We start from the raw sequence: 47,943 nt of genomic DNA, 5'->3' as shown, positions 1-47,943 counted from the left end.
GACGATGTCGCGCAGGGCATCAGCGTCCCAATCCCCGCGACCCAGGATCGCCTGCTGCCGCCATGGGCCGGGATCGCCAGCCGCCTCCGCGCGCATCCAACCGGTCTTGCGCTGCTCATCTCCGAGCAGACCTTCCAGGAACAGGCCTGCATTCGTCGCCACACGCTCTTGCGTGAACAACGGACGTATCCGCTGCTTGACCTCTCGAAGCGACGCCGCCCACAACGCAAGCGTCTCCTCAACCGACGCGGCCCGCGTCCACGACATTCGAATCATGGTTGCCCATGGATTCAGAAGCCCGCAAACAAAGCAACTGTAATGCTAGCCCGAGCCCATCGCAGGTCGCTGTTTCATGTACTCTTGTAAGAGGGGACTGAGCCCACATCGTGCAGCAGGGGCTTGTACGAAGCGCCGCCGAACTCGTCGCGACCACTAGAAGCCGACCCGAATGGTGTCTGTCTCAGAACCCAGAGCCGGACTCCGATTCCCTTTTCGTAGCCAAAACTAATCCTTCTGCTCCACCAGCGGCAGTTCAACGCCACCGAAAAGTTGGCACTACAGCGGATCCCGACCAGATTGAATCGTTCGGGATTCCCAAATTAGGCAGGTTCTGATTCAAACTGCCTGCTGGCTAGGTCGGATTGCAAGACGCCATTCGTGCCAAAGCTTCCGAAATCTGGATGCGGCTGTACGTTTCGGACGCCAAGCCGTCAATCAGAATAGCCTCCCGCCTCCGGATGGCTTCAGCCCGCTCTTCGTCGGTGATGTCATCAGCTCTGAGTTTGAGCCATTTCACGTAGGCGCTGTCGGCTTCCTTGAAGGGCTTCGCAAGGTCCATTGGCTTTTCCAGATAGACGGGCCACAATGCTCGGCCCGGATTATGTTCCGTTCGACGGTCGGTTCCCGTGATCCGAATGTCGCCTCCGGCCAGGCGACCACTGGAACTATAAACGAACGCGGATTGAAGACGATCCAACGCAGTATCGGCTTCCTTGGATCTGTAGGTGAATTCGGTTGGCGGTCTGTCAGGTATGACAAGGCGCGTGATGCCTCGATCGTTGATCGCGTTAAGTAGATCGCAAGGGTCATGCGAAAGCATGACTTCCTTCCTCGCAGGCCAGAAGTCAAATGCCGCGTGCGAGCCTCTTCCCCGACCGAAATGAAATGCGTAAATCTCGGGATAGACTGTCAGCTCTCCACGGCGCCGTTCCGAGGCATCGTAGAAGGAGGTAATGGCGATTTGCACGAGATGCGTTGCGCCAAGCCCTCCAAGTGGTTCATCGATTACCAGTCCCAATCGGTCGTGGCCATGCCAACCAGGCAGGACGTCGGCGATCGATGCTGGCTCACCCATCACCTCAACGTCGAACATATTTGACTGCAGCAAGGCGACGGTGTGCATCGCCGGTTTCCCTGTGAATGGGCCCTAGGTTTCAAGCGAGCGCTGAAACGCAGAACGGAACTGTGCTACCGGCTTTTCCCAATCCGCTCTGCATGCGATTGCAGATCACTGCTCAGGCGATGACTATGCGGTCTACGTCGACCTACGTCGAATGTAGCGTAACCACCCTGCCGATCTCAGGCATTCAGCAGATCGAGGATATATCTTACCGCGACCTCCGTTGTTGGAATGATGAGGTCGTCGGAGGCTCGAATGTCGGCGTATGAACATACGACTCGTTGCCTGGTGCTTGGCTCCCGAACCAGAAATAGATTGATAGCACGCACGCTGCGTAGAAGCCAAAGTCGTCGGCACCTCCTACCCGCGTCGTTTCGACAAAGGCGTCGCGACCGACTGTGTCGTGGATCAGTTGCCGGAAGCGCTTCACCATTTCGGCGTCATTGACAACGGCCGGCTCGCCGGCACGGAGGATGCATTCGGCGCCGCCACGGTGGGCTGCTGCGACGCCTTCGGCAACCTCGCGCACGCGTTGAAAGAGGACCGCCCGACGCTCCGGGCTGCGAGTCCTGATCGTGCCCTCCATCACGACTGACGGGCAGATGATGTTGGTTGCGTTGCCGCCATGGATCGTACCGACGGTAACGACCGCGCCATCATCCACCGGCATCTCGCGCGAGACCACTTTCTGCACCTCGTTGACGAAGGCGGCAGCGATAGCAATCGCGTCGACGCCTTGATGCGGTGCGGCGCCATGGGCCATCTTTCCCGTGATTGTGAGCGTGAACTGATCAGCAGAGTTGGTCACAGCACCCGCGCGGGCTCCGAACCTGCCGGCAGGAATCTGGGGACTTATATGAAAGCCGACCGCTCGGTCTATGCCATCCAGGAGCTTCTGCTCCTTCACCGTGCGCCCGCCGAGCGGCTCGGCCTCCTCGGCCGGCTGAAAGAACACGCGCACCTTGCCTGAAAAATTTTGCGCAGACGGTGGAACGCGAGCGCCGTTCCGAGCGCAATCGAGCCGTGCATGTCGTGACCGCAGGCATGCATGACGCCCTCAATCTGCGAGCGATAAGGCAGATCATCGCGCGCTTCCTGTATCGGCAGGGCATCGATGTCGCCGCGAACAGCGATGGATCGCTTTTGACCGGAGGCGGTGCCTTCGATATCGACGTAGATACCGGTATTGTGGAAGGCTTTGGCGCCCGTGACGCCGAAGCGCTCCAGTATGCCGCGAATGCGCTCCTGCGTCTTCCATTCCGCATTGGAAAGCTCAGGTTCGCAATGCATGGCGTGGCGCAGTTCGATCACCGCGTCGCGCTCGGCATTTGTCAAAAGGCCATTGCTGCGTATGCTCATTCGCTGAACCTTTAGTCCGCGCGCTCGACTAACCGCTGTCCCGCACAAAGCTTATCCTGTCACGAAGAAGAAAACCGACCTGCGTTTGTGGAATTACGCGCTCGTTTGCGCTAATTACCTCGATCGGCGCAGGAATTCATCTTGAAGTTCGGCCGGCGGTCGCGTTTTTCTCAGTCGTGCCGCCTCCTCACAAGTAAGCACGAGACCACAGGGAGCAATGGGTAGCAGCCCGTCAGGGCTCAACCTCAAGACCTCAGAATCTCCGCGTTTTGTACGGGCTGCAGGATCAGCTTTCTGCTCAGGTTCTTGGAGGTTTCTCGCGGCCGACAAATTCCATCAATTGGCACCGCGTCATCGGAGCTAGTCGCGCGCAGTTTGATCACTCAACCTGGTTATCCGAGACGATGTTCGTGCTAAATGGTTTCGAGCGCTTCTGCAGACGGCTCTAGAATGAATCGTGTTCTGTGGGGCGCTCGTTCCAGGTGCGGGATGCCTAGGTGGCAAGCCTCTATGGTCACAGAGCTCATTGAGGGCAGCCGCAATGAGTTAGCATGGGTCTGCTTAAATCAGCAATGTCCTTAAGAATACAGGTTCGCAGAGTGCTGTGGGTCCATCTCGGATTCTATTGCCGTCTCGTTGGTTGTCACCTGCGCAAGTTTCCGAGATATACAGGCGCTGGCCGGGATGTGCCCCGCTTCAGTGGCGCCCGGCCGTTGCGGGTCACTTGACATGTGCTGCAGTACGAGTTTGCCTTGCAGAAGTGCGCCGTCCATCCTTGAAACGTGATCGGATCGTCTTCCTCCTTGCACTTTGTGAACAACGGCCGCTGGGATAACTGATCGCCGTGCGCGACAGAACTCTTAGGTCTGGGTGCGCACTGCGACCGTTCACGGTGACGCGCCAATTGAGCGCACCGAGATTGATCCTGGCTTCACGCAAAAGCAAACTCCCCGGCCGTTTCCCGCCGGGGAGTTATTCGAGATCTCCGGTTCAGGCGTTCAGAATTACCAACTGCGCTGAGCTCGGAGCAGCAGGCTCACCGTGTTCTGGTCCTTCAGCTCATAGGTGGCGCCCGGCTTGGCGATACCTGCCTGCGTCGGCAACACCACTGTGCTTCCGGTCGCGTACTTCTGATCGAGCATGGTATAAGCCAGATCGGCCGAGAAGGTCAGACCCTTGACCGGGCTCCAGCGGGTAATCATACCAACAACCGAGTAGTTGAAGTCGGGATTGCAGCCGGCGATGCCGCTCGAGAGCGCGAGGCCCGAGACGAAGGCGCCACAGATGTAACCCTTGGCCGTGTCGTTGTACCGCACAGCAGCCCACCCACCGTAGATCGAGGTACTCCAGCGGGGATCCCAGTTGTGGTTGAAGGCGCCGTTAAAGCCATAAGTCGTAGTCAACTCCTGGCCAGCACCTGTAACAAACACAGAGTCGGAGAGACCAGCAAGGCCGACACTTTGGTAAGCGCCCGCCAAGCCCGTACCACGGTACATCGCGTAGGTGCTCGACGTATATTGCTGGAAGTTGTAACGGCTTGCACCGTTCGTATACACGCCCTGGACGCTAATGCTGTCACCCGCACCCGTAGGGATATTCTTGATCGACAAGGCCAGCTGACCAGCCCAGCCCCACTTGTTGTCCGGGTGGCCAGTGAGTTCGGTAGCGCCGTAATAAGCAGCCTGGTTGTTGTGCGCGGCGACCGACGCCTGGACGAGCCCCCAAGACTGATCAACACGAAGCATGGCGATGAGGTCCGGGGCTCGCGAGCCGCCGATGCTATTCGCACCATACGCACCCGTGGCGAGACCTGCGGCTGTGGCGCCGCTCACGTTCCAGATATTGGTCGTGTCGTGGAGGACTTGATCTTCGGCCGAGAAGGACGCCGAGATGCCCTGACCGAAGTCCGCTGTGTAGGTGAACTGGTTCACGGGATCCCAGCCGCCACCCCCTGGCAGGCCGTCGAAATTATTCCCCGGATAGTTCGACCACGGCGCGGAGAATTGCGACTGCGCCTTGCCGAAAGTGAACCCGGCAAACTGCATAAAAGCGTAGTAGACGCCGAGCGAACCGCCCGCAATGCCGTCACCAGAGTAGGCGGTAGCACCACCGCCAGCGCCAGCGCCGCCACCGGCGTAGCTACCCGACGTCCACGTGAAGACGCCCTCGAAGAAGGTGCGCAGCACACCATATTCCGTCGCCGTACGTGTATCGATGCTGAGGTCCTCACGAGAACGCGTGGTGTAATAATTGCTCAGGCGATTATTGGCCCCGCCCACACCATTCACTCGGCCATTTGAGTAAATGGAATTGGTGTTCAGCGCCAGATCCGCACGCAGGTACCCTCCCAGCTTGATGCAGGTGTCGGTGCCCGGGATGTAGTAGAATCCGGCGCCATACAACGAACAAATCTTCACGTACTCGATCGCCTTCGCCTTCACGGGAAGATCGGCTGCCTGGGCCCCGGCACCAGCGAACATTGCCGCAGAAGCGAGGATAAGACCCTTCGTCATTTTCATCGATGAACCTCCAAGTTGGATACGTCGTTTCCGTCCTTCAAAGATCCGCTGCTAACCTCACCCCACGGGCAGGTGCTTGACGGAACGACTTCGAGGTGCCCCTCGCTGTCGACTCGACAACTAAATCGTCCAATCAATTGCTGCAATTAATTATTTAGACCAATTCCTCAGTTTTGCCGAAATGTGGCTATTTAGCAACACTTTACTCCGGGCGTCGCGGAGAAGGGACGAATTATCGAGCGTCAGCGCAAAAAAAGAACCCCCAGGGGGCATCCCGGAGGTTCTCCTTGGAGATTTAAGATGATCGCTAGAGAGAGCCCTCAACGATCTGACGCCTGTTCTACCTTATATGAATTGCATTAGTCAATTGCATCTTCACATAGTTCCTATGTTCTTGGCAGCCTTTCCCGCGCGGCCGAAGACAGGTACCTGTCGCCCGATTGGGGCACCGAGCGCCGATCAGTGACACGAAGTTTGGCGGAAAGAACCAACATGGCCGAAAAGCACGAACAACTGGACAGAGCCGTCAGGGACTTCATCTGGAACATCGTCGAGGTGCACATCCAGCTTGAGGAAATACACAAGAGCTGGGCTCGACTGCTGGGAATCAGCGAACCACAATGGTTGATTCTGATGGCTATCGACGAACTTGATGAAGGTCGTGGCGTTTCGGGAATAGCAGTTGCGAACAAGCTGCGGATCCATCCTGCGTTCGTCACCAACCAGACGAAGAAACTGGAAACAATGGAGTACCTGGCCCGCGCACCATCACCTGACGACGCACGGTTCCTCGAGATGTCATTGACTCAAAAGGCGCGTGCGGAAATCGCGAAACTGTCAATCAAAAGAGAAGCCCTCAACTCGACGATGTTTGAAGGCCTGGATGAGGCGTCAATTCATTACCTCAACAAGAGACTAGTCTCGATAGCCAGGAATAGCCGATTGGCATCTCAAAAATTGAGTATAGGCGTCTTGTAGGGCACTAGAACGGCGAGCCTTTCCAGATCAGCTTTACCTGAAGTCGCGATACGGATCGTCCGAGGTACCTTCTTGATCGGCTACCAAACATACCAGTAACCAGGCAGGTAGCTACTGATCGCGTTTCCTTGGCGACAATGGTTGCGGAGCTGTACTGCATGCGAGCTTTTGCTCGAGCCATCCGAAGACGCAATCGTCGGCCATTACGAAATTTTCAATTTCCCGTCCGTGGCACCTGATGATTCGCGGTATGGCGAGCTCCAGATCAATGCGAGCCGCCATGCAATCAGCTTGTAGCTTGAGCGCCTCCGACACATCAACGATGCCACGCCCACCAGCGACCACGAGAACCGGGCACTTCAGGCCGCGTAGAATTTGCGTTCGTCGCGCCGATATCACGTCGTGATCTACAGCTCCATCTGTATTCCTGGTCATCCAGCCGACAGACGCCACAATCCGAGCCCAATGCCAAAGTCCACCATCACAAACCGCCGCAGCAAGGCGATCGTCGGACGCAGCGAATTCAGTGGCAAGAGCGGCCGACAATCCTTCCCCATAGACACCAATCCGAGTGGCATCAACCTCAGGCCGGACTGCGAGGTAATCCAGACAATGCGACAGCAAAGTTTCCGATTGGCCGCGTGAGCGATGTGAGACGTCGCCATGAGAGACGACGAGAGCCGACACCCCCCGACCAATCATGACAGGCAGGAGCCTTCCGAGCAGCGTCGCTCTCGTTTCCTGTTCCATACTGATGCAGATGATTGCTGAAGAGGGCAAATCGGGACTACCGGCCCGCAAGTGGTAGGCTGGAAGATCTGCCTGCTCGGAGCACGGAATTTTCACCTGCTCCAGCTTCTGCAAATGAGATGATCTGAATCTCTGAATGCCGCCGTCGACTTTTGCCGAAACGTCTTCACTTTGCGGATCGGCTTCATTGACTAATCGCCTGGCAATTTCAAACGCGGTCAACGCGCAGAGCCAAGCCTCGGCCGCCTCAGCAAACGCTCCCTCTTTGAGGTTCAGGTCACCAAGAACGTAGTGATCATTTCCGATCTTTTTCCATCTGGCGAACCAGTTCTGGCGACCTCCGGTCTCGTATTCATCTTCATCAGCTATATTGTCCAGGAACGCCGCAGCGCCTCGCCTCGCGGACGAAAGATCGCTCCCCAAAACCGCCTGCTCCATCCGCTTCGCCCCTTGGTGCCGATCCTCATCCTCAGCCCAGGATTGGTCAGCTGGTTCAGTCGCTCGTTTGGAGACAAGGAGCCGCGTCGAGTCGATGGGAATAAGGGCAGCTCTCAGGCTTCGTTCTATCTCCGTTTGTAACGAAATATTACGGGGGGCTAAAGTCGAAGTTCCCCTATGTCAGCCTTGGTAGGTTCGAAATTCCGCGCCTGGGCGCGAGAATTTGCAGCTTTTCATACGACCGGATTCGACTGGCTCTACGCGCCCATTCGCTGCGAGAGTGTCTCTAAGGAATTGCAATGCTCTGAAATTGGACACTGACTCTGCCGCTGGCCCCGTTTGGCGTGGACACCAGATCATTCCTGGTCAGCCCCGATGGCAACGTTGGATTCCAAGGTGACAGGAGCTCACTTAAGGAAGTGCAAGCGATGGCTACGAACTCCAGGCACCGCATCCGTGGCCGAACGATTCTCTGCTATCGACAGTAGTCTGGCGAGCTGCACGGCTATCGCACAGCCCTTGCTCCGTGGCGCCCCAGGTCAGATCCTTGCTCCAGAGCGAGCAAGGATCTGCAGTGGCCTCCCTGGACTACACCTTCAATCGCGGCCGATTTCTTTTGCGAGCTCGTCCATGACTTGCTTTGTCGCTCGATAGCCCAGTTCGACAATCTCGTCTATTTCCGCTTCCGATACTATGAGAGGCGGGGCAAAACCGAATATCCCCGTGCGGCATCGCTCGCGCAATGAGCCCCGATCGCGCGCAGCCTTCGAAATGCGAGCGCCGCCCACCTTGAGCTGCGGATCAAAACGCCGCCTGGTGTGTCGATCAGCCACGAACTGGTTCGCGGCGAGTAGCCTAGCCCTCGCACTTCCCGACAATTTCCATTGAGCAAACCGCTCCTTGAGTCGCCGCTGGAAGTACGAGCCCATGAGCCTTGCCCGCTCGCTCAGTCGTTCCTTCTCGACGATATCGAGCTCTGCGCTGGCAGCGGCTGCCGCAATCGGATGACCGGAATAGGTATTGCCATGCGAAAATGCACCGATACGATCCGCCGCTTCCCTCCAGAACTGTATGGACCTTTTCGCCAGCGATCTCTCCCGAGAGGGCACGTATCCCGAGTTCAGATCCTTGCCGCTGTCACCAGGTCCGGCTCAATCCCATACAACGTACTGCCGAAGTCTGCGCCGGTTCGACCGAATCACCTCGTCGGCGATCAAGAGCAGCCCCGTAGAACGACGGCGTTTTACCTCCCGTACCGAGGACCGGCTTCCGGCAATGAAGACACCAATCTACGGCTGCCGCCCCCCATCATCACAAGCCAGTTTGCCAGTGGATGAATGGCACGAGGTGATCGACACTCCCATTTACGCCAACGCCGTCCTGGACAGCGTCAGCAGCAAGGCCCCGCGCATCGAGCTTACCTGTGACGTGCATCCGAACGCATAGGTGCTAACTCCAATCTGTTCCGGCCGGATTGAGAGCAGCTGCAAGCGACCGATCTGACATCACGGCGGCGAGCTGGCCTGCACCGTGATAACTCCAACATCGTCCACAATAGCGATCTGGGTCGCAAATGGCTTCGAGAGCTTCTGTAGACGCTCCAGAATGCCTCTTGCTTGCGGCGCAGGCGCGAGCCGCGGGACTCCGCGGTTGGCAAGCCTCTTGGAGCGATCGAGCTCGATCGGGTAGAGCCGCAATTCAGCAAGCCGGTTCTGCTCAAAACGACTAACCGCGACTATGCTCTCGTAGAAGACTGGATCTGAAAATCCTGGATCCGTCTCATACCCTCTTGTCATCTCGTCGGCTGTCACTTCGGCGTCTGTGTCGATTCGTGGATCCTTACCGTAAGCAGCAAACATGTCAGCCCCCACGGGCGTTCGGAGATCGTCAATGATGAAATTGCCCAAGCTGTAAAAGATCGGCCGGCCCTTGTAGATCTCGATCCCTCGCAACTGGTGCGGTCCATGCCCGACATATGCGTCCGCTCCGGCGTCAATTAGCCTATGTGCAAGCGATTGTTCATAATCAGGCGGCTCCTGGTACCAATTCCCGGGTTGGTGACCGTGGTTCGTGACGAGGCAGAAGTCGGCGAACTGCTTGCCCTGACGAACGTTTCGCAAGATGTTGGCAAGATCGCGCGAATCGGCTTCGTAGCTGTAGCTGGCGATGTCGCCCGTTTTGTATGTCACTCCAGAGAGCACGACCCGGTTTGGATCCTCGCGGCTGGGCTTGAAGCCGGGCAATGCATTGCGTATCCGCCTCAAGCTCTCGAGCATCTCCGGCAGAACAACGGTCGTTTTCGCCAAACGAAGTGGGTTTACGCCTGCTCTGCCTGGTGCCTCGCCGGCGGGATCGGCGGCACGAGATAGCGGCGTGAACGATGAAGCAAACGATACCAGCGCGACGCGACCGCGTGGCGTCTCTAGAAAGCGAGCGGCGCCTGCTTGTGCGAGGTTCGCGCCCGCACCCGCGTGTACGATTCCGTTCTGATCCAGCGCGTGGCTCGTCTCGCGCATCCCTTCGAGACCCCAGTCGAGCGCATGGTTGTTCGCACGAGCAAGGATATTGAATCCCATCGCCTTCAAATCCGGGCCGAGCTCTGGCAGGCTCACGTGATACGCACCGCCATACTCAGCCTGCGGACTTCCCTTGAACGATCGGATGTCGAAGATGTTTGTTTCCATGTTGCCGAAAGCGACATCGGCATTCTGAAGAATTTCGACAACGGCGGCGAAGCCTGCTCCCTGATATTTCGTTAGCGGCCGTGTTACGATAAGGTCGCCGACTGCTACCAACGTGAAGCCGTCCGCGACGTCCGTCTCAATCGAAGCGACCGTATCGTAACCGCTACTCTGCTGGGCCGGAGACGATGATCCGTTCTCGTGTGAATGGGGTTCCATAGATTTCTCCATCGGCAACTCTCTACGGCAATTTTATCTTGCGGCGATGAACACGATTCAGGCGTTCGTGTGGGCCGTCCGCACGCGATCTGTTCAGATGAGAGATCTGTCGTCAAGCGTGCCAGTGAGCAGCTGGCACCGCATGGGTCGCCGGGCGACAGTCTGAGAACAGGATCACAGTGATACCGATCATTCACGAGAGCAATTGCTGAGAGTCTCCTGGCTCAAAAGGAGCGGCCCTCAGGTCATCAGCTCTTCTGCATGTTCCACATTGGAACGAGAGCCGGCATTCCGATGACGCCTGTGAGCGCTTTGCGGCGCGCGACTGGCGATACACTCTTCCCCAAGAAAACGAAACCGACAAAATCCCAAAAGATTCGTTGCATCCTGCGGGCCAGCTCCTTGCGCTCTTCGAGCGTTTCGACATCTGCCCATTTCGCCCGAAGAGCCTCATATTCCTCGTTGTTCGGCCACCCGTACCAAGCCTTGTCGCCATTCGCCGCCAAGCTGATATTGCCTATCGGATTGCCCAGCGAGTAATCGGAATCGCTCGAGATGAAGATGCTCCAGCCACCGTTCTCAATCGGCCCCTTGTTTGCCCGACGCGCAACAACTCCGCCCCAGTCGCTTGATGCGAGTTCAGCATTAACGCCGATCTTGCGCAGGGATGCCGCCAGAAGCTGCGATGCGTTGTTTATGAAAGATATGTTCGTGGGCTGAAGAATTACAACCCTCTCTCCCGAATATCCGGCCTCCTTGAAAAGTTGTTTGGCCCTTTCCGGATCGCCGCCCTTTTTGTGCCACCCCGTATTTTCATCATTCGAGTAGACCGATCCGGTACCAAATATCGAAGTGACGGCGCTGATGTATTCCGGCGGGTACTCGGTGCGCATGAACGCATCCTGATCGATCAAGTGCAGCATCGCTTGACGTGCCTTCACATTGTCGAACGGCTTCTGTAGGAAGTTCAGGCGCAGGTACCAGTCGTTGCCGCCCTTGTTCAGAACCTGGAGCTCAAGATTGGGATCACTCTTGATCGTCGAGAGTTGATCGAGTGGCGGCGATCCGAAAAAGTCGATTTCACCCGCCTGTAAAGCAGCGAAAGCAGTCTGCTGATCTGCGATATTGTCCCAGATCACACGATCAACCTTGACGACCTTTCCGCCTGCCAATCCGTCGGCCGGCTCCTTACGGGGCACGTAGTTCTCATTGCGATCGTAAGTGAAGCTGGCGCCCGGCTTGGCGAGAGCATGATTGAACTTGAACGGCCCCGACCCGATGTTCGCGGTGACCTGCTCTGTTGCGGGGCGACTCGCATCCTTCTCGCGCATGATGAACAGGCAGGGCGTGGCAATATTCGCCAGAATATCGATCAGAAGGCCCAGAGGCTCCTTGAGCGTGATCGCAAAGGTTTTGTCGTCCTTCTTTGAGATGTCTTTGGCCCGTGCGATCATCAGCTGTCCGCCGGGATTCACTTCGGCCCAGCGACGGATCGAGGCCACACAGTCCGCTGCGGTGACAGGGGCGCCGTCGTGCCAGCTCAGACCGTCCCGGAGCTGAAATGTGTAGGTCTTCTTGTCGTCGGAAACGCCCCAGCTCGCCACCATTTGCGGCTGCGGCATAAACCTGGAATCAAGCGAGAACAGCGTATCGTAGATCGCCAACCCATGATTGGCGGTGACATATGCCGCGGTAAAGATCGGATCGAAGACGCGGAGGTCACCGCTCCCTGTTACCATCCGGACGGTCCGCGCAGCGGCGGGCTCCGCCTGCGCCCATAGGGCTGAAGGAATCGACAAAGCCGCCCCGGCAGACGCGCCGGCCATAATGAGATTGCGCCGAGATATTGCCATGGGTCCCTTCCTCTCTTGAGTCGACTGCGCGGTCGACCCGCGTCTACTTGTTGGATGAATTATCGTCAGGCTCTGCCCTGACCCAAATCTTGTACGCATGACTCTGGATCGGTGGTTTTCGAGCGCCACCAAACGATATTAGAGCTTGCCTGCAGTTTTATGGCGAGTTCCCATCCCGAGCTGGGCAGTTACGTCTTTCTTTACGCCAATCCCGCCGGATTTCTGCATGCCAGGACATCCCGCTGTCTTGGTGCATTGCGACCTACAGCTCGCCTGCAGTCTTGTCCTGAACGGATTTTCTGCACCAGGTCGCGGTTTCAACCACCCCGAAGGAATCTGTTAAGGTAACAACCATGACGCACGCCGTTACGTGTATCCTGCGCGTGCGGATCCCCACGGACGACTATCCTTCACCGCCCGAAACTTCTCCAGGGTCGCGCAGCACCGACACAATTGCACATCAGAGAATCCATAACCACGATCGTGAGTATGGATTCCGGGCCTGCGCCAAGAGGCGCATCCCGGAATGACGGCTGGAGAGCTTTGAGCGCGAACATCTCAATACGACTTCGGCAGCGCCAGCACCTTCTCGGCAATAAAGCTGAGAATGAGCTGCGGGCTGATCGGCGCGATGCGCGGGATCAGGGATTCCCGCAAATAGCGTTCGACGTGATATTCCTTGGCGTAGCCGAAGCCGCCATGGGTCATCACCGCCTGCTCGCAGGCGTGGAATCCCGCTTCGGCGGCGAGATATTTTGCGGCATTGGCCGCCGGACCGCATGGCAGGCCATGGTCGTATTGCCAGCCGGCAGAGAGCACCATCAGCCATGCGGCCTCCAGTTCCATCCAGCTCTTGGCGAGGGGATGCTGGATCGCTTGATTCATGCCGATCGGGCGATTGAAGACGATTCGGCCCTTGGCGTAAGCGGAGGCTTTTGACAGCGCGATCTTGCCAAGACCAACCGCTTCGGCCGCAATCAGGATGCGCTCGGGATTCATGCCGTGTAGGATGTATTCGAAGCCGCGACCTTCCTCGCCGACGCGGTCTTCGATCGGGATCTCGAAATTCTCGAAGAACAATTCATTGGAGTCGACGGGCTTGCGGCCCATCTTCTCGATCTCATGCACGGCAACGCGCTTCTTGTCGAAATCGGTATAGAACAGGCTCAAGCCGTGGGTCGGGCTTCCCACCTCTTCCAGCGGCGTGGTACGCGCCAGCAGCAGAATTTTATTCGCGACCTGGGCGGTCGAAATCCAGACCTTCTGGCCGTTGACGAGGTACTTATCGCCCTGGCGCACGGCGCGGGTTTTCAACTGCGTGGTGTTGAGACCGGTATTGGGTTCGGTCACCGCGAAACAGGATTTGTCGCGGCCGTCGATGATCGGCGGCAGCATGCGATGGCATTGATCCTTGGTGCCGAACACCACCACCGGATTGAGCCCGAACACGTTCATGTGCACGGCAGAAGCGCCGGACATGCCGGCACCTGATTCGGAAATCGTCCGCATCATGATCGCGGCGTCAGTGATGCCCAGCCCTGAGCCGCCATATTCCTCGGGGATGCAGATGCCGAGCCAACCGCCGTCGGCCAGCGCGCGGTGGAAGTCGTCGGGATAGCCGCCCTCCTTGTCCTTCTTCAGCCAATAGGCGTCGTCGAAGGGCGAACAGATCTTCGCAACCGCATCGCGGATCGATTCCTGATTGGCTGACAGCGCGAAATCCATGATCTGATCCTATCGATTCCTGATCCTATGGCGCCTTGGTGACGCCGTCGCGCAGCATCGCGGCGATCTCGTCGGCGGAGAAGCCCGCTTCCCTCAAAACCTCGTCGCTGTGCTCACCGAGCTGCGGCGCCAGCCGTTTGGCTTTGGCCGCTGTCTCCGACCAGCGCGCCGAGACCTTCATGTTGCGAATGCGGCCTTCGGTCGGATGGTCGATCACGGGGAAGAAATCAGTCGCCACAATGTGAGGGTCCTGCAAGAGGCTCTCGAGATCATGCATCGGCATCACGGGCACGTCCGCCTTCTCCAGAATTTCGCTCCACTCGGCGCTGGTTTTTGTCTCCAGGATGCGTGCGAGCTCGGCATAGACAGTGTCGATGTTCGTCGCGCAGCCGGCAAATGTCGCGAATTTCGGATTGTTCCGAAGATCGTCGCGGCCGGTCGCCTCAATAGGTTTGATGTCTGGTTGTGCTTCGACATTCAGTATGGCCTGGATCACTTCATCCGCGCGCGCTTGACGCCGAGTTCATCGAATTTAGTGGCTCATGCAGCCGACATTCCGCTGCTGATCCTAGCATCTGAAGCTTACACCTTATTTGTCGGCTGGGCTGTGCTGGGCCAAGTTCAGCTGAATGCTCGTCGAACTTAGACCTCATGATCACCTGAGCGCTCATCGTTGAACACCACGCTCCTAAATGAACGCCTATTGCCGGTCTAGTATTCGCGTCCGGCTCGCCAGTGCTCCCAGGTCATTCGCGCTATGGCACCAATTCTACGAAATGGCTCCGGTGGGATCCAGTCGGGACCGGTCAACATCAAACGATCTGTCAACAGCGGAGATTGGGAGCCACAGGCCATCTCCGCCAGGAGCTTCCCGTGAATATTACCTCTCAAGACCCCCGCCCCTTGACACCCAACTGAGGCGTAAAGTCCTGGCCTCAGCTCCCCGAAGTACATTCCTCCGTTGACCGTAATGGCCGTCATGCCGCCCCAGACGTGCTCCAGGTGATAGGAGCGCATTTGTGGAAATCGTCGCCGAAACAATCGAGTCAGAGTTGAGCGTACGTTCTGTGGGTTTGCCTCCTTCTCGTATGACCAGCTGCTGCGTATGAGGAAACGCCTCCCGACCTTTCTCATAGTGGTGCCCATTCGGGTAGGCGGAAGCACTCCCCAGGCCGGCAAGGGGCCTAAACGGCCAAGTTCATCATCCTCCAACTCGGGAGTTAGCCCGGCGTAGGTGTAAACGATGATCATTCGGTCAGCCAGGAAACCCAAAGCCCTCGCATGCGCATTGTTCGCGATGAATACTTTGTCGGCCACAAACTCTGCCCGAGGGGTCCGCACTTTGAATGGGCCCGATTCCTCCACAGCCTCGACAGCCGCATGTTCAAGCACAGTGACATTGGAAGGAAGCGTGTCAGCGAGACCTCGGATAAGCGCCGCCGGTTGTACAAAAGCGCGCGTTAGCGTTTCATAGCCATATTGGTAATAGTCAGTGCCGAGAAGAGCTCTAAGTCCGTGGGCATCATGCTCCAAGTATCTTAGATTCCTCTTTTCCAAAGCTTGTCGTGAGCTCAAGAGCCTGCGCTCTCCTTGGCGAGTGGCAGCGGCAAGTATGCGTGGGGCCTTCTCATCCCAATCGCAATCAATCTTATGCTCCTCAACAACAGTCCGTAGCCACTCGAGCCCGGCGAGCACGATGCGCGTTTTTCGATTTGCATCATCCTCTGCTGAGCCGTACGCATTTGGACGCGGCTCGATCGCCGATGGCGACAAGAAACCCGAGTTTCGCGCCGATGAGCCTTCTCCGATCTCCGACGAGTCGATGACAATAATATCTTTTTCCGGCATCAATTCAGCCAAACGACGGGCCGCCGCTAGCCCCGTGTACCCGGCCCCGACAACGATCGCATGATATCTCCTCTCTTTTGGGAGCTGTTCGTGCGGGACTCGCCGCGGCAGTAGCGCATTCCATCCCGACCCCACTGTGTACCGTGGGGCGGCCTTCGAATCAGTCATTCTGCCTCTCCGAGTCGTTTGTTGGCGCGCCACTTTTTGTGCTTCCTAGAGACGGCGCGGGCTAGCGAACCGGTCACAATCTTCAACTGAAACTCTCCGCAAGAGCCTGCTCGTGACACGCCTGATATTGATACTAGGTCGACTGGAAACCATCATCATTCACCAAGCTTACCGCGCGCCTGAGCCGGATTTGCGTGATGTTGGGCCATTCCTTGCCGAAATCCTGCGGAGGATAGGCAGGCAGGCAAAGCTTTCATACGCAGCACCGAGCTTTGCGATTAAAGGCACGAAAGGTGATATGAGATTTGGAACATCAACCTGAACCGACCATGCGGGGCCTAAGGATCGAGGAGGCCTTGGCGCAAGCACCTTCCGCAACACTTGCACAGCACCAAAGGACTGAACGAAGCTGCTGGCGGGACGGGCCCCCTGTCTGAGAAGATCGGTGAGCCTTTCAGAGACGTCATTTGCGACGCTGACTGCCTAAGCATTGTCGAGGGCCGATTTCGTCGCGCCGCGGCTCATCCGGTCAGCCAAGCGACTCTACTTGCGTTTACCGATGCGGGCACGCTCCGCCATCGCTTTCGTTCACCAATCGCCAATTGAGACTTCTCTGGACCAGGACCGATCCCGACAACGGCGCAGCGGTGCCTGGCATCTGGAGACAACTTCGCCAAGGTCGAGGGCTGCGGCGGCGAGGTAACCGAATTCACGAACTGCGGCGCCGCGAAGTCGAACCCTTTGTCGTCCGCTGATCACGGTCTCTGCTCTTGCGCCAGCGTCTCGATCATCGGCTCACGCGTCCGCCGAGCCGTTCGATTGCAAAGATGCGCAGCGCCCCTCGCGTTCGACCAGCGCGAGAGCACCGCTCCGATGAACTTGAGCGCGCCTTCGCTGCCCGCAGCACTCTTGAAGTTGGCCCAATCTATTTCCGTAAGCGGCGCTCACGCTCGTGATGATCTGGCTCTCATTTTGACTTTCAACGGCACGACAGATCTTTTACCTCGCCGCCGGTCTATTCTGGGTTGACCTCTCGGGAGCCACACGAAACAGCCAAAGGACGCACATTTTCTGCGCGGATAGTTAAGTATTTGCAGGAATCAACCTCGAAGAGAGGAAATACTGCGTCGGAGAACGCCGGAGGCCATTCAGGATGGATTGGGCGCAATATTTCCGAGCGGAGAAGGTGGATGCTGAGGAACACGAAGGGAGTCTGGCACCGTGTCGACGCCCACAAATCGAAATTCTTTGAGCTGAGCGACAGGATTTGGGACCACCCCGAGCTGAACTATACGGAGTTTTTTGCCTCGAAAGAACATAGCCGGGTGCTCGCCGCTGAGGGTTTCTCGGTGAGGGAAGCGTTGGCGGAAATACCGACAGCGATCATGGGAGAGGCTGGCGAGGGTGGTCCCGTCATTGCGATCCTCGGCGAGTACGATGCGTTACCGGGCTTGAGCCAGGAGGCCGGCATTGCTGAAGAGCGCCCCCTGGTTCAGGGCGGTCTTGGACATGGTTGTGGCCATAACATGCTCGGCTCGGCCTCTTTGTTGGCAGCGGTGGCGGTGAAGGATTGGCTGGGTGAGTCTGGGCTGCCCGGTCGGGTGCGCTACTACGGCTGCCCTGCTGAGGAAGGCGGATCTTCCAAGAGCTTTCTGGTGCGCGCTGGCGCTTTCGATGACGCCGACGTTGCAATTTGCTGGCACCCTTCGGGCTTCACAGGCGTATTTCTCCCGATGTCACTCGCCTGCGCGGAGATCGAATTCACCTTTCACGGCCGCGCCGCTCACGCTTCTGTAGCGCCTCACCTCGGACGCAGCGCGCTAGATGCCGTAGAGCTCATGAGCGTCGGCGTGAACTACATGCGTGAACACATGCCGTCGTCTGCTCGTATCCATTACGCTCTTGTCGAAGGCGGAGGTATTTCGCCAAACGTGGTGCAGCCACGGGCTGTTGTGCGCCACCTGGTCCGCGCGCTCAATCTGGGCGAAATGTGGGGACTGATCGAACGGGTCAAGAAGATCGCCGAGGGCGCGGCCTTGATGACTGAAACCAGGGTGGAGATAAAACAGCTTTCTGGCGAGGCAAACCTCGTCGGAAACCGCCCTCTGGAAGAAGCCATGCACGCGAACTTGTTACAGCTGGGTGCGCCAGAATTTGACCGCACCGATAAGGAATTCGCCAACAAGATTCAGGAAACCTTTGCGCCTTCCGATATTCGTGCCGCCTACGAGCGGGTTGGCCTACCGGCTGACTCCGAGCCCCTCTCCGAGCAGATCTGTTCGCTGAATGGCGGATCTTCCGATGCACTTGGGTCGACCGACGTGGGAACCGTGAGCTGGGTGGTCCCGACTGTGCAGTGCCGTACCACTTGCTTCGCAACAGGAACACCTTTCCATTCCTGGCAGCTCGTTGCTCAAGGTAAATCTCCAGCCGCGCATAAGGGAATTGCGCTTGCAGCGAAGGCGATGGCGGGCGTCGCCGCCGACGTCTTGTCGGATCCTGCGCTTCTTTCGGCCGCAAAGGAGACGTTCAAGCGGTTTCGCGACGAAAATCCGTTCAGGAACCCAATCGGGCCCGACACAAAGCCGCCTCTCGAAATGGCGAGGTAGCATCGCTATTGAATGAGGCTCCCAAGCTGCCGAGCACGTTCGCGCATCTCGTGGGTGCCAATGGATGAGCCGCAGCGGTTGTGAAGAGCCGTCGACTGTTGTCGGATGCATGATGCCACCCCGCCCCAATTTCATAAGGCGATCGCGCAGGAGCGCCGTCATTCGACTACAAAGTTAATCACCTTTGAGGAGCGTAGTTTTAAGCTACCGAAAGGTGGAGACGCGACGGCAATGGAGCGACGTGCCGCGCGAGCTCTGCTCATGATGGAGCCGGTCATTGAAGGACAAACGTTTCGCTCGACAAAATCCTCTCCAGAACAACAATCTTGAATGCGGCAGGCGTCCGTCGATGTGGATAGTTGCCCCTATGCCCAGATAACTTCCGCCGAGAATCGCCGTTCGGGCATGAGGCGTTGAGAAGGATTGTACCTGCGTTCCCTAAATGCTGAAAGCCAGTATCTCCGGAAAATATCTAATCCAGCCCCATTGAACATTGCGTGTGCCTTCAGGATAGTGGGCCCAAGGTATCGTGTATCTTTCGGATGATTTCCTTTACGGCGGGCGCTTTTTTTTTGCGGCGAGATGTACTCAAGACTGGAGCCGACCATGCAATACGACCGAATAGACGCTCGCATCCTTGAGATCGTCCAAAAGAACAATCGCCTAACTTCCGATGTTATCGGCGAGCTGGCAGGACTCTCTGCTACCGCATGTCAACGGCGCCTGAAAAGACTTCGCTCCGAAGGCATTATCGAGGCGGACGTCTCGATTGTCTCGCCGAAGGCAGTAGGGAACCCCATTCAAATGCTCGTGCTAGTGAGCTTGGCGCGGGAACGTTCAGATATAATCGATAAGTTCAAAAAGGCGATCAAATCGTCGGTCGAAGTCGTCAACGGATTTTACGTAACCGGCGATGCGGATTTCATTCTCTACATTACCGCGCACACCATGGAAGATTATGAGCAGTTCACCCGACGATTTTTCTATGAGAATCCGGATATCAAGGGAGTCAAGACCATGGTGATTATGGATCGCGTGAAGGCTGGTTTCGCTGTGCCAATTGAGGCTCCGTCCAAAGATTAATGCAGGAGGCACGGATTCTTTTGCGCGCTTCTGCTCCTAGGAATGTTTAAACCAATGCTGTCGCTCCTCCACCCACATTTATTCGCTGAGCCGAGGGCCGTCGTCTCACGTCGATATTCCAAACGGGATTGAGGCGGCCGGTATCGCCTCAAGTTAGTTTGCGACTATCGATTCGGACGAGACGATCTGAAGATCTTTTGCGCAGCATCAGGGCAGCTCCGGAACAATCTGCTTTTGGATGTCAAGCTCCGGTCAGCCAGTGAAGACGACAGTCTTCTTGCGATTGAGCGCCACGCGATCCTCGAGATGATGGCGCACCGCGCGGGCAAGTACGCGCCGTTCTATGTCCCGCCCTTTGCGCACGAGATCATCGGGTGTATCTCGATGCGAGATCCGTTCGACATCCTGCTCAATGATCGGTCCCTCGTCGAGATCGGAGGTCACATAGTGGGCTGTCGCACCGATCAATTTGACACCTCGCTCGTGGGCCTGATGATAGGGCTTGGATCCCTTGAAGCCTGGCAGAAATGAGTGATGAATGTTGATGCAGCGTCCCGACAACTTTGCCGATAGCCCGTCGGATAGAATCTGCATGTAGCGCGCGAGGACAACTAGATCTGTGTTGGTCTCCTGGACGAGCTCCCAAATTCGCGCCTCTTGCTCCATCTTCGTCTGCTTGGTGACAGGAAAATGGTAGAACGGCAGCCCTCCGAGATCGGTGGAAGCCAGATGGTTACAGTCGTGATTTGAGACGATCGCCGTCACTTCCATAGCTAGTTCGCCGATGCGCCATCGATAAAGCAGATCCGCCAGACAATGATCGAATTTCGAAACCAGCAACATAACACGTTTTGTTGCGGAGCTCTGCCGCAGAGTGAATGTCATAGCGAGGCGCTTGGCGAGCTCTTGAATCGATGCAGTGATTTCCGCCTTTGATTTCGAGTTGTCGAGGCGATCGAAGACGACGCGCATGAAGAATTGACCTGTCTCGGTGTCGTCGAACTGCTGGGCGTCGAGGATGTTGCAACCAGCTTCAAACAGAAGATTCGAGACCGCCGATACGATGCCTGGACGATCGGGGCAGGACAAGACGAGGACCATGGAACAGTCGGACATTGCAGTCACCGCCTGGCGGCGGCCTCTCCTAAACTGCGTTGAAACAAAGGAGGATTGGGAGTCAGCCCACAGAGCGTGCTGTGAGCACCTCTCGGGCGACCAGGTCTTCGATCTTACGACACTCGCCCTTTACTCTAGTGCGGTTTGAGTCGTAGAAAGCGCGAAGGGAAGCGATGGCGGCGTGCCGTTCACCCGCAATCTCTATCTCAAAAGAGCCTTTAGCCAGCCATTCGGCAGTCACTCCGTGCTCCGAGCGTAGATATCCCATACCGACACCGCAGCCCAGGGTATGGCCGAAGCCCGCGGAACGCAGATAGCCCACGAGCGATCCATTGCGCCAGACGGGCTCTGTTCCGAACATCAACGGCGCCGCCCGGGGCGCGGCCAATTGCACGAGGCGTCGGCGCGGAATCTGCCCGCGCTGCGACTCAAGAACCGCCCGCCCGATGAAATCCTCAGGCTTGTTCCAGGACACCGTGAAACCCAATCCCGCTTCGAGCGGAGAATCCTCGTCGCTTACATCCGCGCCCCAGTCGCGGTAACCCGCCTCAAGACGCAACGTATTCAGCGCCACGTAACCCGCGTGGCACAGGTCGAGGTCGCCTCCCGCGGCGATCAGAGCATCGTAGACACCCAGGGCCTGCTCACTCGGAATGTGCAGCTCCCACCCGAGTTCTCCCACAAAGGTCATGCGGAAAGCGAGCGCCATGCCATAGCCAATCTCGACTTCTCGGGCGGTAGCGAAAGGAAATGCAGCATCGGAAAAATCCGCCGGACTGACGCGCATGAGCAGCTCTCGCGAGCGCGGGCCCATGACGGAAAGGCATGCGTACCCCGACGAGACATCGGTGACGAATACGTGACCCGCACCTTTGGCATGCGTTCGCAGCCAAGCGAGATCCCGGATGCGCTGCACCGCTGCCGTAACTACCAAAAATTCCTCATCGCCTGTTCGCGCGATTGTGACGTCGGACTCCATGCCGCCTCGCTCATTGAGCCATGGCGTGTACACGATGCGGCCCACCGGAACATCAACGTCATTGGTGGAGAGTCGCTGGAGAAGGGTCAGCGCATCACGGCCCTGCACCAGCAGGTGCGCAAACGAAGTCTGATCAAACAGTGTGACCCCGGAACGAGTTGCTTCGTGCTCTGCCCCGCTCGCCTCGAACCAGTCGTCGCGAGCGAACGTGGCGTGGCCGTTCGCCGGCGACTCGGGCGCACCAAACCATTGGGCCCGCTCCCACCCAGCAGCCTCGCCGAACTTCGCGCCAGCGGCTGCCAACCGATCGTGCAGCGGCGAGACGCGCACTTTACGAGCCGTCTCCGGCGATTTGTGAGGCCAGTGCAGGGCGTAAAGAAGTCCAACTGCCTCGCCCGTTCGATCGCGCAAATATCGTCGATTGCGCTGGAATGGCATGGCACGTCGCACGTCCATTTCCCAATAGTCACTGGCTGGCACACCAGTCGACATCCACTCAGCCATAACCTTGCCAGCGCCACCAGAAGACTCGATACCGCACGAATTAAAGCCCGAGGCGACATAGAGCCCGCTAATATCGGGGGCAGGACCTAACAGGAACCGATTGTCGGGCGTGAAGCTCTCTGGGCCATTGAAGTTCAGTTGCAGCCCTACATTTTCCAGCGCCGGCATACGCCGCATGGCATTGGCGAGGTGAGGCTCGATATGCTCGAAGTCGTCGGGCAGCGAATCGAAACTGAACTCACGCGGGATCCCCTCCATGCCCCAGGGCTTGCCCTTGGGTTCGAAGAAACCTACGAGCAACTTACCAGCATCTTCCTTTGCGTAGAAGCACGCATCAAGATCGCGTACCGTGGGAGTATCGGGCGACAACCCTGCAATGGACTCTGTCACGACGTAAAAATGTTCTGCCGCGTGCAGCGGCACCGTCCAATTCAGCTCGGCAGCCAACGTCCGGGTCCACATCCCGGCGCAGATGACGACCTTGTCGGTCCGCACGACACCTTGCGCAGTCTGAACAGCCGAAATTCTCCCTTTTTCGACCAGGACGCGCGTCACGGGAGTCCGCTCCAGGATTTTCGCTCCGCCGTGCCGCGCGCCGGCCGCGAACGCGCGAGCCGTGTCCACCGGATTCGTCTTGCCATCGGAGGGGATCCATGCCGCGCCAAGGACATCTGTCACTTCGAGCAAGGGCACACGTCGCCTAGCTTCGGCAGCATCGATAATCTCAACGTCGAGCCCAAAGGAACGCCCCATCGATGCACCTCGCTTAAGCTCCTCGAGCCGCTCGGCCGTCGCCGCGACGGTAATCGACCCACATTGCCGAAAGCCGGTGTGCTGCCCGGTCAGTTCCTCAAGCTCTCGGAACAACCCCGCGGTGTACTGGGCCAGCTTCGCCATGTTCTCGCTGGCTCGAAGCTGGGTGACTAGTCCGGCCGCGTGCCAAGTGGTCCCGCAGGTCAGCTGGTCGCGTTCGAGCAGCAGAACGTCCCGATGCCCTAGCCGAGTGAGATGATAGGCGATGGACAAACCAATGATTCCACCGCCGATAATGACGTATTCCGCGTGGGAGGGCAGCTTGCTTTGCATTCTACGACTCAGAAAAATGACTACAGGGAAGCGTGGACGCACCCAGCATCAGCGCGTGGATGCCATTGACGCAATCATAGGCGCTGACGATGCTGAGCGTCGGCGCGCGGCACGTCGTGAGCCGGTTACGCGAGTGTCGAGCGCATTGACACAATTGCCGCGCAAGAGCCCGCTCGCCAACGAAATATGGGCGACAGGGCTCGGAGCGTACGAATGTAGGCAAGAACGACCGGCCTTTCCGTGCATTTCGTTTCCGCGACGTGGATCAACGGATGTTGCATCTCCGTGATATTACCGAGCTCCCGATCCGAATTTGATCAATGTAGGCTTCACGAAGCAGAAACTCTGCGCGCGAACAGCAAGGCGTGAAGCTTTTGCGTTGTCGAGCCTGGCACTCACGCGGGCCGCCACTTGAGCTGAGTTTGTAACGATTGGGTCGACACCGACGCATTGCTGAGTTTCGCAATGATCCGACCGGCGATCGTCATCAGCTCGAAACGCGACCGGGATCATGAAGCACCCGACGGATGGTTACGGGAGCGCTCCGACATTGCGCACGCCCCACTGCCTGGCTTGATGAGCGCCCTAGCGCATAAGTCTGCAGGATTCTGGCGCGCTACTACTTCTCGAGCAGTTTTGCGCCAGCCGATGCAAACACATTTTTCTCGCATCTGGCGCGAACGCTTTGGGTCGACAGCACGAACAAGCGCCTGCAGGATCATGGGTTAAACGGCGGGCATGTCGAGCTTGTCCAGATCATTGCGCGAATTCACTTGTAAGAACCTGTTTTCGGAGGCACATGGCGAAATGTGGTAGCTTTCAGGATGACCACCCACCAATGACAACCCGCGGCGCGACACCGCTGCGCTAACGGTGTTCGCGAGCAAATAAGCGACGGTCATGGGCCCGACGCCACCGGGCACTGGCGTTATGTAGCTCGCGCGCTTGCTCGCCTCAGCGAATGCTACATCTCCGACAAGCTTAGCGGCGCCGGTTGAATCCATCGCACGATTGATGCCGACATCAAGGACGATCGCCCCTTTCTTGAGCCAATCGCCCTTGACCAAACCCGCGCAGCCGGCGGCAGCGACGACAATGTCAGCTTTTCGACAGAGGTCCGGCAGGTCTCGCGTCTGAAGCTGCGCACTAGTCACGGTACACCCGGCGTCGCCGAGCAGAAGTCCTAGAGGTTTTCCGACGATATTTGAGCGACCAATGACAACAACGTCGAGCCCGTTCAAGTCGCTCACGACGGTCTTGATGAGATGGACAATCCCGAGAGGTGTGCAAGGGGCGAGAGCTGGCCGCCCTACCGCCAATCGGCCAACATTGTAAGGATGAAAGCCGTCGACATCCTTGGCCGGATCGATGGCCTCCAGCACCCGCCAGCGGTCAATGTGCCCGGGCAGCGGAAGCTGAACGAGGATGCCGTCGATGGCGTCGTCAGCGTTGAGCGCCTCGATTAGTCGCAGCAGCTTGGCCTCGTCAACGTTACTTGGCAGCAGGAATTGTTGAGACTTGAGCCCCACGGCCTGCGCCTGTTTGGCCTTCGTTTTCACGTAGACCGCACTGGCCGTATCCTTCCCCACCAACACGACGGCTAAGCCCGGGATGACGTTGAATTCGGCTTGGAGCAACTCCAGATCGCGGGCCACGTCAGCCCGAAGACCCTCCGCGATCGCCTTTCCGTCTATTTGGATAGCATTCATGATAGATACCTGAGCATATGCGTCGAGTTCGCTCTTAGTAGCGTGCGACCACGATGTTTCTTTTCTCGCCTGCCATCGGCGGGCGCGGCCGAAAAATAATCGATGCATTTAAGATAGACTTATCAGACGCAACTGTTTCGCAGCATTTCTTGTCAATCGAAGGATTTGCTGCATCGCAGAGGGACTTCGCGGTGAAATTCACCTCAGGTCTGGGGAGCGACTATGTAATAGGATCGGATAGACGTCCACATTCTCCCGATCTTGTAGAAGACGTCGGGTGTATTGTCCTGTGAACTGATGCGCTTACGTCTCCTTCATCGCGGACTCGCATGCAACGCGCAAAACCTGCTCCCTCGCTTCTCTATTCAATAATTCTGTCGAGACTTCAACTGAGGAGGAGCCTTCTTCAGATCAGTCTTCAAGGAGATCAACAGCGCTAATAGCAACTCCCGTTCAGTTGCGTGACCGATCAGGCGCCCCTGCCGCATCTGATGTAATGGTCGGCGGCGAAGCCCTACCCATTACGATGAGCGCCGCCTCCCTTCCTCACCTCAAGCCGGGAAACTGGCGCCGGAAGGAATGTCGCACTCTTGCGTCCGGCCTGATCGTATCGCCATCTAGAAATCGTAGGCATTCCCACCGCCTCGGAATGAATTTCGTGGCGAGCTGAGACGTGATGGCCGAAGAGTTACTCTAAGGCCACGACTTATCCACCTTCAGGCGCCTACGGGAGAAGCGAGCACAGCCGCTACCTTTGGGCAACGCGCGGCTGACCCGGCTGGATTATGGGATCCCTGCTTGCTCGAGGGCTTTCGCCTCCGTAATAAATTCCGGCGTCCTGTCGCCGCTCCGTGGCTTCCGTGGTAGCGCTGATAGAATTCACCGTCACTGCTGACCCGCCTTGTTGATCGGAGAGACTGAATTGTGCGGCTCCTCGACACACGGCCTGTCCCCGCTACGCAGCGGCGGCTCTATTGGCCGCGGCCAGATCCAGATACTTCCGAGCTTCGGCGCAATACCAGTCGGCATAACGTATGAGCATCGGCTCTGCCTCCTGCGAGTAGGGACCTGGCCGGTATCCCTTGCCATTCACGCCCCGCTGGTTGACCTCGGAAAGATGCTTATCTTCCTGGTTGGTTTTGGCCCAAAGCGTGGTGAGTCCCTCGAGGGTGTAATCAACGCCTTCTTGCGCATCCTTATGGACAAACATCTTCCAGGTGACGACGGTCTCTTGCGCCGCTGTCGGCATGGCACTGAACGTGACAACGTAATCGCAAAGCGCGTGCAAATAGGCATGGGGGTTTAGCGACCAGCGAAACCAGCCGATCTCTGGCTCGCAGAGCAGCCTGCCGACAGAAGGCTTCCCATCCATCGTAAGCGAGTTGCAGCCCGCCTTGAGTGGAAAGCGGTGTGCGCGCCACCACTCCCCTGCCAGAGCGTTGAGCGGCTCTCCTGGCGCCTGGCCCGTCGCTACTCCAGCGGCGGCCATGCGGGCCGCGAATTCATCCGCAATCGGACGCCAGCTATCGATATCTCGGCGGGTTGCGAAGGGGTAGGCCGAGGAGGTAAGGCTCGCATGACCCACAGCGCAGTGGTAGCATTCATTTGCATTTTCCAGGACGAGTTTCCAGTTCGCCCGCTCCACGAGCGTGGCCTCATGCGCAAGCTTGACGTCCGTGAGGCGACTTGGGGCCATCATCGGCCCGACCTTCTCTCTGAACTCGTCGAAGGGTGGCGGCTCCTCTGCAAGGCAGACATAGATGGTCCCGGCGACCGCTTCCACGTGAATCGGCAGCAGGTGGATGCTCTTACGGTCGACGCTCTCTTGCATCCTGCCGGCTCCCTGCAATGAACCGTCGAGCCGATATGTCCATTGGTGATAGGGACAAACGAGCCGGGATTTGCGGCCATACCCCGTCTCACAAATTTGCGCACCGCGGTGACGACAGCTGTTGTGAAAAGCTCGCAGTTCTCCAGTATCATCGCGCACCACAACGAGGGGAGAACGCCCGATCGTCGTAGCCAAGTAACTCCCAGGGAAGGGAAGCTCAGCCTCCAGTCCCACGAAGAACCAACTGCGCGCGTGTATGGCCTCTAGATCGAACTCGAATATTTCCGGATCGGTGTAGAATTCTTGCGGCAAGCTGTATCCCGGGATCCGCGCCTCGAGAAGCTGCCTAACCCGTTTCAGATCAATCATTGTTCAGTGTCCTTCTGCTGACTCGCTATTGCGACTAGATTGAGAACTTCACAAAATGGGCCACACTTCCGCGTGTCTGATATTTGCGCCCCGGCGGCGCCCCGCACACGATCGAGTCTCATGAGAGTACAAGCCACCCTTGATCGCGTTCATTCAAAGCTCTTCCCAAAGCTCGCCAACGACCACTCAAGACCACCGGATACCTAGTCGAACGGAACCTTCATCTTTCTTGGATATTAATGAGCGGCATGAGCGGAATTTTCCCTATTTTGGCCGTCCGTTGCCGAAATTCTGCGGAGATGTGTGGAACGGCGATTCGAAGCTTGGCTATCGGAATCACGCCGCGCTCAAGGAACACGTGGCCCAAGCGCCTCGTCCGCGGCCACTTGAACTGCACTAAAGCTCGCCCTGATCGTCGCCTTTGAGCCGCTCACACGCAACGGTCCAACCGGAATCTTCACCCTGATCTGCGTAAGGGCGTTGCAGGCGAGATATCCGTCCTGGAGTATCCTGGAGTCTGATGACGCAATCGGAGCGAGGTGCCTCTGACGTACACCGAAGAGGGACAGGTGTTGTGAACAACTATTGCCTGGCAACGGCTTTGAACTCCACTCTGCTGGCCAGAAAGGATCAAGGCTTCAAGCACGAAAGAAGATCTGGGTCGATCGCACTCGTGACGCCTCTGCGGCAGTTGTCACGACGGATCTCGATTGCCCCCGCAGCGATATAGCCGCTCAATATTTCCGCAATTGTCGTCGCAGCTTTTCTCCCGGAGCCAACATCCCTAGACATTCGTAGTTATTTGGTCGCTGATGAACGCATTCGTGATAAACGGCGTTCCTCGGCCAATCCCGATTGTGCCTCAGGCCGTTGATACCATAGTTGCCGCAACCGCAAACAGGATTCGGATTTGAGCTGGCTCGGCTGAAATGCTTGGGCCCTGAGCAAAACGCGGAACCCGCCGAAACGTCTTCTCACGAAAGGTGCTGTGGCTGCGCCACAGGCGCGAGTGAGGAGTTTTCCCCCGTAGGCCGCTCGGCCGGGATGTGCGAGGCGGGAGCGCGCACATGACAGGCCACGACTCGTCCGTCTGCCATCGGCACCAGAAATGGCACTTCAAGGCGGCAACGCTCAACCGCGAGCGGACAGCGCGGGTGAAAAGCGCAGCCACTAGGCGGATTAATTGGGCTTGGCACCTCACCCTCCACGGGCACCTCAAGCCTAACCCGCGTGGGATCCGGCACCGGAGCGGCCGCAATCAGCGCCTCAGTGTAGGGATGGACCGGCTCGGCGAAGAGGGCATCACATGGGGCGAGCTCCACGATCCGCCCGAGATACATCACCGCGACACGATGACCGATGTACTCCACAACGCTAAGGTCATGCGAGATGAAAATAAAGGCGATGCCCATTTGCTGCTGGAGATCCATAAGCAGATTCAAGATCTGTGCTTGCACGGAAACGTCAAGGGCTGACACTGCCTCGTCGGCGATAATGAGCGAGGGCTGAAGGGACAGCGCCCGCGCGATGCCGAGCCGCTGCCGCTGCCCGCCCGACAACTCGGACGGAAGTCTATGCATCATCTCGGGCGACATTCCCACCTTGCTCAGAAGGTCGGCAGCAAGTGCTTTGCGTTGGCTCCAGCTGAGACGTTCAAAATTCTCGACAGGTTCAGTAATGATCTGTCCCGCAGTGAGGCGCGGATTGAGGGATGAGTACGGATCCTGAAAGACCATCTGCATCCTGCGGCGACACGCCCGAAGCGCCTGCCTCTTCAGACCGGCAATGTCGGTCCCGCCGATCAGAACGCGCCCACTCGTAGGCTCCACGATCCGCATCAAGAGCCGCGCGATCGTGGACTTTCCGCAACCGGATTCGCCTACAATGCAGAGCGTTTCACCCGCCTGAACGGAGAAGGATACATCCTCGACGGCCCGCACCACAGGGATAGTCTTTTTCAGGAATCCTACGCCAAGAGCATAATGCTTGGTCAGATTCTCAACCTTCAGCAGAGGATCGTTCATGCGCGCGCTACCTCTTCCGAACGCCAGCAAGCCGCGGCATGGCCAAGCCCAACATCACGCATGATAGGTGTCTTCTCGCGGCAAATATCTATCGCGAATGGGCAACGAGGCGCGAAGCTGCAACCGACGATGGGATCATGCAAGCTTGGCACAATGCCGGGAATCTCTGACAAGCGGCGCCGAGGACCGTGACGTCGATGAGGCACCGAACGCATGAGTCCTTGGGTGTAGGGGTGCGTTGGGCGCGCGAACAGATCTATTACGGTCGCTTGCTCTACGATTCGACCAGCATACATCACGATCACCCGTTGGCATGTCTCGGCTACCACGCTCAGATCGTGTGTGATGAACATTACGGCCGTTCCCATCTGCTTCTTCAGATCGACGATTAGTCGCAGGATCTGCGCCTGGATAGTGACGTCAAGCGCCGTCGTCGGCTCATCGGCGATCAATAGCTCCGGTGAACAGGCAAGGGCCATGGCGATCATGGCACGTTGGCGCATACCGCCCGACAATTCGTGAGGATAGTTATTTACTCGACGTTCCGGGTCCGCGATGCGGACGAGACGCAGCATCTCTTGCGCCTTTGCCATTGCAACTGACCGTGAGGCTTTCCTGTGGATCTGCACCGCTTCAGCGATCTGACGACCGACAGTGTGAACAGGGTTCAGGCTCGTCATCGGCTCCTGGAAGATCATCGCTATCCGGTCGCCACGTACTTTTCGCATCTCCCGTTCGGAGAGTTTCAGGAGATCGCGCCCGTGAAAGTGGATTTCGCCGCCGATGGTCTTGGCGGTTAGCTTCGGGAGCAGACGAAGAATAGAAAGAGCGGTAACACTCTTTCCGCATCCGGACTCGCCGACAATGCCGAGCGTTTCACCACTTCTTACTTCGAAGCTGACACCGTCGACGGCACGTGTGACGCTTTCTTCGCCGTAAAAGTGTGTCTCGAGGCCTCGAACTGTCAGAAGGACCTCACCGGTCTTTTGCATGTGCATGTCAGCGTCTCCGCTTTGAGCGGGCATCGAACAGGTCGCGCAAGCCGTCCCCGAGCAGGTTGACGGCAAGCACCGTGATGGCAAGGCAGGTGCCGGGTGCGAAGACCGTCAATGGGGCAATGGCGAGATATAGGCGAGAAGTCGATATCATGTTGCCCCAGCTGGGGATTTCGGGCGGCACACCGAACCCAAGGAAGCTTAGCCCAGCTTCTATCAGAATCGCACTTGCGCAGACATTTGCGCTCTGGACCATAAGGGCCGGAATGGTACTCGGCAGGATATGCCGCCACAGCACCCTCGGCAGGCGCGCGCCGCCGCAGAGCGCGGCCTCCACATAAGGACGCTCCCGAACACTGAGAACGACCGATCGAACCAGCCGCGTCACGCTCGGGATTTCGCGGATCGTGATGGCGATGACGAGGATGCCAATCCCCGGGCCCATCAGAAAAATAAGGGCAATGGCGAGCAGAATCGTCGGGATCGACATCAGGCCGTCCATCACTCGCATTACAACATTGTCCAACCAACGAACGTAGCCGGCGACAACGCCGATCAAAAGCCCGCAAAGAGCCGCGCTCGCCGCCGACATCAATCCCACGGCGAGGGAAATCCGGGCGCCGAAGACCGTTCGGGCAAACACGTCACGGCCCAAGTTGTCGCTGCCAAACCACATCTCGGCTGAAGGGGGCTGAAGGCGCTTGAATGGATCCATATTCAGTGGATCGCCAGCGTAAAACGGGGCAGAGAGCGTCAGAATGATCAACAATACCAAGAGGCCGGCGCCTGCAAAGACCAGCGGATACCGCTTCGCCAGACGAGGAACGTTGGATACTCGCAGCCGGGACATCGACACGGCTTCAACTGACGCAAAGGAGAGGGTCATATCAGTACCGGATGCGAGGATCGACCAGAGTGTAAGCAAGATCGACCAGTAAGTTGACGACGACATACAGGCCCGAAACAAGGATGAGCATGCCTTGAATGATAGGATAGTCGCGATTGTTAATTGCATCGACTACCAAGCGGCCGACACCAGGTATGTTGAACACCGTTTCTGTGATGACAACGCCACCGATCAAAGAGGTGAAGCTTAAGCCAATGACGGTGAGGATCGGAACACCTGCATTTTTCAAAGCGTGATGGAAAAGCATAGAATATGACGAGGCGCCCTTGGCAGCGGCCGTTCGCATATAATCTTCCGACAGAACTTCAAGCATGCTCGCACGCGCAATCCGGGCGATGAAAGCAATATAGGGAATACTCAACGCCAAGGTTGGCAGAATCAGGCGCAAGAGCCAAGGCCCGATGCCGTGGCCAGCAGATTCATATCCTTGAACCGGCAACCACTGCGATTTGATGGCGAAGAGGTAAATGAGAAAATAGCCTACGACAAACACGGGAACAGAAAACCCGAGCGCCGCAAAGGCAGAAAGAACCCGATCGATGAATCCGCCAGTTCGCCACGCGGCGAAGACGCCGAAGCAGACCCCGATCGTCACTGAAACGATCATTGTCAGCATCGTCAGGGAGATTGTCGGCTCCAGCCGCTGGGAGATGAGATCGAGCACGGGTCGCCCGGTAAAAATTGACGTTCCGAAATCGCCGAGGAGAATGCCTAGGGCCCAATGTACAAACTGAACTGGCAAGGGGTCGTTGAACCCAAGCTTTTCGCGGATGCCGTCTATCATCTGCCCCGTGGCCGAATCACCTGCGAGGATGGCCGCAGGATCTCCAGGCGCCAGCCTGAGAAGCAGGAAGACGAAGATCCCGACCATCACCATGACGACGATGGTCCAAACCAGCCTGCGAAGTATGTAAGCCGCCATTGTGCCCTCAGGCCTTCTGCATGTTCCACATCGGCATAACCGACGGCATGCCGACGAGACCGGTGAGATTCCTTCGTCGCGCGATCGGCCAGAACGTTTGACCCAACATAACGGAGCCGACGAAATCCCACCATACGTTCTGCATCTTGCGGGCCAGCGCCTTGCGCGTTTCGAGCGCATCGACATCAGCCCACTTGGTTCGAAGAGCCTCAAATTCGTCGCTCTTCGGCCAGCCGACCCAAGCTTTGTCGCCGTTCGCCAGGAAAAAAACATTGCCAAGCGGATCGCCTTGGCTATAGCCGCTACCGCTGGTGATGAAGATATTCCAGCCTCCGTTCTCGATGGCGCCTTTGTTGGCCCGGCGCGTAACAACCCCGCCCCAGTCGCTCGCCGCAAGGTCGGCATTGACCCCGATCTTCCGCAACTCAGCTGCCAAAAGCTGGGACGCATTGCTTAGGAACGCTATGTTCGTGGGTTGTAGAATGACGATCTTCTCTCCGGTATAGCCGGCTTCCGTGAACAGCTGCCTGGCCTTTTCCGGATCGCCGCCCTTCCTATACCATCCGGTATTTTCATCGTTGGAATAGAGCGTGTCGTTTCCAAATACCGAAGTGACAGTCCGACCGTATTTTGGGTCGGGGGCCATGGCGCGCACGAACGCCTCCTGATCGATCAGGTGAAGCAAAGCTTGGCGCGCCTTTATGTTGTCGAACGGCTTCTGCAGAAAGTTCATACGCGCGTATACGTTGCTTCCTGTCTTGTCCAAAACTTCAAGCTTGAGGTTGGGATCGCCCTCGACCACTGAGTAAAAATCCCCGGGAGGCGATCCAAGGAAATCGATCTCCCCCGCTTGCAAGGCCGCGAAAGCAGTCTGCTCATCCGCAATGTTCTCCCAGATGGCGCGATCGACGTTGACGATCTTCCCGCCGGCTAGTCCGTCGGACGGCTCCTTGCGTGGCACGTATTTCTCATTGCGATCGTAGGTGAAGCTCGCCCCCGGTTTAGCAAGCGCCTCGTTGAACTTGAACGGACCCGATCCGATATTCGCGGTCACCTGCTCTGTGGCGGGCCGTTTCGCGTCCTTCTCGCGCATCATGTACGGGCACGACGACAAAGGCGTCGCCAGAATATCGATCAGGAGCCCCAGCGGCTCCTTGAGCGAGATCGTGAAGGTCTTGTCGTCCTTCTGCGAGATGTCTGTGGCCCGCGCCAGAATCAATTGACCGCCAGAAGCGACCTGGCCCCATCGTCGGATCGAAGCGACACAGTCCGCCGCCGTGACGGGTGTGCCATCGTGCCAACCGAGACCATCCCGGAGCTCGAAAGTATACGTCTTTTTGTCCTCGGAAACGCGCCACTTCTCCACCATCTGGGGCTGTGGCATGAACTTGGAGTCGAGCGAAAACAGCGTGTCGTAAATCGCCGCTCCATGGTGGTTCGTGATCGTAGCCGTCGTATAGATGGGATCAAAAACGCGGAGGTCGCCAGACCCCATCACCATCCGGACGGTCCGCGCGGCAGTTGGCGTTGCCTGTGCCCGCAGGACTGATGGGATCGATACGGCCGCTGCGGCGGCCAAGCTAGTCCTAAAGAAATCACGTCGAGAACTCCGCATGTCAATTCCCTTTCTGCTGGTCGGCTTGCGGCGGTTCACCGCGCCTCAGCTTAGCGCTTGAACTACCCTTCAAATCGTCGGGTTTAGTGCCGGCAATGCTCTTGGCCTTCTGGCGCAGCAGCATCCAGAATGGGATTGAAAAGGAGCGCCGAGATCGTACCGGACGAAATCGTGGTGATTGGAGAAGCGACCAGCCGACGCCTCATGGGCGGAGAATTTAGCCCACCACTTTCGAAGATGGACCAACTCACCTGCTCTACGCGCTTGCGGTTCACGTCACGGCTCTCATTGTTTCGCTCCCAGTGGTTTTGATCCGCGATCTTTGCCGCGCAGAAACTTTCGTCTTTGCGTCGACCTTACTTGGAGCGAAGGATGAATTTCGCTGATTCAGGACCGTCCGATGCCGAAATTATGCGCCGCATCCAGAGAACCCGACGCTTTCACACATCTAACGTCCGCCTCCGGGTGGAATTTACCAATCCGGCACTACGACGCAGTGGCGAACGCTCGCCGCGACTGGTCGCATATTCGCGCTATCGAAGCAGCGAACCCGCGGTGCAGGCCAGCAAGATTGTGCGGGCGATCAATGACGACGACTCCTGTCGGATAGTCAGATGGTTCACCGAGACTTCAAAGCTCATTTGGTTCGACCAGCCTAATTGGCCCGAGGACACGGACTGCCGGCAACGAGCTGCTTGCGCCTTTAAGACTCATACTTCACCCGTGCATTTCGTAACGCTCTACACGATCGATGAGCAGGAGGGGTTCGCATTCCGGCCGGCCGATATGACGATCTTTGCGCGAGTGTCTCGGCTGCATTCTGCAGCAAGGAGTCGCTCCTGTCCTTCCACGCGATGAAATTCGGATCGAAAACAGGTTTCGTAATCGCTCATTCAGAATCGGTGCGCGGCCATGGCGGAGATATCGAAGTGAGGCTGCTGCCCCACAACAAGTGCCGCAAGCGGCTTTGCCGTTGCCGCCGCCTGCGTCACGCCGGAATGGCCGTGGCCGAATCCGTAGAATAAGCCGCCACAGGACCGGGGAGTATCAATGCACGGTAGACCGTCAGGCGTAGAAGGACGATGGTCCATCCATTGATCAATTGCCTTGGCGCATTCGATGGACACGTAAAAGCACGTGATGCCCACTGATGAAGGATCTCGGCTCGCCGCCAATCAGGAGCCGCGTCGATACTTGCAAGTTCCACCTCGCCCGCGATACGTAATCCTTGACACGTCGGCGTAATAGCCATCTTTCCATCAGATGCATTATCGGATGGATGACAGTCTTCCCTCCGTCCGCAATCACGACATGATATCCGCGCTCCGCTTCAGGCGGAACATGATCTCGGCCGCCAATTTCTTCGAACCAATACCTGCCGTTATAACGGCTTGCGCGCATTTTCACAACGAGCTCGCCGATTCTTACCCCTGTCAGACGGCCACTTGAGTTTCCAAAGCCCGTTGCTTGGGTTCGAACAAATGCACCGCCGCGCTTTCGGATCAGTTCGGCGATCGCCTCGCGGTACGCTTTAACATCTGTGCGGTGACAACCCTCGTCGATCAACGCCCCATACTGGTACCGTTCAGAAATGTTCGGCTCGCATTTTCGAAAATTGGTCTTGTGAAGTTCCGTAAATTTGACCCCGAACCGCCGGTGCATATTCCACGCGAAGTTATTAGCAATTTCCGATTTGTCGCGACAGAAGAAGAGATGCCCCTTCTGTCCAATGAGATGATTGACGCCGGCCTCGGCCGCGACATTCTGATGATCTCTCGGTCTGTGGCGGCAAAGATCGTGTCGCACCTTCGCATTCCTCAATCTTTTTCCAATTCCGGCCGGCCCAGACGAATCTGAGAAACCAAGGCAAAGCATGTGGTAGATTCAGCCAGCGGATTGCGAATGGTCCCGTCCTGTCCATCAAGAACGTTGGAATGCGACGCCATAGTCCGGGCACCGACACCGGCATGATGGCTCACGGGCTAATCCAGCCGGCGTTGCCGATAAGACGCAGCCTGTCTGCCGCCGGGTTCGGCTGGGTCGATAATGACGACTTGTCGCCTTGTTCGCTGAATTTCCAGCGCTGTCATCAGGCCCACAATGCCGGCGCCGATGACCACGACTTTCATCTCACGCTGCGAGCGGATTTTCGCGTCCATATCTGTCTGCCCTCCGTTGATGCTCGCGCGTCTCTGAGGGCAAGTGACGAGTTAATATCGCCGATTCAAAATTTTGTTCACGCGTCAGGTGAGGTTTGCTTTCGTGCCCGCGTGATAGACGCCCGTCCGCCAGAACTCGGTGACCCAATGTGCAGAGGTCCGCCGAGTCACGACGAATTCGCTTCTGTACTGCCGCAACAGGATTGCAGTTGAAACCTGGTCGCGGTCACTTCCCGCTTGCGACACGAATAGGCTTCTGCAACACTTTGGCCGTTGCTGGCGGACCATGAGTCAACGAAGTCCGCCCAGCAATCTCCTCAAGCCGCTGGTCCCGTTCGGATTACCAACTGCAGACCAGGATCTTGCTTCAAGTGGTTTGCGATTCTTTCGCGAGCTCGTCCATCACTTGCTTCGTCGCTCGATACGCGAGATCAACCATCTCATCTATCTCAGCCTCCGATACAATGAGAGGGGGAGCAAAACCAAGAATATCTCCGTGCGGCATTGCTCGTGCAATAAGGCCTCTATCACGGGCAGCCTTCGATATGCGGGCGCCCACCTTGATCTCCGGATCAAATCGCCGTTTCGTCTGGCGATCTGCAACAAACTCGATCGCACCGAGCAAACCCACGCCTCGCACTTCCCCGACGATCTCGAGCTGAGCAAACCGTTCCTTCAGTCGCTTTTGGAAGTGCGAGCCAACCGTTCTTGCGCGGTTAGTTAGCTCCTCCTCTTCGAAAATGTCGAGTACGGCGTTGGCGGCAGCAGCCGCAATCGGATGCCCGGAATAGGTATAACCGTGGGAGAATGCACCGACCCGATCGGCCGCCTCCTCCATAACGTTGTAGATCCTCTCACCGACAATGGCGGCCGAGAGCGGCATATAACCTGACGTCAGACCTTTGGCGACGGTCACCAGGTCTGGCTCCATCCCGTATAGGATGCTGCCGAAGTCCGCGCCGGTTCGACCGAATCCACAGATCACCTCATCGGCGATCAGAAGTACGTCGTACCGCCTGAGAACCGTCTGAATTTCACGCCAGTACCCCGTCGGCGGCGGTGTGATGCCCCCCGTACCCAGCACAGGCTCAGCAATGAAGGCGCCGATCGTTTCCGGCCCCTCTCGAAGGATCAGCTGCTCAAGTTCAGCTGCGCGTCGGCGAGAGAAGGCCTCCTCCGACTCACCCGGCTCAGCCCCCCAGTAGTGATGCGGGCTCCCGGTGTGCAGAATGCCCGGAAAGGGTAGATCCATGTGGTCGTGGTAGAAGGACATACCGGTCATCGAACCGGAAATCACTGAACAGCCATGGTAACCCCGCTCGCGCGAGATGATCTTCTTTTTCTTGGGCTGACCACGCAGATTATTGTAGTACCAGACGAGCTTCGCTTGTGTCTCGTTGGCATCGGATCCAGACAGCCCGAAAAACACTTTGCTCGGCTTGCCTGGCGCCATGCGCACGAGGCGATCCGACAGAGTCGCCAGCTCTTCGGTCGTATGGGCCGCATATGTGTGATAGTAAGCTAACTTGTATGCCTGCCGTGCGATAGCCTCAGCGACCTCGGTGCGACCGTATCCGATGTTTACACAATACAGACCAGCAAACCCGTCAATATAACTGCGTCCCTCTGCATCTTTGATACAAATACCCTTGCCGCCCGTAACGATGGTGGGATCACCGATCTTACCCGTCGCGAAATCCTTAAGCTGAGTAAAGGGATGCAGAACACTGGATCGATCTCGTTCAGCGATAGTCTTGATATCGGTCATGCCAGTTCTCCTAATTCGCTAAATCGCCAAAGCAGACGTACTTGAATTCCATGTATTCTGCTAAGCCGTGTCTCGAGCCCTCACGACCGAGCCCGGATTGCTTCCACCCACCGAACGGAATCGGCGGCCCCGTGAATGATGCCGTATTGATGCCGAGCATCCCGCACTCGATTCGCTCAGAAAGTCGGAGCGCCCGGCGCAGGCTGTCCGTGTAGACGTAACCGGCCAGACCCATCTCGTTAGCATTGGCTCGGCCTATGACTTCTTCTTCAGACTCGAACGGGAGTACAGCAGCCACGGGTCCAAACGTCTCCTCTTGCGCAACCAGCATGACTTCTGTGACATCACTCAGCAACGTCGGAGGAACGAAGTTGGGACCTAAACCAGCTCCCTGATCACCAGAGAATACTCGCGCGCCCTTTTTCACCGCATCGTCGATTTGGGACAGACATTTGTTGGCAACCGACAACTTGGTCATCGGCCCGATGTCGGTTGCAGGTTCCAGACCGTGACCGACCTTCAATTGAGCGATCGCCCCAGCAAATGCCTCGACGAAAGCACCATAGATGCTCCTTTGTACGTAGATCCGGTTTGCGGCGAGACAGTCCTGACCTGAAGTCGCAAATTTTGCGGCCATCGCCCCCTTAACGGCCTTTTCAAGATCCACATCATCAAAGATGACGAAGGGGGCATGCCCGCCCAGTTCGAGCGACACCTTCTTGACTGTGTCCGCCGCCCCCTCCAGAAGCAAACGCCCCACCTCCGTAGAACCCGTGAACGATAGCGCGCGTATTCTTGTATCGCGCAACAGCGGCGTCGACAGTTCGATGGGATTGCCAACGAGCACTTGAAGTACACCGCGCGGAACCCCAGCCTCTTCGGCCAATCTAGCCAGGGCAAGGGCAGAGAGCGGCGTCTCGGGAGCAGGCTTCACGATGATCGGACAACCGGCCGCAAGAGCAGCTCCTGCCTTTCGAGTGATCATTGCGACAGGAAAATTCCACGGGGTGATGGCCGCCGCGACACCGACTGGCTGCATCCTTACGTGAAGTAGACTGCCAAGCTTGTGACTGGGGATTGTCTCACCGTATGCGCGCTCTCCTTCCGCAGCGAACCACTCGAGAAATCCGGCACCGTACACGATTTCATGGCGCGCCTCAGCCAGTGGCTTGCCCTGCTCGCTCGTCACCAGGATTGCGAGCTCTTCCGAATGGTCGACCATCAATGATGCCCAAGACCTGAGAATCGCTCCACGCCGCGCCGGTAACAAATCGCGCCAGGAACCAAACGATCGTTCAGCTGCCGCGATCGCTAGATTCATATCTGCGGCAGAGCAGCAGGCAACCTCCGCGATCTCTTCCCCGGTAGCGGGATCGACAACAACCCCTCTTTGCTCACCTGCAATCCATCGGCCGTCAATAAACGCGCTCCCCGCCATAAAGTCGCGACGACTGAGATTTCCTAAGTGTCGGACAGCAAGACCGAACAAATGAGGACTATTTTGCCGAAAAGCTTGATGAGCCATCTGAACCGTGCGGTCATTTGTTGAAATTGCCGGAGCAATCAGGATACTGATGTCGTAAACAGATTTGCCTCGCATTTTCCTGCCGTTCGGAGGATTTCCTGCGACGCACAGGTATTTAGCGAGGGAAAGCAGCTGAAGGCTGGAGACGACCATGCATTACGATCGAATAGACGCCCGGATCCTTGAGATCGTGCAGAAGAACAACCGCCTGACTTCCGAGGTCATCGGTGAAATGGCGGGGCTTTCCCCTACCGCGTGTCAACGCCGACTGAAGAGACTCCGTTCTGAACGGATCATCGAGGCCGACGTTTCCATCGTCTCAGCGAGGGCGGTAGGAAGACCCATTCAAATGCTTGTGCTTGTGAACCTGGAACGGGAGCGTTCAGACATCATCGACAGGTTCAAGAAGGCCATCAAAACGTCAGATGAAGTTGTGAATGGTTTCTACGTCACCGGCGATGCTGATTTCGTCCTCTACGTCACCGCTCGTACGATGGAAAATTATGAGCAGTTCACCCGACGATTCTTCTATGAAAACCCTGACATCAAGGGCTTTAAGACGATGGTCATAATGGACCGCGTGAAAGCGGGGTTTGCCGTTCCGATCGAGCCTCCGCCTGGCGACTAAGGCGGCTGTTCACCTCCGCTCGCCAAAGGCTACGGCAACACTGGAAGGGTCATGTGTACATCAGTAAGCCGCATCAGCGGCAGGATTCTCGTCCACAGCTGCACGGGCGCCCCGGTTCTTATCTAGCATTGAGTTCGTTTGGCGCATAAAATCGAACAGGTTTAAGAGGGCGACCAAATTCTCAGTTAAAATTGTTAATGGATCTTACGTTACCTGTGACGCCGATTTTTTCGCTACATTACCGCGCGTAGCATGTAGGAGCACGAGCAATTCACGCGGCGAAAGCCCGGCTTTGGCGCTACAATTGAGCCTCGTTGACTTATGCTGCCTCACCTCACGTATTTATGCGCTCGTGCTTTTTTCGTCGCTTTCCCCCGCAGAATGCAGGAAATCGGCCCGGCCGCTCCTCTACTCTGTGCTCCTATCGTCGAGCTGATGAGAGTTCTCCTCAGGTCGAAGTGCGACAGACAATCTAGCTCATCACTAATGCGTCGCATTCAGTTGGGTGAACCATCCACTCGTGACGAGATCATCGCAAGAACAGGAACTCGGCGGTTGACGAGGTTCTTTGACGCTCGGTCGTTCCCAAGCGACCGAGTTGTCAATGGCATGACTAGCTGCTGCGCGAGCGGCATCATTCTCCAAAGCAGGACACAGGATATTAACGCGCCACAATCGGGCAATGGCGCTACTCTGTTGTGAAAATTCAATCAGTACGAGGAGCGCTTGGAGCTCGAGAGGCGAACTCTCGCAACCGCGGCGGTCGCGAATCGGGCACTGCTCAGGGCGTTGGCGGGCTTATGAGGCTCTTGAAGCAGTATGCGCAACTTGAGCAAACGGGCTGTTACCGACCTTTGAGCGGCCAAATCTGACACGGCATCACTGATGTGGTCGAGATTCAAGGTATGGGCAACCCAGGAACCGAAATGACGCCCCCCTCCAGGCCCGTGCCGTCCGACACCGAGGGCATCACCGCACCGTTGCGCCATCCAACTTTCCGCCGCATCTGGCTTGCGAGTTTGCTGACCAATCTTGGCATCCTGATCCAAGGCGTCGGCGCAGCTTGGGTGATGACACAGATGACGTCTTCCGCGAACCAGGTCGCTCTGGTGCAGACGGCGCTGATGCTGCCCATAATGTTGATCTCGATGCCCGCTGGCGCTATTGCCGATATGTATGACCGTCGCATCGTGGGGCTGGTCGCGCTCTCCATTGAGCTTTGCGGAGCAATTGCGCTGGCCCTGCTCGATTGGCTGGGTCTCACCACGCCGAATCTTTTGCTAGGACTCTGCTTTGCGGTCGGCAGCGGCATGGCGGTCATGGGACCCGCTTGGCAATCCTCAGTTAGCGAGCAGGTACCCTCGGAAGCACTGCCAGCGGCGGTCGCGCTGAACGGGATCAGCTATAATATTGCGCGCAGCGTAGGCCCGGCGGTTGGCGGTATTGTGGTTGCTGCGGCCGGTGCAGTCGCTGCGTTCGCACTTAACGCGCTGCTCTATCTTCCGCTGATGCTCGCGCTTTTCCTGTGGAAACGGATCTCCGCGCCCTCGCGTCTGCCGCCTGAAACACTTAGCCGTGCCATCGTCTCGGGCGCTCGCTACATCATCAATTCGCCATCGATCAAGGTCGTGCTGACACGCTCCATGGTCATTGGCGTGATCGGCGGCGCGATTATTGCCCTCATGCCGCTGGTAGCTCGCGATCTCCTGCATGGCGGTGTGCAGACCTATGGCATCTTGCTGAGCGCCTTTGGTTTTGGCGCGGTGGTGGGCGCCCTAAACATCACCGAGCTGCGCAAGCGCATGAGTGGGGAGGCAGCGATACGTGCCTGCACTCTGTCCATGGGTGGGACGATGGCCGCAGTGGCGCTGAGCCGCGAGCCGGTTCTGACTGCAGCCGCACTGACCTTGGCGGGGGCGGTGTGGATGATGTCGTGGGTGCTGTTTAGTGTTGGGGTGCAGCTTTCGGCCCCACGCTGGGTGGCGGGGCGATCGCTCGCGGCCTATCAGGCGGTGAGCTCGGGCGGGATAGCTGTGGGTAGCTGGGGTTGGGGCCAACTGACTGATGCCGCCGGAGTCGATACAGCACTCCTGGCTTCTGCAGCTTTAATGCTCGCCTCCCCACTACTCGGGCTTTGGCTCCCCATGCCGCGCATCAGCGAGCGAGGCCAAGAGGCAGAAATGCTGGCCGACCCAGAGGTGCGGCTAGCGCTGACCGGCCGCAGCGGGCCGCTTGTGGTGGAGATCGAATATCGGGTCGCGCAGGAGAATGCCCGCCCCTTTCATAATCTCATGCAAGAGGTCCAGTTGTTTCGACAACGCAACGGCGCCTACGGCTGGTCGATTGCCCGCGACATAGCCGATCCCGAACTGTGGACCGAGCGGTATCACTGCCCGACATGGCTGGACTATTTGCGCCAGCGCAACCGCTCGACGCACTCGGAGCGCGCGCTAGACCGGCAGGCGGTGGCTTTCCACATCGGTGCTCAGCCGGTGCGCGTCAGACGCATGCTCGAACGCCCGTTCGGTTCGGTGCGCTGGAAGCAAGACGCGCACAATGCTGCGAACGATATCTTGCCTGGTGATTGCATGCACGGCGGGAGGCAATAGTCGTCTGTCAGACCAAGAAATCTGACGTTTCGCGACGAAGCCACAATTTGCGCTTGCGCCCCGGCGATCGCTTGACGCCCAATCATCCATTGTCGAGTCCCCACAACTTAGGGCCGTGCGACAAAATCAAGGCTCAAAGACCTCACTACAGCGAATCGCGCATCTTTCGCCTCCAGCAGGACGGACCGGCCACCGATGCCGCGCAATTCGCCGGCGACATGCTTCGATTTTCGCTCACCTCTCAGATCAGGTATCACTGCCGGACTTGATGTTCGAGTTTGAAACCAAATCAAACCGCCCGGAGAGCAGACTTGTAGCTCCAAAAAAAGGGCCACTCCGAAGGGGTGGTCCACCAAGTCAGGGAGGAAACGTCCCCTGGAGAACCTCTGGGATCAGGCCGCGGCCTGTTCGATCGGTGAGAATGGCAGGCCGAGACTCTCGGCCACGGCCTTATAGGTAAGCCGGCCGCGATAGACATTGAGACCTGCGCGTAGATGCGGATTTTCAAGCACAGCCGCAAACCCCTTGTTGGCCAGAGCCAAACCAAAAGGCAGCGTTGCGTTATTCAGCGCATGGCTTGAAGTCAGCGGCACAGCTCCCGGCATATTGGCCACACAGTAATGAATGACGCCGTCCACCTCGTAAGTTGGATCAGCGTGCGTCGTCGGGCGCGATGTCTCGAAGCAGCCACCTTGATCAATCGCGACGTCGACGATCACCGATCCCCTGCGCATCGAGCTCAACATAGTGCGGCTGACAAGCTTTGGCGCGCTCGCCCCGGGAACAAGCACCGCACCAATGACCACATCCGCCGCAAAAACCTCCTCCTCGAGGGCGTCGATGGTCGAGAACCTGGTTCGAGCGCGTCCTTGGAAGAGCTCATCCAGTTCGCGAAGTCGGGGAATCGAGCGGTCAAGGATTGTGACCTCGGCACCCAAGCCGGCCGCCATCCGCGCCGCTTGGGTACCGACAACGCCGCCTCCGATCACCACAATACGAGCTGGCTGAACGCCCGGCACGCCGCCGATCAACAGCCCTCGCCCGCCCGCGTATCGCTTCAGAGCCCTACCTGCTGCTTCAATCGCAAGCCTGCCCGCGACTTCGCTCATCGGCGCAAGCAGCGGAAGGCCGCCGTGTGCGTCTGTCACGGTTTCATAGGCGACGGCAGTGCAGCCAGACTTAAGCAAGCCCTTCGCCTGCTCCGGGTCGGGCGCCAGATGCAGATAGGTGAAGAGAATCTGGTTGTCTCGCAGCTGCACCCATTCGGAAGGCTGGGGCTCCTTGACCTTTACGATCATCTCGCTCGATGCGAATACCTCATGAGCAGAGTCCAGAATTGTTGCGCCGGCCTTGCGATAATCGTCATCCGTCGAGCCGATGCCGGCACCGGCATTGGTCTCGACCAGCACCTTGTGGCCAGCGGCCACATATTCGCGGACGGCTCCTGGTGTCAGACCCACGCGGTATTCGTGCGTCTTGATTTCCTTGGGAACACCGACCTTCATTGCAATCTCCTTGCCTGGATGCACCTTTTGTAGCCGGAAGAGCCAGGCAAACCCCGGACGTAAGCGATCAATCGACGAAGAAAACCTGCGAGTTTTGCTCAATTGCGCAGCGTTTCACCCCAGACAGAAGCAGGGGAAATCAGGATCAGAATTCTCCCGAGCAGCGACCATCGCTGCGATGAGTCAGATCACACTCTCGATCATGCGGATTAAGCCACCCCTATGTCAGCGCGAAAAGCCGCATGGCGACGGAGTGCGGCTTCAATTCGGTCCAGCATACCTTGCCTGCGCAAACCACGCAGGAACAACTCGCAGCGCTCGTGAAGAGTCTGAATGCTGACCAGGCCATCCACGGCATACTCGTGCAACTGCCCTTGCCGAAACATCTGGACAGCGAACTGATCATCCAGTCCATCCTGCCGGAAAAAACCCTCGACGGGCTGAACGTCCTCAATGCCGGTAAGCTTGCGACGGGCGATTTGGAGAGCGGCCTCGTGTCCTGCACGCCGGCCGGTGCCATGCTTCTGGTCCGCCGCGTGCATGGGGAGGACCTTTCCGGCCTCAATGAGCCGGTCGAACCTCTTCGGAAAGCCGATGCTCAACGCCAACGTCACCGTCACAATAGCGCATTCGCGGACAAAAAACCTAGCGGATGTCTGCCGTGGCGCCGATATCCTCGTCGCTGCGGTCGGCCGTCCTGAGATGGTCAAGGCCGACTGGGTGAAGCGGGGCGCGACCGTCATCGACGTCGGTATCAATAGGATTGACGCGCCCGAACGGGGCGAACGCAAGACCCGCCTGGTCGGAGACGTCGCCTTCGCGGAGGTATCCGAGGTCTCGGAGAACATCACGCCGATTCCCGGAGGTGTCGGTCCGATGACCATCGCCATGCTGATGGCAAACTCTGTGATCGCGGCGCATAAGAGGTTGGAGCGAACATTGAAGATATTCTAAGCATGATGATCGATAGAATGGCGTCCGGTGAATCCCTACGCGACCGACAACACCTTCATCGCGGTATTCGAGGCCGCTTCAGGACTGAATTGGTGAGTGTGGCGTCGCGGATATCATCGTGGCCAGCGGCCGGGCGCAGCGTTTAGCGAACATATGAGCCGCACCGTCATCCCTTGTTCAATCAGAGAAAGATCTTGCAGCCCGGGCCGTTACACATATGAGTCAAAGCCAAACTCTACCAGATCTATGCCGCGCCCGGGCAGATTACGGACATACTGGCTGGCCGAGGCCGGGCTGCCGGGACGAGTGCGCTACTACCGGTGCCCCGCGGAAGAGGGCGGATCCGGCAAAAGCTTTCTAGTCCGCGCGGGTGCGTTCGATGATGTCGATATTGCTATTTGCTGGCACCCCTCGGCTTTCACAGGCGTTTGGCCTGCGGCTTCGCCTGCGTGCGTGGAAATGGAATTCACGTGCAAGAGCCGGAAGCGGCAGAACGGGTTCTCGACCTTTGCTTCACCCGATCTCCCGTATGCGAATATCGACGATCCGCAGCGACAATCGCCGGCAAAGGTGCTTCGAATGAGATGGATTGCGGCCCTGCGAGCACTTGCCGCGCCGAAATCCGTCACCGAACGAGCTCCGCCTACCGTCCTTGCCGGGTTCGCGATCGCGCAGACCGGATGTGTCAAGGCGTCCCGGCTGAGTAAACAGCAGGGCAAAGTATGGCATGAAGAGGTTGCAGCCATCCATTTAGGATGCGGCAATTCAGCCCAATTAGCGCAAGCATGACTATTTGCGACGCACTTTAGGTAGAAAATCGAAGAGTATCTGCCGATCTCCGTCGGAACTTAAGGAGTAGAGATCTTGGCTAAGGAACGGGAAGCATAAGGCGCGCCACGGCTCCTGTCAGCGCTTCCAATTAGATAGCGGCGATTACGCCGCAGCAGAATGAGGGAGGGTATCTCCGTGCCGCCCATGCCGCTGTGGCGCCGCACCTCGGGCGCAGCGCGCTCGATGCGGTGGAGCTTATGAGCGTCGGCTTGAACTACATGCGCGAGCACATGCCTTCCTCGGCCCGTGTTCATTATGCCCTCGTCGACAGCGGCGGTATTGCGCCAAACGTGGTTCGGGAAGTCCTACATCGCCAAGGCGATTGCCTATCCGGCGATCCTGCAAGGCCACAAGGTCAGTATCTTGAGACCGACGACTTCTTCCACGGCTACGCCATGAGCTCCCCAGGCACAACGCGAGGTCCGGCTGCGAACCATCATCGACTGCGATCTCCTCGTGCTGGACGATCTGTTCCTCGCACGCGCCATCCCTGACGACGCCGGCGCATTGCTGCAGACATTGATCCATCAGCGCTACAAACTGCGCCGCAGCATCATAGTCACCTCCAATCGCGTCGAGCAGGACTGGGGACATACCTGGGGGACAACACAATGAGCACAACGATCCTCGATCGCGTGATGCATCATTGCCATCTGGTTGAGTTCGACGGACGCAGCTATCGGCTCAAAGAGGCCGCTGAAGCCCTTGCCCGGGAGACAATGTCAAACTAACAATTACCATGTCCTGCGCCGGGTGGAGGAATTTGACTGCCCTCACCCGGAGGAATTTGAAGTGACCCGCGGGGGCCGCAAAAGGGCCACTCCCGGCCACGGCTTTATAAGGGAGCCGGCCTCGAGAGCGCTGCAAATCCTTGGTCAGCGAGAGCCAAACCAAAAGGCAGCGTCGCGTTTTTCAGAGCCTGGCTTGAGGTGAGTGGCACAGCACCCGCATATTGGCCACGCAGTAGTGAATGACACCGTCCACCTCGTATCTTGGGTAGGCATGCGTCGTCGGATGACGACGTCTCAAAGCATCTGCCCTGATCAATCGCGACGTCGACGATAACTGAGCCCTTGCGCAATGAACTCAACATGCCGCGGCTGACCAGTTTCGGCGCGCTCGCCCCGGGAACGAGCGTAAGCGCGAAGCCGATACCCTTGCTTCAGAATTCGAATGAACGTGCGAAGAAGCCTCCGGCTTGGACGGAGGTTTGGGATGGGATTGGTCAGCAAAAAAGACGTCCATTTGGCCGGCTCATCGCTAGGGCCGGTCAGCCGGCTGGAGGTCCTTGAAGGACCGTCGGGACGCCGCCTGCGTTCAGAGGCTGAGAGAGCTCGGATCGTTGCCGAGAGTCGACCCGGTGCCCAGGTGTCCGAGGTGGCGCGCAAGCACGGAGCGACGCGCTGGCAGCTTTACGGCTTTCGACAGCAAGGCATGTGGCGCCGTGCGAGGCGTCGCAGTCGACATTCGCGCCGCTGGTCGTGGAAAGCGCGTTGGAGGCGGGTCACGTTCCGGCCATCAAGCTTGAGATCGCGATCGGCGATGTCGTGCTGCGGACGGACACAGCCATAGATGGCGAGCAGCTGTCCCGGGTGATCCGCGCAGTGCGAGCGTCACGATGATCGCGGCCGGTGCCGATCTGAAGATTTACATCGCGACGCGGCCGATCGACTTCCGCTGTGGCCACGATGGACTTGCGGCGAAGGTGCAGGAGATGCTTCGCCTCGACCCGTTCAGCGGCGCAGCCTTCGTGTTCCGATCGAAACGAGCGGACCGGGTCAAGATTTTGGTCTGGGATCGAACGGGCCTGGTGTTAGTTCATAAGCGCCTCGAAGGCTGCAAGTTCGTTTGGCCAACGATGGCAGACGGCGTGATGCGCATATCGCCAGCGATGTTCGCAGCCCTGTTCGAAGGGCTGGATTGGAGGTTGGTCCGCCCGGAAGAAGCGCGGCGTCCCCAGGCAGCTGGATGACTGCGGCAGATTGACTCGGGAGCTATTTTGAACGTGGCACGCGCAGTGGTGATGTGCTCGAAATAGCGCATGAGCATTGCGGCGCTGCGCGAGGAAAACGAACGCCTGAAGGCGCTTTTGGCGCAAACGCAGGCAGCCTTGAGCGAGCATCAGGGGGCACTGGCGGCATCGGAGGAAGCGCGACGTCGGCTGGAGGTCATTCTCGGGGAATTGCGACGCGAGAAGTTCGGCGCGAAGTCCGAGAAGCTGCGGCCAGATCAGTATCACTTGCCGCTGGAAGACGTGGAGATCGCGCAAGGCATCCTG

The 47,943-nt window shown here is 57.8% G+C and carries 30 protein-coding genes and 8 pseudogenes; 13 read left to right on the top strand and 25 right to left on the bottom strand.

What is annotated here, in order from left to right; translation table 11 throughout:
* The 4 genes and pseudogenes from IVA75_RS20315 to IVA75_RS20300 form a co-directional block, all read right to left on the bottom strand.
* Positions 1-276, bottom strand: a pseudogene (locus IVA75_RS20315) (IS701 family transposase); the annotation flags it as partial.
* A 355-nt stretch (positions 277-631) separates the two neighbouring features.
* Positions 632-1,402 carry a hypothetical protein gene (locus tag IVA75_RS20310; protein ID WP_247286010.1) on the bottom strand — a complete coding sequence of 257 codons (771 nt, stop codon included), beginning with the start codon at positions 1,400-1,402 and terminating at the stop codon, positions 632-634.
* A gap of 205 nt (positions 1,403-1,607) precedes the next feature.
* A pseudogene (locus IVA75_RS20305) lies at positions 1,608-2,689 on the bottom strand (M20 family metallopeptidase).
* Positions 2,690-3,762: 1,073 nt separating this feature from the next.
* The gene (locus IVA75_RS20300) at positions 3,763-5,277 is read right to left on the bottom strand and encodes a porin (protein ID WP_247286008.1); all 1,515 of its coding nucleotides are present in this window, start codon (positions 5,275-5,277) and stop codon (positions 3,763-3,765) included.
* 492 nt (positions 5,278-5,769) lie between these two features.
* On the opposite strand from IVA75_RS20300, the gene IVA75_RS20295 reads away from it, so the two are divergent.
* Positions 5,770-6,255: a MarR family transcriptional regulator gene (locus IVA75_RS20295; protein ID WP_247286006.1), complete on the top strand. Its 486-nt coding sequence runs from the start codon at positions 5,770-5,772 to the stop codon at positions 6,253-6,255.
* A gap of 111 nt (positions 6,256-6,366) precedes the next feature.
* On the opposite strand, the gene IVA75_RS20290 is transcribed toward IVA75_RS20295, so the two are convergent.
* The 6 genes and pseudogenes from IVA75_RS20290 to IVA75_RS20265 all read right to left on the bottom strand — a co-directional run.
* Positions 6,367-7,443, bottom strand: a complete 1,077-nt coding sequence (locus tag IVA75_RS20290) for a hypothetical protein (RefSeq protein ID WP_247286004.1) — start codon at positions 7,441-7,443, stop codon at positions 6,367-6,369.
* A 596-nt stretch (positions 7,444-8,039) separates the two neighbouring features.
* Positions 8,040-8,552, bottom strand: a complete 513-nt coding sequence (locus IVA75_RS20285) for an aminotransferase class III-fold pyridoxal phosphate-dependent enzyme (protein WP_247286003.1) — start codon at positions 8,550-8,552, stop codon at positions 8,040-8,042.
* Between the two features lie 396 nt (positions 8,553-8,948).
* Positions 8,949-10,343: a CapA family protein gene (locus tag IVA75_RS20280; RefSeq protein WP_247286002.1), complete on the bottom strand. Its 1,395-nt coding sequence runs from the start codon at positions 10,341-10,343 to the stop codon at positions 8,949-8,951.
* 248 nt (positions 10,344-10,591) lie between these two features.
* Positions 10,592-12,196, bottom strand: coding sequence for an ABC transporter substrate-binding protein (locus IVA75_RS20275; protein WP_247286001.1), 1,605 nt, complete (start codon positions 12,194-12,196; stop codon positions 10,592-10,594).
* 558 nt (positions 12,197-12,754) lie between these two features.
* A complete protein-coding gene (locus tag IVA75_RS20270) occupies positions 12,755-13,921 on the bottom strand; it encodes an acyl-CoA dehydrogenase family protein (protein WP_247286000.1) in 1,167 nt (388 codons plus the stop codon).
* 25 nt (positions 13,922-13,946) lie between these two features.
* A pseudogene (locus IVA75_RS20265) lies at positions 13,947-14,366 on the bottom strand (CoA transferase); the annotation flags it as partial.
* A gap of 1,683 nt (positions 14,367-16,049) precedes the next feature.
* On the opposite strand from IVA75_RS20265, the gene IVA75_RS20260 reads away from it, so the two are divergent.
* From IVA75_RS20260 to IVA75_RS20250, 3 genes are all read left to right on the top strand, one after another.
* Positions 16,050-16,259 (top strand): hypothetical protein, encoded by a 210-nt coding sequence (locus IVA75_RS20260; protein ID WP_247285999.1) that lies wholly within the window; start codon positions 16,050-16,052, stop codon positions 16,257-16,259.
* An 868-nt stretch (positions 16,260-17,127) separates the two neighbouring features.
* Complete coding sequence (locus IVA75_RS20255; protein ID WP_247285998.1) at positions 17,128-18,546, top strand: M20 family metallopeptidase; 1,419 nt, start codon at positions 17,128-17,130, stop codon at positions 18,544-18,546.
* Positions 18,547-19,152: 606 nt separating this feature from the next.
* Positions 19,153-19,629 (top strand): Lrp/AsnC family transcriptional regulator, encoded by a 477-nt coding sequence (locus IVA75_RS20250; RefSeq protein ID WP_247285997.1) that lies wholly within the window; start codon positions 19,153-19,155, stop codon positions 19,627-19,629.
* A gap of 252 nt (positions 19,630-19,881) precedes the next feature.
* Here the strand turns inward: IVA75_RS20250 and purU are convergent, their stop codons facing one another.
* The 13 genes from purU to IVA75_RS20185 all read right to left on the bottom strand — a co-directional run bounded on the left by purU (position 19,882) and on the right by IVA75_RS20185 (position 39,051).
* Positions 19,882-20,745 (bottom strand): formyltetrahydrofolate deformylase, encoded by an 864-nt coding sequence (gene purU / locus IVA75_RS20245; RefSeq protein ID WP_247285996.1) that lies wholly within the window; start codon positions 20,743-20,745, stop codon positions 19,882-19,884.
* 61 nt (positions 20,746-20,806) lie between these two features.
* Positions 20,807-23,314, bottom strand: a complete 2,508-nt coding sequence (locus IVA75_RS20240) for an FAD-dependent oxidoreductase (protein WP_247285995.1) — start codon at positions 23,312-23,314, stop codon at positions 20,807-20,809.
* A 725-nt stretch (positions 23,315-24,039) separates the two neighbouring features.
* On the bottom strand, positions 24,040-25,023 hold the full coding sequence (folD, locus tag IVA75_RS20235; protein ID WP_247285993.1) for a bifunctional methylenetetrahydrofolate dehydrogenase/methenyltetrahydrofolate cyclohydrolase FolD: 984 nt from the start codon (positions 25,021-25,023) through the stop codon (positions 24,040-24,042).
* Positions 25,024-25,978: 955 nt separating this feature from the next.
* Positions 25,979-27,223 (bottom strand): aromatic ring-hydroxylating dioxygenase subunit alpha, encoded by a 1,245-nt coding sequence (locus tag IVA75_RS20230; RefSeq protein ID WP_247285992.1) that lies wholly within the window; start codon positions 27,221-27,223, stop codon positions 25,979-25,981.
* A 974-nt stretch (positions 27,224-28,197) separates the two neighbouring features.
* Positions 28,198-29,247, bottom strand: coding sequence for a dipeptide ABC transporter ATP-binding protein (locus IVA75_RS20225; RefSeq protein ID WP_247285991.1), 1,050 nt, complete (start codon positions 29,245-29,247; stop codon positions 28,198-28,200).
* Positions 29,244-30,245, bottom strand: coding sequence for an ABC transporter ATP-binding protein (locus IVA75_RS20220; protein WP_247285990.1), 1,002 nt, complete (start codon positions 30,243-30,245; stop codon positions 29,244-29,246). Before IVA75_RS20220 ends, IVA75_RS20225 begins: the two co-directional genes overlap by 4 nt.
* Before the next feature lies 1 nt (position 30,246).
* Positions 30,247-31,128: an ABC transporter permease gene (locus tag IVA75_RS20215; RefSeq protein ID WP_247285989.1), complete on the bottom strand. Its 882-nt coding sequence runs from the start codon at positions 31,126-31,128 to the stop codon at positions 30,247-30,249.
* Between the two features lies 1 nt (position 31,129).
* Positions 31,130-32,071 carry an ABC transporter permease gene (locus IVA75_RS20210; RefSeq protein WP_247285988.1) on the bottom strand — a complete coding sequence of 314 codons (942 nt, stop codon included), beginning with the start codon at positions 32,069-32,071 and terminating at the stop codon, positions 31,130-31,132.
* A gap of 7 nt (positions 32,072-32,078) precedes the next feature.
* On the bottom strand, positions 32,079-33,686 hold the full coding sequence (locus tag IVA75_RS20205; protein WP_247286014.1) for an ABC transporter substrate-binding protein: 1,608 nt from the start codon (positions 33,684-33,686) through the stop codon (positions 32,079-32,081).
* A 1,098-nt stretch (positions 33,687-34,784) separates the two neighbouring features.
* Positions 34,785-35,492, bottom strand: coding sequence for an FAD-dependent oxidoreductase (locus tag IVA75_RS20200; protein ID WP_247285987.1), 708 nt, complete (start codon positions 35,490-35,492; stop codon positions 34,785-34,787).
* A 176-nt stretch (positions 35,493-35,668) separates the two neighbouring features.
* The gene (locus IVA75_RS20195; RefSeq protein ID WP_346658433.1) at positions 35,669-35,866 is read right to left on the bottom strand and encodes an FAD-dependent oxidoreductase; all 198 of its coding nucleotides are present in this window, start codon (positions 35,864-35,866) and stop codon (positions 35,669-35,671) included.
* A 346-nt stretch (positions 35,867-36,212) separates the two neighbouring features.
* On the bottom strand, positions 36,213-37,613 hold the full coding sequence (locus IVA75_RS20190) for an aminotransferase (protein WP_247285985.1): 1,401 nt from the start codon (positions 37,611-37,613) through the stop codon (positions 36,213-36,215).
* A 10-nt stretch (positions 37,614-37,623) separates the two neighbouring features.
* Positions 37,624-39,051: an NAD-dependent succinate-semialdehyde dehydrogenase gene (locus tag IVA75_RS20185; protein ID WP_247286012.1), complete on the bottom strand. Its 1,428-nt coding sequence runs from the start codon at positions 39,049-39,051 to the stop codon at positions 37,624-37,626.
* 238 nt (positions 39,052-39,289) lie between these two features.
* Here IVA75_RS20185 and IVA75_RS20180 point away from each other — a divergent pair, with 238 nt between their 5' ends.
* Both IVA75_RS20180 and IVA75_RS20175 read left to right on the top strand, forming a co-directional pair.
* A complete protein-coding gene (locus IVA75_RS20180) occupies positions 39,290-39,766 on the top strand; it encodes an Lrp/AsnC family transcriptional regulator (RefSeq protein WP_247285984.1) in 477 nt (158 codons plus the stop codon).
* A gap of 926 nt (positions 39,767-40,692) precedes the next feature.
* Positions 40,693-42,375, top strand: coding sequence for an MFS transporter (locus IVA75_RS20175; protein WP_247285982.1), 1,683 nt, complete (start codon positions 40,693-40,695; stop codon positions 42,373-42,375).
* A 392-nt stretch (positions 42,376-42,767) separates the two neighbouring features.
* On the opposite strand, the gene ald is transcribed toward IVA75_RS20175, so the two are convergent.
* The gene (ald, locus tag IVA75_RS20170; RefSeq protein ID WP_247285980.1) at positions 42,768-43,880 is read right to left on the bottom strand and encodes an alanine dehydrogenase; all 1,113 of its coding nucleotides are present in this window, start codon (positions 43,878-43,880) and stop codon (positions 42,768-42,770) included.
* Between the two features lie 212 nt (positions 43,881-44,092).
* Here ald and IVA75_RS20165 point away from each other — a divergent pair.
* From IVA75_RS20165 to IVA75_RS20150, 4 pseudogenes are all read left to right on the top strand, one after another.
* A pseudogene (locus IVA75_RS20165) lies at positions 44,093-44,834 on the top strand (tetrahydrofolate dehydrogenase/cyclohydrolase catalytic domain-containing protein); the annotation flags it as partial.
* Between the two features lie 276 nt (positions 44,835-45,110).
* Positions 45,111-45,263: pseudogene (locus tag IVA75_RS20160) on the top strand (amidohydrolase); the annotation flags it as partial.
* Positions 45,264-45,802: 539 nt separating this feature from the next.
* A pseudogene (locus IVA75_RS20155) lies at positions 45,803-45,964 on the top strand (amidohydrolase); the annotation flags it as partial.
* Positions 45,963-46,396: pseudogene (locus tag IVA75_RS20150) on the top strand (ATP-binding protein); the annotation flags it as partial. The pseudogenes IVA75_RS20155 and IVA75_RS20150, both read left to right, overlap by 2 nt.
* A gap of 125 nt (positions 46,397-46,521) precedes the next feature.
* On the opposite strand, the pseudogene IVA75_RS20145 reads toward IVA75_RS20150, so the two are convergent.
* Positions 46,522-46,800: pseudogene (locus IVA75_RS20145) on the bottom strand (alanine dehydrogenase); the annotation flags it as partial.
* Between the two features lie 38 nt (positions 46,801-46,838).
* Between IVA75_RS20145 and IVA75_RS20140 the strand changes: the two are divergent.
* The 3 genes from IVA75_RS20140 to IVA75_RS20130 form a co-directional block, all read left to right on the top strand.
* Complete coding sequence (locus tag IVA75_RS20140) at positions 46,839-47,237, top strand: transposase (RefSeq protein WP_346658432.1); 399 nt, start codon at positions 46,839-46,841, stop codon at positions 47,235-47,237.
* Between the two features lie 46 nt (positions 47,238-47,283).
* Entirely contained in the window at positions 47,284-47,637 is a 354-nt protein-coding gene (gene tnpB, locus IVA75_RS20135; RefSeq protein WP_247285976.1) for an IS66 family insertion sequence element accessory protein TnpB, read from the top strand.
* A gap of 69 nt (positions 47,638-47,706) precedes the next feature.
* Positions 47,707-47,943 (top strand): transposase (locus IVA75_RS20130; RefSeq protein WP_247359457.1); only part of this gene is annotated, 237 nt, incomplete at its 3' end.

The sequence above is a fragment of the Bradyrhizobium sp. 134 genome (genome assembly GCF_023074155.1).
Taxonomy (GTDB): Bacteria; Pseudomonadota; Alphaproteobacteria; order Rhizobiales; family Xanthobacteraceae; genus Bradyrhizobium.
The sequence above is the reverse complement of the archived record's forward strand: the minus strand, read 5'-3'. Positions and strand labels throughout refer to the sequence as shown.

What these genes read in the sequence shown, in the direction of transcription:
- IVA75_RS20310 (WP_247286010.1), bottom strand. Translation starts at nt 1,402, where the DNA reads ATGCACACCGTCGCCTTGCTGCAGTCAAATATGTTCGACGTTGAGGTG.
- IVA75_RS20300 (WP_247286008.1), bottom strand. Translation starts at nt 5,277, where the DNA reads ATGAAAATGACGAAGGGTCTTATCCTCGCTTCTGCGGCAATGTTCGCT.
- IVA75_RS20295 (WP_247286006.1), top strand. Translation starts at nt 5,770, where the DNA reads ATGGCCGAAAAGCACGAACAACTGGACAGAGCCGTCAGGGACTTCATC.
- IVA75_RS20290 (WP_247286004.1), bottom strand. Translation starts at nt 7,443, where the DNA reads ATGGAGCAGGCGGTTTTGGGGAGCGATCTTTCGTCCGCGAGGCGAGGC.
- IVA75_RS20280 (WP_247286002.1), bottom strand. Translation starts at nt 10,343, where the DNA reads ATGGAACCCCATTCACACGAGAACGGATCATCGTCTCCGGCCCAGCAG.
- IVA75_RS20275 (WP_247286001.1), bottom strand. Translation starts at nt 12,196, where the DNA reads ATGGCAATATCTCGGCGCAATCTCATTATGGCCGGCGCGTCTGCCGGG.
- IVA75_RS20270 (WP_247286000.1), bottom strand. Translation starts at nt 13,921, where the DNA reads ATGGATTTCGCGCTGTCAGCCAATCAGGAATCGATCCGCGATGCGGTT.
- IVA75_RS20255 (WP_247285998.1), top strand. Translation starts at nt 17,128, where the DNA reads ATGCTGAGGAACACGAAGGGAGTCTGGCACCGTGTCGACGCCCACAAA.
- IVA75_RS20250 (WP_247285997.1), top strand. Translation starts at nt 19,153, where the DNA reads ATGCAATACGACCGAATAGACGCTCGCATCCTTGAGATCGTCCAAAAG.
- purU (WP_247285996.1), bottom strand. Translation starts at nt 20,745, where the DNA reads ATGTCCGACTGTTCCATGGTCCTCGTCTTGTCCTGCCCCGATCGTCCA.
- IVA75_RS20240 (WP_247285995.1), bottom strand. Translation starts at nt 23,314, where the DNA reads ATGCAAAGCAAGCTGCCCTCCCACGCGGAATACGTCATTATCGGCGGT.
- folD (WP_247285993.1), bottom strand. Translation starts at nt 25,023, where the DNA reads ATGAATGCTATCCAAATAGACGGAAAGGCGATCGCGGAGGGTCTTCGG.
- IVA75_RS20230 (WP_247285992.1), bottom strand. Translation starts at nt 27,223, where the DNA reads ATGATTGATCTGAAACGGGTTAGGCAGCTTCTCGAGGCGCGGATCCCG.
- IVA75_RS20225 (WP_247285991.1), bottom strand. Translation starts at nt 29,247, where the DNA reads ATGAACGATCCTCTGCTGAAGGTTGAGAATCTGACCAAGCATTATGCT.
- IVA75_RS20220 (WP_247285990.1), bottom strand. Translation starts at nt 30,245, where the DNA reads ATGCACATGCAAAAGACCGGTGAGGTCCTTCTGACAGTTCGAGGCCTC.
- IVA75_RS20215 (WP_247285989.1), bottom strand. Translation starts at nt 31,128, where the DNA reads ATGACCCTCTCCTTTGCGTCAGTTGAAGCCGTGTCGATGTCCCGGCTG.
- IVA75_RS20210 (WP_247285988.1), bottom strand. Translation starts at nt 32,071, where the DNA reads ATGGCGGCTTACATACTTCGCAGGCTGGTTTGGACCATCGTCGTCATG.
- IVA75_RS20205 (WP_247286014.1), bottom strand. Translation starts at nt 33,686, where the DNA reads ATGCGGAGTTCTCGACGTGATTTCTTTAGGACTAGCTTGGCCGCCGCA.
- IVA75_RS20190 (WP_247285985.1), bottom strand. Translation starts at nt 37,613, where the DNA reads ATGACCGATATCAAGACTATCGCTGAACGAGATCGATCCAGTGTTCTG.
- IVA75_RS20185 (WP_247286012.1), bottom strand. Translation starts at nt 39,051, where the DNA reads ATGGCGGGGAGCGCGTTTATTGACGGCCGATGGATTGCAGGTGAGCAA.
- IVA75_RS20180 (WP_247285984.1), top strand. Translation starts at nt 39,290, where the DNA reads ATGCATTACGATCGAATAGACGCCCGGATCCTTGAGATCGTGCAGAAG.
- IVA75_RS20175 (WP_247285982.1), top strand. Translation starts at nt 40,693, where the DNA reads ATGACGCCCCCCTCCAGGCCCGTGCCGTCCGACACCGAGGGCATCACC.
- ald (WP_247285980.1), bottom strand. Translation starts at nt 43,880, where the DNA reads ATGAAGGTCGGTGTTCCCAAGGAAATCAAGACGCACGAATACCGCGTG.
- IVA75_RS20140 (WP_346658432.1), top strand. Translation starts at nt 46,839, where the DNA reads ATGAACGTGCGAAGAAGCCTCCGGCTTGGACGGAGGTTTGGGATGGGA.
- tnpB (WP_247285976.1), top strand. Translation starts at nt 47,284, where the DNA reads ATGATCGCGGCCGGTGCCGATCTGAAGATTTACATCGCGACGCGGCCG.